The sequence below is a fragment of the Spirosoma migulaei genome (assembly GCF_054776855.1).
In genome coordinates, this window is the sequence record NZ_BAAHBG010000006.1 from 230,687 (window position 1) to 288,357 (window position 57,671).

Annotated in this window: 44 protein-coding genes (2 of these 44 running past the window's edge); 33 read left to right on the top strand and 11 right to left on the bottom strand. The window is 47.0% G+C overall.

Annotated features, from left to right (window positions below):
• The 3 genes from ACYVGO_RS09020 to ACYVGO_RS09030 all read right to left on the bottom strand — a co-directional run.
• Positions 1-1,160, bottom strand: the 5' portion of a protein-coding gene (locus ACYVGO_RS09020) for a hypothetical protein (RefSeq protein ID WP_460968980.1). It extends 3,916 nt beyond the left edge of the window; the window shows 1,160 of its 5,076 coding nt (coding positions 1-1,160); it begins with the start codon at positions 1,158-1,160; the stop codon falls past the left edge of the window.
• Positions 1,161-1,199: 39 nt separating this feature from the next.
• Entirely contained in the window at positions 1,200-2,030 is an 831-nt protein-coding gene (prmA, locus tag ACYVGO_RS09025) for a 50S ribosomal protein L11 methyltransferase (protein ID WP_142776369.1), read from the bottom strand.
• A gap of 67 nt (positions 2,031-2,097) precedes the next feature.
• Complete coding sequence (locus tag ACYVGO_RS09030) at positions 2,098-3,453, bottom strand: thioredoxin family protein (RefSeq protein ID WP_460968981.1); 1,356 nt, start codon at positions 3,451-3,453, stop codon at positions 2,098-2,100.
• A 204-nt stretch (positions 3,454-3,657) separates the two neighbouring features.
• Between ACYVGO_RS09030 and ACYVGO_RS09035 the strand changes: the two genes are divergently transcribed.
• Together ACYVGO_RS09035 and ACYVGO_RS09040 are read left to right on the top strand one after the other, a co-directional pair.
• A complete protein-coding gene (locus ACYVGO_RS09035) occupies positions 3,658-4,443 on the top strand; it encodes a cysteine hydrolase family protein (RefSeq protein ID WP_460968982.1) in 786 nt (261 codons plus the stop codon).
• Between the two features lie 22 nt (positions 4,444-4,465).
• The gene (locus ACYVGO_RS09040; protein WP_460968983.1) at positions 4,466-5,095 is read left to right on the top strand and encodes an LON peptidase substrate-binding domain-containing protein; all 630 of its coding nucleotides are present in this window, start codon (positions 4,466-4,468) and stop codon (positions 5,093-5,095) included.
• A gap of 97 nt (positions 5,096-5,192) precedes the next feature.
• Here ACYVGO_RS09040 and ACYVGO_RS09045 read toward each other — a convergent pair whose 3' ends face one another.
• Positions 5,193-6,344: an AI-2E family transporter gene (locus ACYVGO_RS09045; protein ID WP_460968984.1), complete on the bottom strand. Its 1,152-nt coding sequence runs from the start codon at positions 6,342-6,344 to the stop codon at positions 5,193-5,195.
• Positions 6,345-6,636: 292 nt separating this feature from the next.
• On the opposite strand from ACYVGO_RS09045, the gene ACYVGO_RS09050 reads away from it, so the two are divergent.
• Positions 6,637-7,350: a response regulator transcription factor gene (locus tag ACYVGO_RS09050; protein ID WP_142776379.1), complete on the top strand. Its 714-nt coding sequence runs from the start codon at positions 6,637-6,639 to the stop codon at positions 7,348-7,350.
• A gap of 119 nt (positions 7,351-7,469) precedes the next feature.
• A complete protein-coding gene (locus ACYVGO_RS09055) occupies positions 7,470-8,504 on the top strand; it encodes a sensor histidine kinase (protein WP_460968985.1) in 1,035 nt (344 codons plus the stop codon).
• Between the two features lie 95 nt (positions 8,505-8,599).
• Here the strand turns inward: ACYVGO_RS09055 and ACYVGO_RS09060 are convergent, their stop codons facing one another.
• Complete coding sequence (locus tag ACYVGO_RS09060) at positions 8,600-9,862, bottom strand: aspartyl protease family protein (protein ID WP_142776381.1); 1,263 nt, start codon at positions 9,860-9,862, stop codon at positions 8,600-8,602.
• Positions 9,863-10,100: 238 nt separating this feature from the next.
• On the opposite strand from ACYVGO_RS09060, the gene tpiA reads away from it, so the two are divergent.
• The gene (gene tpiA, locus ACYVGO_RS09065) at positions 10,101-10,865 is read left to right on the top strand and encodes a triose-phosphate isomerase (RefSeq protein WP_460968986.1); all 765 of its coding nucleotides are present in this window, start codon (positions 10,101-10,103) and stop codon (positions 10,863-10,865) included.
• A gap of 102 nt (positions 10,866-10,967) precedes the next feature.
• Positions 10,968-11,495, top strand: a complete 528-nt coding sequence (locus tag ACYVGO_RS09070; RefSeq protein WP_460968987.1) for a cupin domain-containing protein — start codon at positions 10,968-10,970, stop codon at positions 11,493-11,495.
• Here the strand turns inward: ACYVGO_RS09070 and ACYVGO_RS09075 are convergent.
• From ACYVGO_RS09075 to ACYVGO_RS09085, 3 genes are all read right to left on the bottom strand, one after another.
• The gene (locus ACYVGO_RS09075; RefSeq protein WP_142776384.1) at positions 11,488-12,558 is read right to left on the bottom strand and encodes a hypothetical protein; all 1,071 of its coding nucleotides are present in this window, start codon (positions 12,556-12,558) and stop codon (positions 11,488-11,490) included. The two genes, ACYVGO_RS09070 and ACYVGO_RS09075, sit on opposite strands and share 8 nt — an antisense overlap.
• Positions 12,539-13,165 (bottom strand): hypothetical protein, encoded by a 627-nt coding sequence (locus tag ACYVGO_RS09080; RefSeq protein ID WP_460968988.1) that lies wholly within the window; start codon positions 13,163-13,165, stop codon positions 12,539-12,541. Before ACYVGO_RS09080 ends, ACYVGO_RS09075 begins: the two co-directional genes overlap by 20 nt.
• Positions 13,166-13,237: 72 nt before the next feature.
• Entirely contained in the window at positions 13,238-13,810 is a 573-nt protein-coding gene (locus ACYVGO_RS09085) for an RNA polymerase sigma factor (protein ID WP_142776938.1), read from the bottom strand.
• A gap of 165 nt (positions 13,811-13,975) precedes the next feature.
• Between ACYVGO_RS09085 and ACYVGO_RS09090 the strand changes: the two genes are divergently transcribed.
• From ACYVGO_RS09090 to ACYVGO_RS09110, 5 genes are all read left to right on the top strand, one after another.
• Positions 13,976-14,419 (top strand): hypothetical protein, encoded by a 444-nt coding sequence (locus ACYVGO_RS09090; protein ID WP_460968989.1) that lies wholly within the window; start codon positions 13,976-13,978, stop codon positions 14,417-14,419.
• Between the two features lie 123 nt (positions 14,420-14,542).
• Complete coding sequence (locus ACYVGO_RS09095; protein WP_460968990.1) at positions 14,543-16,837, top strand: ATP-dependent helicase; 2,295 nt, start codon at positions 14,543-14,545, stop codon at positions 16,835-16,837.
• Between the two features lie 104 nt (positions 16,838-16,941).
• The gene (locus tag ACYVGO_RS09100; RefSeq protein WP_142776388.1) at positions 16,942-18,561 is read left to right on the top strand and encodes an OmpA family protein; all 1,620 of its coding nucleotides are present in this window, start codon (positions 16,942-16,944) and stop codon (positions 18,559-18,561) included.
• Between the two features lie 115 nt (positions 18,562-18,676).
• Positions 18,677-19,546, top strand: a complete 870-nt coding sequence (locus tag ACYVGO_RS09105; protein ID WP_460968991.1) for a transglutaminase domain-containing protein — start codon at positions 18,677-18,679, stop codon at positions 19,544-19,546.
• Positions 19,546-19,983, top strand: a complete 438-nt coding sequence (locus ACYVGO_RS09110) for a hypothetical protein (RefSeq protein ID WP_142776390.1) — start codon at positions 19,546-19,548, stop codon at positions 19,981-19,983. The genes ACYVGO_RS09105 and ACYVGO_RS09110 overlap by 1 nt, the downstream gene beginning before the upstream one ends.
• Positions 19,984-20,054: 71 nt before the next feature.
• Here ACYVGO_RS09110 and ACYVGO_RS09115 read toward each other — a convergent pair whose 3' ends face one another.
• Entirely contained in the window at positions 20,055-21,002 is a 948-nt protein-coding gene (locus ACYVGO_RS09115) for a hypothetical protein (RefSeq protein WP_142776391.1), read from the bottom strand.
• Positions 21,003-21,383: 381 nt separating this feature from the next.
• On the opposite strand from ACYVGO_RS09115, the gene ACYVGO_RS09120 reads away from it, so the two are divergent.
• On the top strand, positions 21,384-22,202 hold the full coding sequence (locus ACYVGO_RS09120) for an Fpg/Nei family DNA glycosylase (RefSeq protein WP_460968992.1): 819 nt from the start codon (positions 21,384-21,386) through the stop codon (positions 22,200-22,202).
• 50 nt (positions 22,203-22,252) lie between these two features.
• On the top strand, positions 22,253-23,113 hold the full coding sequence (locus ACYVGO_RS09125) for a pirin family protein (protein ID WP_460968993.1): 861 nt from the start codon (positions 22,253-22,255) through the stop codon (positions 23,111-23,113).
• 107 nt (positions 23,114-23,220) lie between these two features.
• On the opposite strand, the gene ACYVGO_RS09130 is transcribed toward ACYVGO_RS09125, so the two are convergent.
• Complete coding sequence (locus ACYVGO_RS09130) at positions 23,221-24,486, bottom strand: DNA polymerase Y family protein (protein ID WP_460968994.1); 1,266 nt, start codon at positions 24,484-24,486, stop codon at positions 23,221-23,223.
• Between the two features lie 143 nt (positions 24,487-24,629).
• Between ACYVGO_RS09130 and ACYVGO_RS09135 the strand changes: the two genes are divergently transcribed.
• A complete protein-coding gene (locus tag ACYVGO_RS09135; protein ID WP_142776395.1) occupies positions 24,630-25,319 on the top strand; it encodes a LexA family transcriptional regulator in 690 nt (229 codons plus the stop codon).
• Between the two features lie 76 nt (positions 25,320-25,395).
• On the opposite strand, the gene ACYVGO_RS09140 is transcribed toward ACYVGO_RS09135, so the two are convergent.
• Positions 25,396-27,174 carry an ABC transporter ATP-binding protein gene (locus ACYVGO_RS09140; protein WP_460968995.1) on the bottom strand — a complete coding sequence of 593 codons (1,779 nt, stop codon included), beginning with the start codon at positions 27,172-27,174 and terminating at the stop codon, positions 25,396-25,398.
• 214 nt (positions 27,175-27,388) lie between these two features.
• Between ACYVGO_RS09140 and fusA the strand changes: the two genes are divergently transcribed.
• The 19 genes from fusA to ACYVGO_RS09235 all read left to right on the top strand — a co-directional run.
• A complete protein-coding gene (gene fusA / locus ACYVGO_RS09145) occupies positions 27,389-29,500 on the top strand; it encodes an elongation factor G (protein ID WP_460968996.1) in 2,112 nt (703 codons plus the stop codon).
• A gap of 106 nt (positions 29,501-29,606) precedes the next feature.
• Entirely contained in the window at positions 29,607-29,912 is a 306-nt protein-coding gene (rpsJ, locus tag ACYVGO_RS09150) for a 30S ribosomal protein S10 (protein ID WP_012930032.1), read from the top strand.
• 178 nt (positions 29,913-30,090) lie between these two features.
• Complete coding sequence (gene mutL / locus ACYVGO_RS09155) at positions 30,091-32,151, top strand: DNA mismatch repair endonuclease MutL (RefSeq protein WP_460968997.1); 2,061 nt, start codon at positions 30,091-30,093, stop codon at positions 32,149-32,151.
• Positions 32,152-32,188: 37 nt separating this feature from the next.
• Positions 32,189-32,968: a rhomboid family intramembrane serine protease gene (locus tag ACYVGO_RS09160; protein ID WP_142776401.1), complete on the top strand. Its 780-nt coding sequence runs from the start codon at positions 32,189-32,191 to the stop codon at positions 32,966-32,968.
• A gap of 2 nt (positions 32,969-32,970) precedes the next feature.
• Complete coding sequence (locus tag ACYVGO_RS09165; RefSeq protein ID WP_142776402.1) at positions 32,971-33,894, top strand: rhomboid family intramembrane serine protease; 924 nt, start codon at positions 32,971-32,973, stop codon at positions 33,892-33,894.
• Between the two features lie 253 nt (positions 33,895-34,147).
• Positions 34,148-36,082, top strand: coding sequence for a 1-deoxy-D-xylulose-5-phosphate synthase (gene dxs / locus ACYVGO_RS09170; RefSeq protein WP_460968998.1), 1,935 nt, complete (start codon positions 34,148-34,150; stop codon positions 36,080-36,082).
• A gap of 86 nt (positions 36,083-36,168) precedes the next feature.
• Complete coding sequence (locus tag ACYVGO_RS09175; protein WP_460968999.1) at positions 36,169-37,416, top strand: aspartate kinase; 1,248 nt, start codon at positions 36,169-36,171, stop codon at positions 37,414-37,416.
• 343 nt (positions 37,417-37,759) lie between these two features.
• Complete coding sequence (locus ACYVGO_RS09180) at positions 37,760-38,407, top strand: response regulator transcription factor (RefSeq protein ID WP_460969000.1); 648 nt, start codon at positions 37,760-37,762, stop codon at positions 38,405-38,407.
• Positions 38,408-38,426: 19 nt separating this feature from the next.
• A complete protein-coding gene (locus ACYVGO_RS09185; RefSeq protein ID WP_460969001.1) occupies positions 38,427-40,205 on the top strand; it encodes a sensor histidine kinase in 1,779 nt (592 codons plus the stop codon).
• Positions 40,206-40,303: 98 nt separating this feature from the next.
• Positions 40,304-43,531: a SusC/RagA family TonB-linked outer membrane protein gene (locus ACYVGO_RS09190; RefSeq protein WP_460969002.1), complete on the top strand. Its 3,228-nt coding sequence runs from the start codon at positions 40,304-40,306 to the stop codon at positions 43,529-43,531.
• Between the two features lie 128 nt (positions 43,532-43,659).
• Positions 43,660-45,228, top strand: a complete 1,569-nt coding sequence (locus ACYVGO_RS09195) for a RagB/SusD family nutrient uptake outer membrane protein (RefSeq protein WP_142776408.1) — start codon at positions 43,660-43,662, stop codon at positions 45,226-45,228.
• Between the two features lie 150 nt (positions 45,229-45,378).
• The gene (locus ACYVGO_RS09200) at positions 45,379-46,464 is read left to right on the top strand and encodes an IPT/TIG domain-containing protein (protein ID WP_460969003.1); all 1,086 of its coding nucleotides are present in this window, start codon (positions 45,379-45,381) and stop codon (positions 46,462-46,464) included.
• Between the two features lie 177 nt (positions 46,465-46,641).
• Complete coding sequence (locus tag ACYVGO_RS09205; protein ID WP_460969004.1) at positions 46,642-47,739, top strand: glycosyl hydrolase; 1,098 nt, start codon at positions 46,642-46,644, stop codon at positions 47,737-47,739.
• Positions 47,740-47,818: 79 nt separating this feature from the next.
• A complete protein-coding gene (locus ACYVGO_RS09210; RefSeq protein ID WP_460969005.1) occupies positions 47,819-49,651 on the top strand; it encodes a glycoside hydrolase family 9 protein in 1,833 nt (610 codons plus the stop codon).
• 495 nt (positions 49,652-50,146) lie between these two features.
• On the top strand, positions 50,147-50,821 hold the full coding sequence (locus ACYVGO_RS09215) for an RNA polymerase sigma-70 factor (protein ID WP_460969006.1): 675 nt from the start codon (positions 50,147-50,149) through the stop codon (positions 50,819-50,821).
• Positions 50,822-50,917: 96 nt separating this feature from the next.
• Positions 50,918-51,922: a FecR family protein gene (locus tag ACYVGO_RS09220; protein WP_142776412.1), complete on the top strand. Its 1,005-nt coding sequence runs from the start codon at positions 50,918-50,920 to the stop codon at positions 51,920-51,922.
• Between the two features lie 17 nt (positions 51,923-51,939).
• A complete protein-coding gene (locus ACYVGO_RS09225) occupies positions 51,940-55,458 on the top strand; it encodes a SusC/RagA family TonB-linked outer membrane protein (RefSeq protein WP_460969007.1) in 3,519 nt (1,172 codons plus the stop codon).
• Between the two features lie 20 nt (positions 55,459-55,478).
• A complete protein-coding gene (locus ACYVGO_RS09230; protein ID WP_460969008.1) occupies positions 55,479-56,921 on the top strand; it encodes a RagB/SusD family nutrient uptake outer membrane protein in 1,443 nt (480 codons plus the stop codon).
• 61 nt (positions 56,922-56,982) lie between these two features.
• Positions 56,983-57,671: the 5' portion of a YncE family protein gene (locus ACYVGO_RS09235; RefSeq protein WP_460969009.1), read on the top strand. The gene runs 511 nt beyond the window's last position; only the first 689 of its 1,200 coding nucleotides appear in the window; its start codon is at positions 56,983-56,985; its stop codon lies beyond the right edge, outside the window.

Sequence of the window (57,671 nt, forward strand, 5' to 3'; positions counted from 1 at the left end):
AACCGGCGGCTAGTGGCTTTAAAGGCAGGTTTGCCGTTGTATTTAACGGTTAGTTGAGCGGGTTGTCCACTTGCCGATGCCCCAACCATTTGTGTTCCCGATAGTGCTAACCCACCCCGATAGTCAATATCTGGTCCAAGATCAGGCAGTTTAACGTCGTTTTGCCACGACATAAAGCGTGGATAGGTGGTCGGTCCTCCTTTTTTCTTGCTGACGTATTCAAATACCCCTTTAATGGGCTTGGCAGGTCCGTAGGTCAACGTAACGTCATCGGCCTGTAGACGAGGGTTCATTGTTGTGAGCGCGTATTCGCTCAGAGTCACGAAAATATCAGGTCGCCCGGCGGTTGCCCAGGTGAACTTGCCGCCTTGGCCAACCAGGATGCCGTCTTTGAGCATCAAATCCCCACTGGTATTTGCTAAAACTGCCGAATCCCCATTCGCAACGATTGCCAGTGTTACGTCTTTTAGAGTAATAAGCGCTCCTGAAATCGTTGGAATGAATCGACGCTGCGGAATGTACTGAGGGCCTAACTGGCGCGGTTGTGTTGAGTCAGCAGAGGCTGGTGTATCCCAACCATCGAAGCGAGACCGATCGGCGGCCGCTTTAGCCGCTGCTATGGAGTCGGCAGGGGTTTGAACAGCGCCGGGCTCAACAGGTTTCAAGGGCTCAACGTAACGTAGCTGAAACGTACCGCCAACTGCATGGAGTTTGTTGTAGTTACTAGCATAGAGTTCGTGCCGTTCCATAAATCGCCGAACCGTTTCTAGACTACGCGCAAACGCTTTCGGATCGTTCGCGTCGAATAGTTTCTCGGCAATGGTGAGCAAGCCATCTACATTAGTAGCAGGCTGTTGCTGGGCTGTCAGGTAGAGCGATTCATAAAACGGCGTAAAGTGCGTAGCCGCTGGAAGCCGTTTCTGGTTCATCTTCCGACTCAGTACCATTACCCGCTCCTGCTGTTGTGCGGACAGACGATTCTCGGACCAGAGTGCCTGTAGGTTCGTTCCAGCCCGAACGGCCACAGGCCCACCCGTTGCCATCAGTTTCTGCACATCGGCCATAAACTGATCCGGCTTATCAGAAAGTCGAACCGCCTGACCGAACGAAACGGTCGTGGTTATCAGCGTTATTATCAGGCTATAATAAATACGATTCATATCCAGCAACTGACTTGAGGAAGACTGTTGGGCCTCAAATCAGGATTTATAAAATGACAAAGAAGTCCATTGATTCGTAGTTGCCCGCTTGAGTAAGTTCAATCCGGCTTCTACAGCTTTCTGTTCAATATCTGGCGCGTCGTTTTCGTAAAAACCACTTACAACAAGATACCCATTATTCGTCAATAAATTTGTGTAGGAAGGAATTTCAGCCAGCAATATATTCCGGTTGATGTTGGCGAGTACAATATCATATTGGGTCGTCGGGTCAACATCAGCAATCGTCCCCTGAAACACCGTAGTCTTCGGACAGTTGTTTAGCTCAGCGTTTTCGCGGGCATTTTCAACGGCCCACTCTTCAATATCGAAAGCCAGTACCGTTTGGGCTCCCATTTTCTCGGCCAGAATCGCCAGAATTCCGGTACCACTTCCTACGTCAAGCACTGTTTTCCCTACAAAATCAAGGCCAAGCTGTTGTTCCAGCATCATGGCGGTGGTTTCATGGTGACCCGTACCGAACGACATTTTAGGATTGATGACAATGTCGTAACGAAACCGGGCATCCGACTCGTGGAAGGATGCCCGGACCCGGACTTGGTTCGCCACCTCTATCGGCTCATAATCACGTTCCCACTCGGCGTTCCAGTTTCGTTTCTCTAACGAACTAACTTCATAGGCTATTGCGGTCTGACCAGCGTATTTAGCAATCAATTCCTGTATAGCCTCTTCATTGAAGTTCGGTTCAGTTATATACGCATTCAGGCCTTCATCTGTTTCAACGAAGGACTCATAACCAAGTTCGGCCAGTTCGGCAGTCAGAATATCGGTATAATCGGGCGACAAGCGCAGTTGGAGTTCACTATAATTCATACCTCAAAGTAACGAAAAAGGGTAAGCCATTTGGCCTACCCCGGTAGAAACTTAACGCGTAATTTATTTATAGCGTGCCATTTTTCATTTTGTTCAGTGTTGCCTCCAGCGAAGTAGACATTGGTGTACCTCTATCCTTTTCTTTTTTAACGGCTTTTGTTTGCCATTCCAAAGCCTCTTCTTTTCGCCCAAGCCAGTACAGAATATGCGCATACGTATCCATCAGGCTTCCATCTTCCCGATACTCCAGCGTACGCTTTGACCAGGTTAGCGCTTTGTTAAGATAGACCGAGTCACGCGTTAGCTCCTGAAAATCCCAGGCGGCCTGGTTCAGTGCACTTACAAACCGTTGCGTATTAGGAAAGGCCATCGTCGTAATTACCTGACCGTTAAGCGGAGCCTTAGTAACAGCTCCAGTAGGCTGAGTGAATTCACCCCGCATCCGACGCTGGTGATCTAGCTCGTCTAGTTTCTGAACAGAGTCAACCCGGGCCGTCATAAACTGCTTGTCATAATAGTCTGATGCCAGCCTCAGGTATTGAAGCGTGTCCTGAATGCCTCGATAATAGCGCATCATAACCCACTCTCGGGCTGCTAGTCCATTTTTGGTATCGTTCTGGTACGTTCGTTGCCGGAATATGGCCGTCCGCTCAGCCAAGGATACATTCTTTTCTTTGATTGCCTTCCGAAGTGAGTTATTGACAATGCGATTATTTAGCTCAACGGCTTTGTTCCAGCCAACGGCTTTATAAAGGCTATCCGTTTTGGCGTAATTGCGTCTGAATACAAAATCAGCTTTACTATCTACTACAGGTCCTTGTTCAAAAATAAACCGAAGCACCTGGCCAGACTGTAGAGAATCAGCGGGTAGACTCATAAGGTACGCATCTAACGGCTCGTTTGTCGATAAACCCATTTCGCGTAAGCGATCAATGTACGTTCGCATGAATTGGGGGGAGCGTTCGCCTTGGGCATACGCTTCCGTCAACGATTTTAACGGCTGCTCTTTGTTCTTTGTAAGGGCCTCTTCCGCTTTTTCCAGATAAAGCCGGTCAAAACTGGTGCTACCACAATAGCGGACAAGCGGGTTTTCATCGGCATCCATAAATAGCGATGATGGTATGCACTCAACGTCTAATTTTTCGGCAAGCTCTTTACCAATCCCGGTTGTTCCATCGGTTCGAAAACTAATAAAATGCATCGCGAATTTCTCCCGCACGAGTGGACTGGTAAATGCCGTAGATGCAACGTCGGTACAGGCCCCACAACTCGGCCTGTCGAAATGCAGGAACAGCAGTTTCTTCTCTTTTTTTGCTTTCTTTAAGGCATCATCCCAAGTACCTTTCTCAAAAACAATGCCTTGCGCCAATAAAAGCTGAGGTATCAATGCAAACAAAAGCAGGAATGGATAGCGTAATTTCATACGATGTATGGTATGGTGCGAGAGTTGAGTGTATGCATGGAAACATGGTCTACAAATCAACAATCCAAACAACACAATTACAAGTTAATCATCTTTAGAATATATTAATAAGTGCGATATAAAACGCATCAATTAGCTAATACTAGATCCTTTAAACAGTGTTTCTTTGTTTATCGGCTTTAGTGTATTTCTTCTCTATTCATTATGACAAACGCCTTTCTGATAATTGATGCCCAATACGATTTCTGTGATCCAGATGGTGCCTTATTTGTGCCAGGTGCCGAGCAGGACGTTGATCGAATAGCAACCCTCATCAAGCAACATGCTACCCAGATTGACCATATTGTTGTTACGCTCGATACACATCATGTATTAGACATTGCCCATCCCTTATTCTGGCAGGATGTCTCAGGCAATCATCCAGAACCATTTACGCAAATCACTGGTGCCGATATTGATGCAGGTCGATGGATACCACGTTTTTCGACTGAGAAAGCAAAACAGTACGTTCATGACCTTGAAGCCGACGGACAGTTTACTCATTTCATCTGGCCTGAACACTGTTTGGTTGGCTCCCGTGGGGCAGCCTTGCACGACACCTTATTCGGTGCGCTGAAGAATTGGTCAGGCCAGCGAGACCTCGATTATGTAGCCGTACAGAAAGGGTTGTACCCTTTATCAGAACACTTCGGTATTTTTCGGGCGCAGGTGCCCGATCCGGCGATTCCTGAAACTCAACTCAATACGGCTCTTATTGCCGATTTGGTGCGCTTTGATAACGTTTACCTAATGGGAGAAGCCAAATCTCACTGTGTGGCAAATAGCCTCAAACAGTTGCTGGATTTTGCACCCGAACTTGTTCCGAAACTGGTTGTCGTGACTGATTGTATGTCGGATGTTACAGGGTTAGGCTATCTGGCCGATCCTATTTATGCCGAAGCCCACGCCCGAAACGTTCGTTTTGTGGAATCAGGCGGGGTTTTCAACTAAAAACCCGTACCTTTTCGGCGTTATGGAAAAGACGCTCTCCCTATTTCCTCTCAACCTGATTGTTTATCCTGGCGAGGATCTGAATCTTCATATTTTCGAACCGCGCTATCGCCAGCTTATCAATGAGTGCCTGGAGGAAGAACGCACATTTGGCATTCCAGCCTTTATTAATAATAAACTTCCCGGTTATGGTACCGAGATGCACGTGACAACGCTGCATAAACGCTACCCCGATGGACGAATGGACATTAAATCAAAGGGGCTGGGTGTTTTTCGATTAGTAAATTTTGAGAACCCGGTACCCGGAAAGCTTTACGCTGGTGGTGAGGTGGAATTAGTTGAACCCGGCGACGGGTACAGTGCGCATGCGTCGGCCCTGGCCGAGCGACTGGAGCGATTATATGGACTACTACAAATTGAAACAGACTATAAATCGACAGTAGAAAACCTATCGTATAAAGTTGCCCATAAGGTTGGGCTATCGGTAGAGCAGGAATATGAACTACTTACCCTGGAAACTGAAGCTGAACGTCAGCTTTTTCTGATCCAGCACCTAAATACCGTATTGCCCGTAGTATCGGATATGGAGCGCACAAAACAGCGTATCCGCATGAACGGCCATTTCAAAAATCTTGACCCGCTTAATTTTTAGGGATTAGTGGAGTAAGTTTAGTAAGTGTAGTAGGTGAAGTGAGTGTAGAGGTCCTGTATGTGCAATTCACTTTACCTACTCCACCAATTTCACTAACTTAATTCTTCTCTTCAATTTTCCCGATTTTCTTGGCTCGTTTCGGTAGCTGTTCAGCAAGTTCCTGTAAATTTTTTATTGGCGGGCGTGGTTTTTCAGCTTCGCCGATTAGAAATCCGTAGGGTTTGAGTGAGTCGACCTCATCGAAAATAACTTTTAGAATCGCGGTTAATGGTAGGGCTAAAACCAAGCCGGGAAGACCCCAGATGTTTTCCCACAAAATGAGGACTACAATGGCTGCCAACGGATTAATACTGACTTTAGAGCCAATAATGTAGGGGGTAATAAAGTTACCTTCCAGCGTTTGTACGAACAGAAAAACACCAATTACACCCAATGCTTTGAGTGGATTGTCCTGCGTAACTAAGGTGTAGGCAGCGGGTAATAAAGAGCCCATTGAAAGACCAAAGTAGGGAATCAACACTAAGCAGGCTCCGAAGAATCCGAAAAAAATAGCATAGTCCACCCCTAGAATGAGCAGGCCAACGGTCATGAGGGTACCAATGATCAGAATAACCAGCACCAGACCCGCCAGATAATCTTTTACGACTTCGTAAATTCCTTTCATTACACTATCAATCTTGGACCGGCGTAAATCACTGAAGGCTTTATAAAAGAACGACCGGAAGAAATCGCGATAGAGCAAAAAGAAGAAGGAAAAAATCAACACCAGAAATAGATTGGTAATGATGTTGGTTGTAGCCAATAGGGTTGAGGTCAGGATAGTGCCGCCTTCTGCCAGGCCCTGACTGAGGTATTTTTTTACTTCAGTTACCTGACGTTGTCGATTTATATTTAAGCGTTTATCGGCAAAGGTTTGTATTCTGTCGATGTATTCATTACCTCGTTGAGCGAATTTGGGAAGAACTTCAGCAAAGCTGCTGATCTGTACTGAAATGCCATAGAACAAACCTGTTAGTATAGCCAGGGATAATAATAAGCAGAGGACAATTGCTAGTACCCGTGGTACTTTCCAGTTTTCGAACCTTTGCACCAGCGGAAATAGCAGAACAGCAAATAAAATGGCAAATACCAGAGGAATAAGCAGCCCCTCCAGCACATGAAGGCCATAAACGATAATAACTAATGAAAGCAGTACGCAGGCAAGTTTTGCATAGGAAGGTAATTGAACCTCCGGAAAGCGATTATTCATAGTGGCAGGTAATAACCGATGATGGCTTATTGTTATTGGTAGCATTCGGTTAGATTCCCTACCTAGCCAACCATCTACCCTAGGCTTTAGTTTGGGTAATTAACATTCTTTAGTGAGATTAGTAATCTCATTCTCAATTAGAAATAAAGCAACGTATTTGTGACGAAGCTGTTAAGTTTTTGTTAAGGATGCGTTTAGCATTGGTAACGTTGAGGATAAGCCACGTAACTTCGGGCTGCCGATGGTACGGCAATCTACTAACGTAGGTCATACTCACCAACTCTCACTTCGTATGAGTGCCGCTAAAGCTGCTCAACCCCTGCACCGCGTTTTAGTCGTAGACGACGACGCCGACATCGTTGAGATGCTCGAATATAACCTCAACAAAGAGGGGTACGAGGTTCGTACAGCAACCGATGGACGGAAAGCCATCGACATTGCGAAAACGTACCTGCCTGAACTTGTACTGCTCGATATTATGATGCCTCATCTGGATGGCATTGAAACAGGGCGGCAACTACGCGATATCGCTGAATTGCGCCAAACGTATATTCTCTACCTGACCGCTCGTTCGGAAGAATACTCCGAAGTTGCCGCTTTTGACGTAGGTGCCGACGATTATATTACAAAACCGATCAAGCCTCGCGCTCTGATGAGCCGGATTAACGCCTTGTTTCGGCGTGAAGCACAGAAGGCAGACCCAGGCGAACAAATTACCATTGCCGACCTGCTAATTAACCGGAAGAATTATTCAGTTAGCCAGAACGACAAGTCAATCATTTTACCAAAGAAAGAGTTTGAGCTACTGTTTTTTCTGGCACAGCACCCTAATAAAGTCTGTAGCCGGGAAGAATTGCTTCAAAAAATCTGGGGGGCCGACATTTACGTGCTCGAACGTACGGTAGACGTACACATCCGAAAACTGCGCGAAAAAATTGGCGACACTCACATCCGAACCCTTAAGGGTGTAGGCTATATGTTTACCGATCAGCCAGAAATTGGTTGAATCGATGAACTAGGTGGAGTGAGAGCAGTGAGTTAATTTTGTCATGTTACGAGTGTTACAAAATAGCTGGCGGCCGGCCCCACTACACCTACTGCACTCACTCCACTACTTAACCCTACATGTCTCTAAGTCCCCGCATCATTGCGCTTTTGCTGGCTTGCCTGATTTCAGCACTAACGCTGGCCTTCCTGACATTTGTTGAAGGAGTTACAAACACGATGCTGTTTGTCGTGGGGCTTTCGTCATTCGCTATCTCGTTTTTTCTGGTGCTTTATGCCATTGAGCTACTCGTGTTTCGGGAAGTCAATAAGATGTACAAAACGATTCACCAGCTTAAAATCCGTGACTTCAGCATCTCCCGAAAATCAATTATTAAAAACAATAACCCATTCAAAAAATTAAACGACGAAATCTTTGTCTACGTCGCCCGGAAACAACGGGAGATTGACGAATTGAAGCGATTGGAACAATTTCGCCGGGAGTTTCTGGCAGACGTCTCGCACGAGCTAAAAACACCCATTTTTGCGGCTCAGGGCTTTATTCACACACTCATTGACGGGGCGGTTGACGATGAGAACGTTCGGGATAAGTTTCTCTCAAAAGCCGCCAAAAGTCTCGATGGACTCGATGCACTTGTCAAAGATCTGGTTGTTCTTTCGCAACTGGAAACTGGCGAAGTAAAAATGAGTTTTAGCCGAATTGACCTTGCTCATGTTACCCAGGAAGTTTTTGACCAGTTAGAAACAATTGCTCAGGCAAAAAAAGCATCGCTCACCCTACGAACAACCCAACCCGGCCCTGTATGGGTGAAAGCGGATCCGCAACGCATTATGCAGGTGATGACCAATTTGATTGAGAATGCGGTGAAATATGGCAATGAGAACGGTCGGGTTGTTGTGAATCTTGAAGAAGACAAAAAGCACATTCTGATATCCGTTCGGGACAATGGGCCCGGTATTCCGCCAGAGCACCTGAGTCGAATTTTTGAGCGGTTTTATCGCGTCGAAAAGAGTCGTTCTAAAGACCGGGGTGGTACGGGTCTGGGGTTAGCCATTGTGAAACACATTTTAAATGCCCACAAAGCCAAGATCACCGTAATGAGCAAACTAGAGAAAGGCACGACCTTTCGCTTCAAGCTGGAGCGGATGGAATGATGTTAAACGAAGTGAAGTAGTCAACGTACGTGCAGTAGATCCATTTATAGCATACCGGTACACCTACTCTGATTACTTCACCAACTCCACTTTCCCTAAATCAGCCGTTTGAGGAAAAAGTGGGTTATTATTATCTGGCCATTTCGGCGTACCAGTAGTGACACTTCTTTTCCTTCACCTTTCTGGAGAATTTTGTAGATGTCACTGATTGATAAATCTTTCGACGAGTTATTATTGACAAATAGCACTTCATCTCCTTCTACCAGGCCAGCCATAGCTGCTGGTGAGCCGGAAAGGATTTTATCTACGTAGTAATTTCGGAAACTATCCCCCTTGGCCCGAAGCTCCATGCCGCTCATATCGTGTTCAAAGCTCTCGCGCATAAGCCGTTTGATGGGCTTCATAACAATGTACTGATCAGGGTAATTGAACGTAACATTGAACCGACGTAGTAATTCACAGCCTACATTACCCTGACGTTCAGGCATATTCACCAGCTTCATGCCAAACCCTAAGCTATCCGGAAAAGAGGCCAGAATGTTATCCATCTCATACCGTCCAAACCGGATTTTCTGAATCCGACCTAGTGAGCCGTTGATGACCCCATTCAGGCCTCGTCCTAATTGAGCACGAATATTCTTTTCGGGAATAGGCATCGAAGCCGTACTGCGTGATCGATCAAGTAAAAGCGCATGACCTGCCCCAGTATCTAAAACAACCCGCAGCGGTAGTGACTTCGTACCATCGTATACAGATAAGGCATCTGTATACGCCTTTGTATCCTGAATGGTGATGGGATAGCGGTCGCCTTTATGTTTGCGGTATTTATATTTATCGGGCTTCATAATCAGAAGCTCGCGCCGTTGAAAATCAACATTGACAACGAAGTTGGCGAAAATCTCGTACCCAAAGATTCCGTGAACCGGTGTCCCGACATACTCTGACAGTTTGAGTATGTCTTCATCTAAAATAACCAGGTTATGATGTGCGGCCTTCAACCCACCCATTGTCAGGCTGTTATTGATCGCAATGGATGCCGATAGGCTACCCCCTTCACCCGCCCCACTGATTTTGACTTTTCGAGTCAGCGTAAGTGGTTTCTTCTGTAGAGCGTCAGGGTCGGTGATAATGGTGTTGCTAACCCCCGTATCCAAAATGAAGTACAACGTATCTGACTCATTGATACGAACGGGTACAATGATCAGATTCGAGTGAAGTTGAAATGGAATGCGGGTCCAGGTACGATTCCCGGCAATAAAAAAACCGTATCTATCCTTATCAGGCGTGCGCTGAGGATCATCTCCTCGCGCAGCCAGGGAGGACAGTAATAGTCCAAAGGCTAGTATCAGCGTTTTCATGTAGATTTATTTATTACATTAAAATTACGCATTTTTTTATCCGAATAACACAATAACTTATTGATTGGTTTATGGCGGTTATAAATGGTAAAACAAGCATGTAAGGGGTTCTACAAAATTTAGGCCGCGTGATGAAGAACACGTTCGGTTTAAAACCCCTAATTTCGCCGGGATTACCGAACAAATGGCCCGTTCGTTTGATTCAGAAAACTGATTTTGAACACCTTACTAATTTATTATGCGGAAGAAAATTGTTGCCGGAAACTGGAAAATGAATAAAACAGCCGACGAAGCTCAGGCCCTGCTATCGGAGGTTATCAATATGATTAAAGAGGAGGTTACGGGTGATGTAACGGTTGTATTATGCCCTCCTTCACTTTATCTGGCTACAGCGCAACAAGCTGTAACGGCTGGCGGCAAGGTTTCGATTGGCGCACAGAACTGCCATGAAAAAGCATCGGGCGCTTATACGGGTGAAATTTCGGCCCCAATGCTCCAGTCGATTGGCGTTAACTACGTGATTCTAGGTCATAGCGAACGACGTCAATATTTTGGAGAAACCAACGCCCAACTGGCCGAGAAAGTAAATAGCGCACTTCAATACGGTCTGGTACCTATTTTCTGTTGTGGCGAATCACGTGATCTCCGCGAAAACGGCGATTACATTGGTTTTGTAAAAGATCAAATTACGGAAAGCCTGTTCCACCTCTCGGCCGAATCATTCGGCAAAGTGGTTATTGCCTATGAACCTATCTGGGCTATCGGTACCGGACTAACAGCATCCTCAGCACAGGCACAGGATATGCACTTTGAGTTACGCCAGCACATTGCCGGACAATACGGCGATACAGTAGCTCAGGATACATCAATCTTATACGGTGGCAGTGCCAATGCCCAAAATGCGGCTGAACTCTTCGCTCGCCCTGATGTAGATGGTGGCCTGATTGGCGGTGCATCACTCAAAGCAGCTGATTTTCTAACCGTTGTGAAAGCAGCTCAATAAGTCAATGGGTGAAGTAAGTATAGTGAGTGAAGTAAGGGGAGGCAGTGTACTCACTCCACCTCTTTCACTCACTACACTTACTTCACCCACTCAACATTAAGTATGACCGCTGCTTACTACGTCCAGGCTTTCAACATGCTACCTCATCCCGAAGGTGGCTATTTCGCAGAAACGTACCGTTCTGCCGACGTAATTCCGCATACGGCTTTACCCGGTCGATTCGGTGGAGATCGGTCGTACAGCACAGCTATATACTTTCTGCTCGAAAGTCATCATGTGTCAACCCTGCATCGTATCCAGGCCGACGAGGTCTGGCATTTCTATACGGGTGGACCGCTGGAAATTTTCGTTATTTCGCCAACTGGATCGTTGAGCGTAATTCGCCTGGGAAAACGCCCAGATCAGGGCGAGGTGTTTCAGGCTGTTGTCCCGGCTGGGCACTGGTTTGGATCAAAGCCCATTGTGGATACGACTGTTACGAATATGGCCGTCAATGCAGCCGGTTTTTCCTTAGTTGGCTGTACCGTAGCGCCAGGATTCGATTTCAATGATTTTGAGATCGCTAATCGGGCCACGTTACTGGAAGAATTTCCTCAACACCGGGCAGTAATCGAGCTGCTAACTACCTAAAATTCACGTTCCCGAATTTAGAGACTACCCGTACTTTAGTGCCGGAACCACTCCCTACTGTGCCAATATACTGCTTCGTTAAGCGCGGCCCACGGTGATTGTCACTATCAGTTGGCTGGCTTTTAAAATGCATCGTTGACCCCGAATCATAATTAAAGTTGCCATAACTAACAGTCACATTGAAGTCGCAGTCGTTATTATGGTCCATTGGCAGAGCTACTGACGAATACGCGGCCTGGATATCAACGTTATCGGCGGTTTTCAGGAGCTGATCGATACGAAAGCCCCCCGAAAATTCGACTTTTATTTTTCCAGACTCGCGAAGTGTACCGATTTTGGCACCTGAATAATTAATGTCGGCATCTAACTTACCTACATCCCCGATGTTCATCTTCCCAAACTTATTGGTCAATACCAGCACATTTGCCCGCGAAAGTTCGAGGTTTCCATAGGCCATATCTACTTTCCCCTGCCCGAAATTTCCGATGTCTGCTTTGCCGTAAGCTACATCTATATCAATCTGGCGGCCAGTCAGCTCCTCAGCACTAAAATTACCGTATCGGCTATAAATAGTTAATGGAGCCTGAAACGCAGGAATATTTGTGTTACCAAACTTATTTCGAACGGTCAACGCATTCTGTTTGGGCATCATTACGTCATAATTAATCTTGACGTAATTGCGATCGCCATTATCTTTCCATTTCCCCAAACTCCAGTTTGAGACCGTATTCTGGCTGAAATGGGTGCGAACGAGAATCTGATCACCGGTTCGTTTTTCTTCAATAGATACAGCATCTAAAAACCTCTGCACCCGTTCGTCAGAGTCCGAATTAGCCAGAATCGTGATCTGGACCCGGATTTCACTTTTATCCCAAAGTCCAATCTTGACTTCGCCAAATTGATTGTCAACGACCAGTTGATCCTTACTATCTACATCAAATAGTTTGATAATCGTCTTCTTCTTTTCAACGGTACTTTCATTCACCCCGACGTCAATCGGTTCCCCGGCCCAGGAGAAGATAGGGCCAAGGCAGATCAAAACACTATACAGGACTCGCTTCATTGGTTTGTTGTTTAATGCGCTGAATAACACGCAACTGTTCATTAAGCAGATTAATCTGGAGTTGTAGATTCTGAATCATAGCCTGAATCAACACTTCCTGATTCGGATTTTGGGGAAAATCCGCTTTCAGCGACTGGTATGATTTTTCCAGCCGATCAAGGTCGGTCGCGAATTCCTGATACAAAGCCGGATTACCTTCCGTCATATGTTTCAGTTCAGCGCGTTTATCGTCAATTAGCCGGGTGTATTGCACCACTTCTTTGGCATAAGTCGGACTAGCAGCTACAATAGCTGGCTGATGCGTAACGCCATATTGCTGGTTCATGTATAGAAAGCAACCTGCTAACAACAATACCGCAATGGAAGCAGCTACACGCCAATCCAGCGTAGGCCAGCCTATTTGCCTCCCCCCATTCAAAGGCCGGTTTTTATGAACCTGTAAAAACGGCGAAGCGATATTCAGGCCTGCCTGCTCAGGTTCTGGTTTGTCCAGACTGGATTTGTCAAGGCCCGCTTCTATCCTTTTCCAAAGATCCAGCGAGGGTTCTTTGTCATCAAAGGCTTCGTGGTTATCCCGTACAAAGCGTTCAAGTTTATCCTTTTTCATATCAGCATCGACTTCCTTCGGGGTTGTCGTTCTTTTGGGTACTCATTGGCCTGTTCCAGTAGTAACAGGCTTTTATAGTAATTCTAGTAATCGTTTTTTCCCTCGTAAATATTGTGTTCTCGATGTGGTTTCGCTAATGTTCAATACGTTACCAATTTCTTCATGATCATAGCCTTCAAACAAATACAGTGATAACACAACCCGATAGCCTTCTGGCAGCAGTTGCATGGCTCGCCGGACCCGCTCTACTTCTAACTGAACACCGTCTTCGTCATAAGGCTCCGTGTCGGCAAAGTCGGGGCCATCATCTTCGCCAAACCGGTGTGACTCCAGATCTACTAACTCTAACCGTCGGCTGCGCAGATGGTTAATAGCCCGGTTCACAACAATCTGCTTTAGCCAGGCACCAAACGTACTCTGCCCCCGAAAGGAGTTAATATGACTAAACGCATCCATAAAAGCCTCCTGCAGGACGTCTTCGGCTTCGGCTTCATGATTCAGAATCCGCAGGCAGACGTTATACATCGCCTTTACGTAATGCTGGTAAAGTTCATACTGAGCCCGGCGCTCGCCCTGCTGGCAGCGTTTGACCAATTCAGCATGACGGTCAGGATACGGCGATCCGACATTTCGGTTCGATTCCAACAGGTTCAGTGGCTCGGTATCGTTTCTAGTAGATTGCAATCAGGAGAAAGATGCAGGAAAGTTAAAGATGTTGCACAATAATTTAGAAATTTTCCGCGTTTCTGCATTCGCTCGCTGTAAGCGCTGTTTTTCTGTATATTAGACATAAATTTTACTCCTTTGTCCATGTACGAACAAAAATATAATCCGCCATTTCTGGTTCATGATGACGGCACCAATTCACCTTATGACCATCAGCGGATCATTAGCAAATTAACGTTTGAATTAGGGCTCCTGTATTATCACAGGCAGACAATACCATTTATTCCACTTCCCAAAACCCCATTAGATGAAGGACCGGGATATCCGGTACCTGACGTAATCCTATTTGATGAAAAAGTGGAACAAACTCGTGTCATTATTGAAGTTTGTACAAACCGTAGTGCTAGGACTGATTTACGCAAGGTTATTCGCTTAATTGAAGAAGGCGATTACGGCATTCTTGAAGGCTTCGTTTACAATTACAAAACATATGAATGGCTTCGTTATCGTAAGGGCGATGGAGGAGCCGCTACTGCATCATCATTTTCAGAGGTGATGGGGGTCGATTTGGGCCCAATGTTACAATAAGTTTGTTACAGCGATTTTATTAATTCGGTACACCATCTCCCCAAAGATACCCATTTTTGACGCGCTCCCCTACCAAATTTTTTCCTACTTTTACTTGTTATAGAAGGAAGAGGAACGAGCCTAATGGTTGATTATATTTCTGGATTAAATGAACCCCAGCGGGAAGCCGTCATGCACGGCAATGGCCCACTGATGATTATAGCCGGTGCCGGTTCGGGGAAAACCCGTGTACTGACCTACCGCATTGCCCATTTGATTGAAACCGGTGTTGACCCATTTCGGATTCTGTCGCTAACCTTTACCAACAAGGCTGCGGGTGAAATGCGAAATCGGATTGAGAAAGTGGTGGGAACGGAAGCCCGTAATATCTGGATGGGGACTTTCCACTCCGTGTTTGCCAAGATTTTACGCATCGAAGCCAAGGCGATTGGCTATACCAGCAATTTCTCCATTTACGATACCGACGATTCAAAGTCGCTGTTGCGAAGCATTATTAAAGAAATGGCGCTGGATGATAAGGTCTATCGCGTTAACAGTGTGTTCGGACGGATTTCGGGTGCTAAAAACCGGCTTATCGGTCCCGACGACTACATTAATAACTCGGTGATTCAGGCCGATGACGAGTCGGCACGGATGCCGCATATTGGCAAGATTTATAAGCAATACGCACTCCGGTGCTTTGCGGCCAATGCCATGGATTTCGATGATCTGCTGTTTAACACTAATGTGTTATTCCGCGATCACTTAGACATCCTGAATAAATACCAGCACAAATTTCAGCACGTGATGGTCGATGAGTTTCAGGATACCAACGTATCCCAGTATCTCATCACGCGTAAGCTGGCAGCTGTTCATCAGAATATTTGTATTGTTGGTGACGATGCGCAGAGTATTTACGCATTCCGGGGTGCCAACATCGAGAACATTCTGAATTTCCAGCGCGATTATGGCAAAGAAAACGTCAAGATCGTAAAACTGGAAGAGAATTACCGGTCAACCAATACGATTGTACAGGCAGCAAACTCCATTATTGCCCGTAATAAAAATCAATTAGAAAAGCACGTCTTCACTTCCAATGAAGAAGGCCCCCTGATTGACGTGATCAAAGCGTCGTCGGATAACGAAGAAGGCCGTTTGGTGGCATCAGCCATCTTTGAGGCTAAGATGAACGAATCGCTGGTCAACAATGATTTTGCGATTCTATACCGTACCAATGCGCAGTCGCGGGCCTTTGAAGAAGCCCTTCGCAAAGTGAGTCTTAAGTATCGTATTATTGGAGGCTTATCCTTTTACCAGCGTAAGGAAATTAAAGACCTGATTGCTTATCTACGCTTTGTGGTCAATCAGCAGGATGAAGAAGCGTTCAAGCGGATTATCAACTTGCCCAAGCGCGGTATCGGCGACACGACCGTTGCCAAAATAAGCGTGATTGCTGCCGAAAAACAGGATTCGGTCTGGGAGATTGTTGCCGAAATCAGTAAGCACGTTGCGGGCCGGTCGGCTTTCGCCATTGAGGGGTTTGCCAATCTGATCAAAAGCTATAAGCTTTTGCTCGATCAGAAAGATGCGTTTGAGGTGGCTTCACACATCGCCAAAACGTCGGGCCTACTGAAAGAACTCTACGATGACAAAACGGTTGAAGGCCTGGCTCGTTACGAAAACGTGCAGGAGTTATTGAACGCGATCAAGGAGTTTGTTGATAATCAAGACAATGAGGATAAGAGTCTTGGCGCGTTCTTGCAATCCGTATCGCTACTCACCACCGCCGATGAGAAAGAGGATGACGGCGATAACGACCGAATAACGTTAATGACTATTCACGCAGCCAAGGGACTGGAGTTCAAGAATGTGCATATCGTTGGCCTGGAAGAAGATCTATTCCCCAGCCAAATGATGCTCGAAAGCCGGAATGATCTTGAAGAAGAACGACGCTTATTCTACGTAGCCATTACACGTGCCGAAAAACGTCTGACCGTATCCTACGCCGAAACCCGTTATCATTACGGCCGGTTGAAGATGTGTGAACCAAGTCGGTTTCTGTTGGAAATCGATCAGAAATACATGAAGCAGTCGAAACAACGGTCGGCACCGAGTCGGCTGGATTTCGACCGACCCGAGCGGGATCGCAGCGAAAGTACATCAAGTGGTTCGATGGCCTTTGTCCGTTCACTAGCGCAGAAAACCGCCCAGCGGCAGGCTCCGCAACAAGCCGTTACCCACACGCCCTCGGCTGACTTTGCTCCTACCAGTACGGCAGACCTTGCCTCCGGGCAGCGCGTTGAACACGCAAAGTTTGGTTTCGGGACAGTTAAGAGTGTAGACGTAAACGGTACGGAACGCAAAGCCACTATTCAATTCGAACAAGCAGGCGAAAAGGTGCTGTTGCTAAGTTTCGCGAAGTTACGTGTCGTGGCTTAGATAGATCAGCGTATATAGTGTGACCTTTATTAAGGGTCACACTATATACGCTGATTTCATCGTTTTCTTCTTTTACAGTATCCCCACTCACCTTTCATAATCGTATGAATGCCAATGGTGCCCTAGCCGCCAGCTTGATTTTCCTGTTCATTTCGTTGAAAACCAGGGGGCAATCCGGCAAAGACTCCACGAAAGTCGAAAACCTCGGCAATCAGGTCAATTCGGAATATAATGAGATCAATCCGATGATTTCGCCGGATGGGAAGACCCTCTATTTTGCCCGTATCAGCCACCCCAACAACACGCACGGTGTTAAAGGCAGCCAGGACATATGGTACTCTGAACTGGATGCAGCCAGTGGCAAATGGGGCCCTGCCCGGCGTATGGGCTTTCCTTTAAATAAAGACGAATACAACTGCGCCTACAGTATAACGCCCGATGGGAACTCCATGCTCATAAAAGGGCAGTACAATAACGGAACCTACGAAACCCGTGGCTTTTCGCTCAGTAAGAAAACTGCTGGCGGGTGGTCGCCCCCGCAGAAAATGGATATTCCAAATTACGTGAGCATGAGCAAGGGGCAATTCGACTGTGGGTTTATGTCTGCCGATGGGAAAGTGCTACTGATGGCGTTCAGCGAGAAGAAGAACAGTAAGGAAGACGATATCTACGTTAGTTTCCGGCAGAAAGACGGCTCCTGGACAAAACCCATGGATCTTGGCCCGGAAGTAAATACCAAATTCACGGAAACGACCCCATTTCTGGCACCCGATGGCGCCACCCTGTATTTTTCGAGCAATCGCGAAGGCGGACTGGGAAGTAACGACATCTATGTTTGCAAACGGGTCGATAAAACCTGGAAACACTGGTCGAAGCCAGTCAACCTGGGTCCCAAAGTGAATACGGATGGGTATGATGCCTATTATACGCTGGCTGCTTCGGGTGATTATGCGTATCTGACCACCTTTAAAAATACACTTGGCAAAGGCGATATTGTACGCGTTAAACTCTCGGATAGCCAGCCAACGAATCAGCCGGGCAAATTGGGAGGGGGCGGAGATGATGTAGCCAACAAAACCGATATAATCCGCCCTGATCCAGTGGCGCTCATTAGCGGGAAAGTTATTGATCAGGCTACCGGTAAGCCCGTTGAAGCCCGCATTATTTATCAAACACTACCAGACGGAGCCGAAGCCGGTGAAGCTACTTCTGACCCAATCACAGGTGAGTATAAAATTGTGCTTCCCTATGGTCAGAAATATACAATGCGGGCTATTGCCAAAGACTTCATTGCAGAAGGTGATAATATTGACCTTACCCAGCCCAAAGGCTTTCAGGAGATTACGGGCAAGCAACTTAAGATGATTCCTATTTTAGCAGGAGCAGTCATACGTCTGAATAATATTTTCTTTGACACGGGCAAATCAGAGCTTCGTCCTGAATCCAGTCCTGAACTTGACCGATTGGTTAATACCCTGAACGAGGCCCCCAAAATGACCATTGAAGTACGTGGACATACGGATAATACGGGCTCTAACGAAATCAATAATAAGCTTTCGCAGGATCGTGCCGACGCTGTTCGCGAATATTTTATCAGCAAAGGCATTGAACCGGATCGTGTAGCCAGCAAAGGTTTTGGTGAGACCAAACCCGTTGCAACTAACGATACCGAAATCGGCCGTCAGCAAAACCGTCGGGTAGAGTTTGTAATTGTAAAGAAGTAAGAACCCCGTACGGCTAATCTTTATACGTAAAGCGAAAGAAATACGTCAACCATACGCCGTTTTTTGAGTTACTCTAATTGACTAAAACACGTTTTCAAATCTTTTATTTAGCAATATGCAACTCAATGCCGGCTGTGAGCTATCCTTTCAGGCACAAAATCCAACGCCTTTAGTATTAATGCTTCGTCCACGCTCGGGTGCCGGACAGTGGATTATTCGGGAAGAATATCAGATTACCCCCGCCGTGAATGTGACGGAATTTACGGATATGTATGGCAATCTCTGCCAGCGGGTTGTGGCTCCGGAAGGGCCGTTTTCCATTCACTTTTCGGCAACTGTTCAAACCGCCGATCTGATTGACGTCTCGCCGGGTGCACCCCTCACGCCCGTTGAGGATTTGCCCGATGATGTACTACATTATACATTACCAAGCCGGTATTGTCAGTCCGATCAGTTAGGCAATTTGGCTGCCGAAATTACAACGGATAAAGAGCCTGGTTACGATCAGGCCGAAGCCATTCGGAAGTGGATTCACGATAATATTAAGTACGAATACGGAACCAGCAATGCCAGTACATCAGCCATTGATACAGCCAATAGCCGGATTGGTGTTTGTCGCGATTTTACACATCTTGGCATTTCACTCTGTCGTTCATTGAATATTCCGGCCCGTATGGTTGTTGGCTATTTGTATCAACTTGATCCGATGGATCTCCATGCCTGGTTTGAAGCTTATGTAGATGGTCGATGGTTTACGTTCGACGCTACCCAGGCCCAACCCCGTGGTAACCGGATCACGGTGGCTTATGGGCGTGATGCAGCTGACGTGGCTTTTACAACACAGTTTGGCCCCATGCAGCTCAACGACATGAAGGTATGGGTCGATTCGGCCCTGAATGATGTAGAAGAGAGTGAAAAAAACGGTGATATGGTTGCAACTCCTTCAACTTCGTCGGGGTCTCTTATGGAAACAGACAAAAACTAATGAAGAAACAACTGCTGTTCTGCTCATTGATTGGTACCCTGACTGCCTGCCAGCATGAGGCCGACATTCAGCCAAACCCATCGTCGCTGGCAAGCGAAGTTGTTGGCACATACCGTACCAATTTCTACCTCGATCCTTCCTCCGTAGCTACGCCTGTTAACCAGCTACCCTACGCCGAGTTAAAGTCCGAGTCAGATAGCAGCGTTACCTTAATTTACACGAAACTATATCCAGCTAAATCCAGCCAGTCTATTGAGCACATCCTATTAGGGCGTCAGACAGATGGCATTCAGCTACGTGTTGCCGATTCGAGCATCGGCACGTTACAGACGGACCGTGTTTTTACAAACAACGGGATGGAAAAGCAAGGTAAACTTCTTCGCATAACGGTGCCAACCGATTCGCAAACTGTTCTGAATTTCGCTGGATTCAAATAAAAAGTCAGTCACAAAAAAGCGCGATACCGTTGGGCATCGCGCTTTTTTTATGGGATCTATTCCTGATACAACTATCGAACCGCAAATTCACCCGAACCAATACGGAACCCTTCCGAATAGAGTTCTATTGTGTATTTACCGGGTTTGTAAGGAATACCACGGGTATAAAGCAGTTCAACGTTCTGCCCGTTGCTGGTATAATTAACCGTCTGCTTGGTCGTATAAATGGTTTCGTTTCCGTCAACCGTAAACGTACCCGATCCATTAGCCATATCTGATACAACTGCACCCGATGGGTCAAGAACCCGGACAAAAACGTCTTTCGGTTCTTCTTTCGTCAGTGGGTTATCCAACAGCGTATAAACCAGTTTAATTTTATCCAGGCGCTTAGCTTTATACGAATCGTCGTCTTTTACTTTGCCCTTAGCATTGACCGCAAATACTTTTACGTTCTGCGCTTTCAGAGCTGCCGCCCGGGTAACCTTAGTGCTGAGTTCCTGATTTTGTGACTGTACTTGCGACACAACTGTGGTTACTGAATCACGGAATTGCTGACCTTTTACTTTCAGGCCCGTATTTTCTTCGTCCAATGCTTTCACATTGGTAGCCAGCGTTACGTTTTCGCGCTGTAGGTTAGCAATAAGCGTGTCTTTTTCAACCAGGAACGCTTCGTACTGCTTGATTTTCGCGTCGTATTTCGCAATTGAGATACGGATACCTTTTTTCAAAGTTGCCTTATCACCTTCTAACTGCACTTTCATTTTTTCCAATTCCGACACATCGCCACCTAATTTTTGTACTTCAGCGATTTTAGCATCCAATGCCGTTGAAATCGAATCCAATTTAACACGAGTTGTAGACAGTTCTTCAACTCGTTCAGATATAGTCACTTCCTGATTTTCAGAAACTTTTTTCTGATCAAAATACAGATAACTCGACACCCCAGCCAAGCCTGTCATAATGATCAGGGCAGCCAGGAGAGCACCATTTGTTTTTGCCTTTGGCGAATTATTTTCCATTTCAAATTTTCAGTTTAAGATTAAACATGCACAAACTTGTAAAAAAAGCCGCTTTCGCGGTTGTGTAGAGGTTGTTACATCCGATATCGGTGTTGAACGAAAAAGTGAAATTCGACTACGAAAATTAGAATTTGCCCTCCGAACAATACTATCGGAACGCCAGCTTACAGCATCCTATTGTAACGCACAACTGATTGCACTTAAAAAAGGTTTTTTAATTACCCACCAGAAACCACAAAACTAGCCAATGATTATCAACAAGATAGACCGTAAAATAAATATTCCATTTAGAGCGTCATACGCTTAGCCATTCATAAGCGCCGATCTACTGATCTATAACAACCCAAACGTCAGTTGGTTAGTAGTTAAAACCCCCAAACAATGCCAGAACTTCCTGAGGTCGAAATTAGACGACACTATCTCGAAACTTCATCTCTTCACCAGCCAATCGCTCACATTGACGTTGAGGATAAGAAGCTACTCACAACTGATTATAGTACGCTATTAACTACACTGGTTGGTCGGCAATTTATCGGCACACGTCGGGTTGGGAAGAACCTGTTCGTGTTTACTGATACCCCTGATGTTATCGTTCATATGCACTTTGGTATGACCGGTGATTTAGAATACTACCATTCATCTATTGATCGGCCTCGGTTTGCCCGAATCGTATTTGAGTTCAACAACGGGTTTAATCTTGGCTTTTTGTGCCCACGCAAGTTTGAGCGAGTTGGCTTGGTCGATGATATAGACGCCTTCTTACGCCGAAAAAAAATTGGTCCAGACGGGCTTACTATTTCCCTGGAGGAATTAAATGAACGTGTACACCGGAAGAAAGCTCTTATAAAGCCCGTCCTCCTTGATCAGAGCATTGTAGCCGGTCTTGGTAACTGGATTGTAGATGAAGTTTTATTCCAGGCTTGCATTCATCCCGAGCAACGAGCCGATACGCTTACGAATAGACAGATGAGTCAACTACATGCAGCAATTCACCTTGTGCTCAAAACGGCAATTCGCGATGAAGCTACGTACCGGGATTTTCCAAACAATTTTCTAATCCATGTGCGAGAGTGGGATGATTCTCCTTACGATGATGTCGAAGCTCATAAATTCTGCCCTCGCTGTGGCACCCGCATCGAACGTTCGGTAGTGGGTGGACGTACCACCTTCTTCTGCCCCAAGGAACAACTAATTTGGTGAACTTGTGAATAACTAAGCTTGTTGATGTATTAAATGTAGGTACATTAATTATGTCAACACAACGAACAATTGCTGATATACGCACAGCCACTCCAAACAGTGTTGGTGATGGTTTCATAGGATTAAATGCATTTCATCCACAGGGATCACGCCCGTTCAATCCTTTCTTACTTCTGGATCATCACGGTCCAATGCAGGTGAAGCCATCAAACAAACCCAAAGGTGTTGATCAACACCCACACCGGGGATTTGAAACGGTAACGATTGTATATGAAGGTGCCCTCGAACATCGCGATTCTGCTGGAAATCATGGCAAACTCTTTGCCGGTGATGTGCAATGGATGACGGCCGCATCGGGAATCATTCACGAAGAAAAACATGAGAAGGAGTTTTCCCGTCAGGGAGGTCAGTTGGATTTTGTACAATTGTGGGTCAATCTGCCTGCTAAAGACAAAATGAGTCCACCGAACTACCAGGATATTTCAGCATCGAAAATTCCAACATCCGTATTACCGGGCGGAGGAAATCTACGTGTCATTGCGGGTGAATTAGCGGGCTTACAAGGTCCCGCCAGTACGTTTAGCCCCATTGTTGTAGCGGATTTAACTCTTACCGCTGGGCAATCAGAAACACTCACTATTCCCACTGACTACGCATTGATGATCTACGTACTAAGTGGTTCTGCCAGTCTTATCGGAGAGACTATTAATCGCGGACAACTTGCGCTTATGAATAACGATGGCGATGCGGTTACGCTCTCAACGTCAACAGACGCCAAAGTGCTTATTTTGGCAGGCGAGCCAATCCGGGAGCCATTAGCGGTGTATGGCCCTTTTGTAATGAATACTCGTGAAGAAATTCTGGAAGCATTCGAAGACTTTCAGAATGGAAAAATGGGGGTCTTGAAGTAATGGTCACTCATTGGCATTTGCTTGCACATCATTATATAGACATTTATTGATTTTTCCTGTAAGTGACTTGTATTGACGCGCAAGCAAATGACGATAAATGACCATTTTTATAAATCCTTAATATTCCCAAAACCAATGACATCCCTGTAGATCGGGTTGTCGCGCAGTTCTATTGCCCGAACCAGTTTGTCGGCACCAAACTTTGTTTTTAGATCGTAAAGAGTTTTTCGGAGCTTATTTTTCTGTATATCGTTACTGAATAAACTAAACGGAACCATATCGGCAGCAATGAATCGAAAAACAACTACAGACATACTTCGTAGGTGTTCGTTCAGAACTGGTTCACATGTATGGGCTGCCTGAAATTTCTCCAATCGTTCCCGGATTATTCGATACAGTTCAGGGCCATCCTGCTTAGGATCGGGAAAATGCACTTCATAGTTGTAGGTTTTGCCGGTATGATATCGACAGGAGAATGACATATCCTGACAAAAAATACCCTTTCGGACCATCCGCCGTTCCAGTGTCAGGCAAAGCGATTGCAGTAGTTCATCCAGACGTTCGGTCGTTTGTCGTTGCTCAGTAGAAATTGTTCGCATGGCCGACATACTTTTTAATTCATCATTCGTTGACAAATCAACTTCTCCGCCGAAATTAAGTCGCAGATGCCAATGCCAGCCAACAATACTTTTACAGACCGCCCGTAAATGATCAGGTGAGGCATAGCGCAAATCCAGTGGCGTATGAACACCCCCTGCCTGCAAGCGGGCGGCCATCCGATGGCCAATTCCGGGCAAATCGGTGAGGGTTAATGAACGTAGAACTTCGTCGATCGTTTCGGGGGTGATTACGGTTAGGCCATCAGGCTTTTGTATGTCAGAGGCTAATTTGGCCAGGAATACATTAGGAGCAATACCTATCGAGCAGCGCAGCCAATCCCCAACCTTCCCTTTAATAGCCTGTTTAATAGCCAACGCCACCTGCCGCATATCTTTATACACGAGTTGGTAGTTCGTTAAATCCACTACTGCTTCGTCAATACTTTTAGGCACCACATCATCCGAAAATGTTCGAAGTACCTCAACAATCTTGACGTGGTATTCCCGATACCGATTAGGATGGGTTTCAACCGGAACAAGGTCTGGGCATAGCATAATGGCCTGATCTAAACGCATCCCCGTTTTTACTCCCTGCAATTTGGCTTCTACGGAAGGGGCAATCACGCAGCCATGCCGTCCCGTATAAACACATACGCCAACTGGCCGGCCACGCAGCCAATAATTATCCTGTTGTTCGCAGGATGCAAAGAAACTGTTCATATCCACGAATAACATCGTTGGGTTTGTATGCGAACTAAGTCGATTCCGGTTCATCAATTTTTGGCTAAGAATGTGGCTTTTCGTATAGTCATTCGTCTGTATTTATAGTATATTTGCTGTAATACAAGCGCAATATATTTTACTTGTATTATACTATCAACTATCTATCTGCTAATGGCAGGAATTAGTTTAAAATAATTATTACTACTGTGACTATCCAGGACCGACTAAAGCAGGTTTTCGACGCCCTAGGCATTACTATTTATCAGATAGCCAAAGAGTTAGGCGAAAACCCATCGAAATTTTATAATATTCTGAACGGTCGGGCAAAACCCTCCTACGACACAATAATGAGCTTGCTGGCCTGTTACCCACAGATCAGCGCTGATTTCCTGATTCGTGGCATTACACCTGTTCTAAATCCACCCGAAGGAAACGCTCAGTTAATGCTGGTCAGTGACGACACAATCGAAGTTCCGTTTGTGCCAGTTAAGTTTTATGCCACATTTGTTGAGAGCTACTCTGATACAATTAGCCCAGCAGACACCGAGTCTTTTCGGGTGCGCAAACCGTTACTAAAAGGCCATAAAAACCCGGTTGTGCTGGAAATTTCGGGCAGTAGTATGAGCCCACAACTAACGCATGGCGCCAAAGTATTGGCGGTCCCCATCAGTGAAAACAACTGGGAATACCAGTCAGGGGGAGTGTATGCCGTGATGTACAGGGATTATTTTGTGGTCAAGCGCATCCGCGATAATGAGCTGTTAACCCGCAAGTACCTTACGCTACATTCCGACAACCCAAACGGAGGTAATGTAACGGTACCTCTACAGGACATTCGGGGACTGTGGAAAATAGTAGCGATTGTAGAAGCCCCCGTTGAATAAGTAATTAGTTAAATAGTCAAAATGGTCAGGCGTTGATAATCAATGTTTGACGGCTCCTGACCATAGTTGACCAATCTTAAACTCCATCCTGCTCCATCACCTCTTTTTGGTGCGCCCACATTTCCTGGAAAATTGGGCTACGTTGACGGAGGTCGGTGAAACTTCCCTCATCGACGATTCTGCCATCCTGCATAATATAAATATAGTCGAATAGGGGTAGCAGGTGAAGCCTGTGGAGGGTGGACACAATGGCTTTATCAGCAAACTCACGTAGGAGGCCCCGGTAAATTGCCAGCTCAGTTTTTGGATCTACACTGCTAGTTGGCTCATCCAAGAGAACAATATCGCTTGACCGGGCCGCCAATACACCCCTTGCTAATGCCAATCGTTGCCGTTGTCCGCCGGACAAATTCACGCCTTTTTCCTGAATATTTGTATCCAGACCGTTCGGAAGTTGCTTTACAACGTCTGTAAAGTGAGCAACCCGGCACACATCATTGACTTCCTCCTCACCAAACGGTAGACCGAGGGTGATGTTATACGCAATTGTATTCTCAAAAATTTCCGGCTCCTGCGGAAACAGGGTCACCGTATTGGCAACCGCATTCAGATCGGGAATGGGTTGCCCATCTACGCGCACCGATAACCCCGACTCGGGTAAATACAAACCACGTAACAATGTTAGTAACGTACTTTTACCGGAGCCGCTTTCACCAATAAAGGCCACTCGCTTACCTCGGGCCAACTGAATCTGCAGATCAATCAAATTGGGTACTTTTTGTGTAGAGCTGCCCACACGTCCATGGGAAAAGTTGAGACCAGCAATATCGATAATACGCCAATTTACAGGCAAGGTTTCATGTTCTGGACGCTCATGACGGGCATAGGCTTCACCAATACCACGTGCGGTCTGAACGTCGGTGTTGAACTGAACAATCTGCGTGTATTGCCAGGCAACATCATGAAACACACTCGTAAACTGATTGACATAACCCAATAAGGTTACCAGGCCGCCAATCAGAAATACCTGCCCCGGAACATAATGCTGATAGATATAACCTGAAGCCAGCGTAATATAAATTAAGGCAACCAGCAGCGAAGCAACGAACCATTTCCATTCATTAATCTTCACCTGCCGCATAAACGGTGGAAAAACAAGCGCAACTTTACTAGCCAATGCCTGTTGAATTCGCTCCTCCAACCGTAGCGTGATCACAGTACTAATATTGGACAGGCTGTCGAACAGGGTTGACGAAACAATATGCTCTCGCTCGTTAGTTTCGTCCAGCGCTTTAATAAATGGCCTGTCGAAACGAAGAATTACCCAAATTGTTAGGGCGCCCAACGCCACCCCTACCAGCCCAAAAGCAGGGGAAAAATAGAGCATAGCACCGAACGAAAACACAAATTTTGATAGGGCCTGAAGGTAAATGAAGCCATCCTGAAAAAATGTTTTGAGTGCATCATACGCTTTTCGGATTCGATTGATGGTAGCCCCGCTATGGTGATCTTTATGCCAGCCAACCGGTAGATGCAAGGTCTGATGAAACAACTCATCCAGAAAATTACGGCTCAAATTAAACGCCAGTCGCCGTTCCATAACCCGTGCTGGCCCATGAAACGCCCACTCCAGCAACTCTAATCCCATATAGCCCCCCGCATACAACCAGACTAGTTGTAGAATAGCCGTTTCCTGCTGCTGAAGTTTGCCAATGAACCAGCCAAATAGCAAAGGACGCAAGGCCGCTACCACATTGGCCATGACAAACAGAAAATAGACTAGTATGTATTGCCGTTTTTCCTGTCGGGCATACGTCCAGGCTGTTCGGAGTAAGGCTATGTATGGATTTTGCATGATTCCAAGTTACAGTCTCATTTTCTAAAACCTAGTTAACTAGTAGAATGGACAAAAAAGGAGAATAGTTTCTACGATATTCTTAGCCTATCCATTGGTTTTGTGGTTGACTTTCAGTAATTTTGCGTCCTGATTTACAAAAGGGTCATCTGCCTCTTGTAGTGACCCTTTCCTTTCGAGTTCAGAAAAACATAACTTTCAGTATAACAAGCTAATGGCTCGCGATTTAAATTTCACGAGAAACATCGGTATCGCTGCCCACATTGATGCGGGTAAGACGACCACAACCGAACGAATTCTCTATTACGCCGGGGTAAGCCACAAAATTGGTGAGGTACACGATGGTGCCGCAACGATGGACTGGATGGAACAGGAGCAAGAGCGGGGGATTACGATCACCTCGGCCGCTACGACTGTTGACTGGACCTACCGTGAACAAAAGTACCACATCAACATTATTGACACACCTGGCCACGTTGACTTCACTGTTGAAGTAAACCGCTCCCTGCGTGTACTTGATGGGTTGGTGTTCCTGTTTAGCGCCGTTGATGGCGTTGAGCCTCAGTCAGAAACCAACTGGCGTCTGGCTAACAATTACAACGTAGCTCGCTTAGGCTTCGTCAATAAAATGGACCGCTCCGGTGCCGATTTCCTGAACGTGTGCAAGCAGGTGAAGGAAATGCTGGGTAGCTACGCAGTTCCTCTTCAATTACCGATCGGTGAAGAAGAAAACTTCAAAGGTGTTGTTGACCTCGTTAACTTCCGCGGAATCCAGTGGAACGAAGACGACAAAGGGATGACTTTCCGTGAAGTTCCTATTCCGGCTGATATGCTGGACGAAGCAACCGAATGGCGTGAGAAGCTTCTTGAAGCAGTTGCCGAATTCGACGATTCGCTGATGGAAAAGTATTTCGAAGATCCTGAATCAATTTCGGAAGACGAAATACTGGCGGCTCTGCGTAAAGCAACTATCTCGATGAAAATCGTGCCAATGCTTTGCGGTTCGTCGTTCAAAAACAAGGGTGTTCAAACCATGCTTGACTACGTGATGGCCCTGTTGCCATCGCCAATGGACAAGGAAAGTATCAAAGGAACCAATCCAGATACAGGTGAGGAGATTTCCCGGAAGCCTTCGTCAACGGAACCCTTCTCGGCACTTGCGTTCAAAATTGCTACTGACCCATATGTAGGCCGTTTGTGCTTTGTACGTTCGTACTCGGGTGTACTGGAATCAGGTTCTTACATCCTGAACAACCGGTCGGGTAACAAAGAGCGGATTTCGCGGATTTTCCAGATGCACGCGAACAAGCAAAACCAGATCGATCGCTTGGAAGCAGGTGACATTGGTGCTGTAGTTGGCTTTAAAGACATCAAAACCGGCGATACGCTGTCGGATGAGAAGCACCCAATCGTTCTGGAATCAATGGTATTCCCAGAGCCCGTTATTGGTTACGCGATCGAGCCTAAGAAATCAGCGGATCAGGATAACTTCTCGAAAGCAATTGGTAAACTGATTGAAGAAGATCCAACCCTTAAAGTTGAATCGAACGAAGAAACCGGCCAGACCATTATCCGTGGTATGGGTGAGCTTCACCTCGAAATCATCATCGACCGGATGCGTCGTGAGTTCAAGGTAGAAGTAAACCAGGGTGCACCACAGGTAGCTTATAAAGAGAAGCTTACTAAAAATGTTGAACACCGCGAAGTTTACAAGAAACAAACGGGTGGTCGCGGTAAGTTTGCCGACATCGTTTTTGAACTCGGACCTCGTACCGAAGATGAAACGGGTGTTATCCAGCCTGGATTAGAGTTCGTTAATGGCATTGTTGGTGGTGTAATTCCTCGCGAATTTATCCCGGCTGTACAAAAAGGCTTTGATGAATCGCTGAAAAACGGTCCGCTGGCTGGCTTCCCACTCGAAAGCATGAAAGTCCGGTTATTCCACGGTTCGTACCACGACGTTGACTCCGACTCGCTCTCGTTTGAAATGGCAGCTCGTTTAGGCTTCCGCGAAGCGGCTCGTCAGGCTGGTCCGAAACTGCTCGAACCAATCATGGCCGTTGAAGTACTGACTCCCGAAGAATACACGGGTCCAATCACAGGGGATTTGAACCGTCGTCGGGGTGTTATGAAAGGTATGGATACCAAAGCTGGGTCACAAGTGATCAAGGCTGATGTTCCTCTTTCAGAACTGTTCGGCTACGTAACGGATCTTCGTACTATGTCGTCGGGTCGTGCTACGGCTAACCTGACGTTTGCACACTATGAAGTAGTACCCCAGAACATTTCGGATACGGTTGTAGCGAAAGAAAAAGGTGGTAAATAATCAATAGCATTGGGCAACTGGTCAAAACTGACCGGTTGCCCATTTTTTGTGTCGTTGGAGTAAATGGTTCTTTCGGCGGCACTTTCACATAACGAACCAAAACACAATGAGCCAGAAAATTCGCATTAAGCTGAAATCGTTCGACCACATGCTGGTTGACAAGTCGGCAGAAAAAATCGTGAAAGCGGTTAAATCGACGGGTGCTATCGTAAGCGGCCCCATCCCCCTGCCAACCAACAAAGAAATCTACACGGTTCTTCGTTCGCCCCACGTGAACAAGAAAGCACGGGAACAATTCCAACTTTGCACCTACAAGCGGTTAGTAGATATCTACAGCAGCAGTGCAAAAACGGTTGACGCCCTGATGAAACTCGAATTGCCGAGTGGTGTTGATGTAGAAATCAAAGTCTAACGACTTCTTTCTTAAGGCTTGCAATGCCGCAAGTGCGAATCCTACAGGTTTCGGGCTTGCGGCATTTTCGTCTATAATCAATTCCCTTTCGTTTCGTTGAATTATACGTACAATCTGCCTGTTATTTTTGTATATTGTATGACAGGGCGACACGCCGTCCTGGGAGATTTTATCCGTTATGTTAAACGTCATTCAGCTACTGCCCGACTCAATAGCCAACCAGATTGCGGCTGGTGAGGTCGTGCAGCGGCCAGCCTCGGTGGTAAAAGAGTTGCTTGAAAACTCGGTCGATGCAAAAGCCAAATCGGTTCAGGTTATTATCCGTGAAGCGGGCCGCAACCTGATTCAGATTGTGGACGATGGCCTTGGTATGACTGAAACCGATGCCCGCATGAGCTTTGAGCGTCATGCCACGTCTAAAATTCGGTCGTCCGATGATTTATTCCGCATTCGTACAATGGGTTTCCGGGGTGAAGCACTGGCTTCTATTGCCGCCGTGGCCCAGGTTGAGATGCGTACACGCCGGGCCAGTGATGAGTTGGGGACATTGGTGCGGATAGAAGGCTCAGATATTAAGGCGCAGGAAGCCATTTCATGTTTGCCAGGGACAAACATTCTCATTAAAAATTTATTTTTCAACGTACCCGCCCGACGTAATTTCCTGAAATCGAACTCGGTGGAGATGCGTCATATTATCGACGAGTTTCAGCGCGTAGCGCTGGCTAACCCTGAGGTGGGTTTTTCGCTGTTCCATAACGATCAGGAAATTTATAACCTGCCAGCCGGAAAGCTTAGTCGACGAATTGTTGACATGTTTGGCAAAAGTTACCGGGAACAGTTGAACTTCTGCGAGGAGCAAACTCCCTACGTAACAGTACACGGCTACATAGGAAAGCCAGAATCGGCGAAGAAAGCGCGGAATGAGCAATTCTTTTTTGTCAATAATCGCTTTATAAAGCATAACTATCTGCACCACGCCGTTGTGGGTGCTTATGAAGGTACGCTCCCTGAAGGCAGTCACCCTTTTTATGTGCTGTTTATAGACATCGACCCATCGCACATCGACATTAACATACACCCCACTAAAACGGAGATAAAGTTCGATGACGAACGATCAGTTTATGCCATCATGATGGCTGCCGTCCGGAAAGCGGTCGGGGTATATAATTTATCACCTTCGCTTGATTTCGACTCTGATGTTAATTTCCTGGCAGGAGTGCGGCCTGATACGTCGAAATCGCAATCTGGGGGTACAGCTGTTCTTCAGCCAACCTCTAAAGTAAATGGCCCAGGTACGAGTTCAGCGCGCCCAATCACACCTTCGTGGGCGTCTGGAGCAGGCCAGCGCCAGCCCGCACTAGAACGCACTTCATTACGAACTGATGCCTTAGACAAAGCTGCTGGTAGCGGCTTCGATGTTCCTAAAAAACCGAACACAGACCGGCCATCGGTCAATAACTGGAAAACCTTGTATGAAGGTGTAGCTGGGACAGAAATTCCTGAGACTTCACTGGATCCTGGTGAAACAGGGGGCGACTGGTTAGGACCCTCTAAACAAACCACGGCATTACAGAACCAGCCTTCAGCTGAGAGCGAGCCCATTACAATGGGTAGTCGGGCCAATCAGCTACCAGTTGGTTTAGAATCATCTGAACAGGTGGTTCCCATGCTGGTTGAAGATGAAAATATTGTACAGGTGCAAAATCGTTACCTTTTGGCACCTATCAAGTCTGGAATACTGCTGATTGATCAACGTCGAGCTTATGAACGAATTTTGTACGATCAGTTTCACACTGCCCTAACCAAGCAGAATGGCGTTTCGCAACAATTATTATTCCCTAAAACGATTACGCTGGCTCCGGTCGATTTTCAATTAGCGCTCGAACTTCATGAGGATTTAACCCATCTCGGGTTTGAATTCGACGAACTGGGGGCGAACACATTTGTGATTCGGGGTGTTCCAACCTTGACAATGGGCGAAAATGAAGAAGAACTTTTCGCTAATTTGCTCGCTCAATTGCGGGCTGATACTGGCCGGTTGAAGCTTGACAAGATCGAGTCGATGGCACGTTCTATGGCACGCCGGTCATCTATGCATCATATAGCCCGCCTGAGTGCTACTGAGTGTCGAGCCTTAGTAAATCAATTGTTCGCATCAACGAACCCTAGCTATACGCCTACCGGCGAACCAGTGACAGTTGTGCTTACGTTAGATAAAATTGCAGGACTTTTGCGCTGATTATTGCGTTAATCCGCCTAAATTAGTTGATATTAAGATGTTTAACCTTACTCCAGTAGTTCGCGTATTATTAATTATAAACGTAGTAGTCTTTCTGGTTACGAATGATGCGATTATTGACCAATTTGGCCTGCATTCGTTTCTGTCTGACAAATTCAATCCGATTCAGTTATTGACGCACATGTTCTTGCATGGTGGCTTTAACCACATTTTCAGTAACATGATTGGGTTAGTCGTTTTTGGCCCATTGCTGGAGCAATTTTGGGGACCACGTCGATTTACGTTTTTTTACTTTTTTTGCGGTTTAGGTTCTGCATTATTATTCTCGGGCGTAAACTATTTTGAGATGCACGACGTATATGAATCCATTCAGACCTATCGTGCAAACCCTAGTTTTGAGAGCTTTTCGGCCTTCATTGACCAGCATGCTGGCTCCTATTATGACCGACTAGCTCCGTTTATGGAGCAGTTTAAACAGTTTCCAAAAGATAGTAAAACTATTGAGGCTAGTATAACCATTGCCAATCGAATTCTCACAAGTCAGGTCGATGAACCAATGGTAGGTGCTTCTGGTGCCGTTTTTGGCGTAATTATGGGTTTTGGCTTATTGTTTCCGAACACTGAGTTATTTTTATTGTTTCTACCTATACCGATTAAAGCAAAGTACCTCGTTATCTTTTACGGAGCCTTTGAACTTTACTCGGGAATTTATCGGGCACAAGCCGATAACGTTGCTCATTTCGCTCATATAGGCGGAATGTTATTTGCATTTATTCTCGTGAAATACTGGGGTTCCCAACGAAAAACGTTTTACTAGTGATGAGCGGCTTATTCGAGGATTTTCGGAGCGAATTCAATAAGCCCAACAATACGTTGGTGCAATTGATCTTGATCAATACGGTTGTTTTTCTGGTCTTGTTGCTGACGAAAGTCAGCCTGACAATGGCCGAGAAACTATTCGTATATGATTTTATACAGGAGCAGTTAATGCTCCCTGGTACATTGAGTGCATTTCTGCACAAACCCTGGACGCTGTTCACTTACTTTTTCACGCATGAGGAGATTTTCCATATTCTCTATAACATGCTGTTCTTGTACTGGTTCGGTCGGCTTATTGATGAATACTTGGGCAACCGAAGGCTCATTGGCCTATACATTATGGGAGGAATTGCGGGTGGATTGCTCTTCCTGGCTATGTACAATTTGGTTCCCTATTTCCGAAATCAGGAAATTACTCCACCTATGCTGGGTGCATCCGCAGCGGCCTTTTCGGTAGCTGTAGGGGCAGCTACATTGCTACCTAATTATACCTTCCATTTGCTCTTCTTTGGCCCAGTTCGTATCAAATACATTGTCTTCTTCTTTATTGTCCTTTCGGTTGCGCAATCCGCAGGGACGAATGCAGGAGGGAATCTGGCACACTTAGGTGGCGCATTAATGGGATTTTTCTACGTTAAGTTGCTGCAAAATGGTACAGACTTGGGTCGCCCGATTTACTGGATAGCCGATGGATGGAGTAATTTACTTAAACCAAAACCAGCCGTTAAGGTGTCCTATCGCCAACGAAGTAATGCCAGTACACAGGCAAGTTCGTATGTCTCATCAACAGGCACAGCGTCGTCCATATCAACACCCGACCAGGATGAAGTTGATACGATCCTGGATAAAATTTCACGATCTGGTTACGAAAGTTTAACCCGTGAGGAAAAGCAAAAGCTTTTTCGGGCCAGTCAGCGAAATTAAAAGAAGCAAAGAGGTACTGAGTTGTCCTCAAAAACGATGACTCGTTATGTAGTATAATTCAATTGAAACTATTTCTTTTTAAAATCTAAGCCTTTGTTGCCGACGTATATATACAGAGGCACAGAGGCTTAGATTTTTTATAGTTGTTAAAAAAACTGTAGCTTCGTTGTTTCAATACAATGGGCAAACCACCAACAGAACAATCTATTCTGGACGTGTGTTGTTGTAAGACAGACGTTTATCTGCTATCACCATGCTGATTACCCCTGGCAGTCTTTTAGCCACAATTAATACTCCCAACGACCTTCGTAAACTCGATAAATCCCGCTTACCTCAGGTTGCCGATGAACTCCGTCAGTTTATTATCGACGATGTTTCGGTTTATGGTGGCCATTTTGGAGCTAGTCTGGGGGTAGTTGAACTAACCGTTGCGCTTCATTACGTTTTTAATACCCCTGACGATCAACTAATTTGGGATGTAGGCCATCAGGCTTATGGACACAAAATTCTGACAGGCCGCCGGGAGCGTTTTCATACAAATCGGTTCTACAAAGGCCTTTCAGGCTTTCCGAAGCGGAAAGAAAGTCCTTACGACTCCTTTGGTGTAGGCCATTCGTCTACGTCTATTTCGGCCGCTTTAGGCATGGCTGTGGCCTCACAGTTGCAGGGGAATTTTCAGCGAAATCACATTGCTGTTATTGGTGATGGCGCTTTAACCGCTGGCGAAGCCTTTGAAGGCATGAATCATGCTGGCGCAACGGATAGCAATTTGCTCATTGTGCTGAATGACAATTGCATGAGCATCGACCCCAATGTGGGCGCGCTACGCGAATATCTCACCGACATTACAACCTCGCAAACCTATAATAAGGTTAAAGACGAAGTCTGGAATTTACTCGGTAAAATGGATAAACTGGGTAAAACAGCGCAGGAATTAGTATCGCAGGTGCAGTCGGGAATTAAAAGTTCGTTACTGGAACAGAGTAATTTGTTCGAGTCATTGCACCTACGTTATTTTGGCCCGATTGATGGTCACGATATTGATCATCTGGTCAGTGTGCTGGCCGATCTTAAGAATATTCCAGGCCCCAAATTATTGCACATCCTGACCGTAAAAGGAAAAGGGTATGCTCCTGCCGAAAAAGACCAGACCAAGTGGCATGCACCCGGTTTGTTTGACAAAGTCACGGGGGTCATTCAAAAGAAAGTATACGACACACCTCAGCCGCCCAAATATCAGGACGTATTCGGAAACACGTTAGTCGAATTAGCGGAGCAAAACTCACGTATCGTGGGTGTAACGCCAGCTATGCCTTCGGGTTCCTCGATGAATATCATGATGAAGGCCATGCCAAAGCGGGCCTTCGATGTAGGTATTGCCGAACAGCATGCCGTAACGTTCTCGGCGGGGATGGCTACGCAGGGTGAAGTTGTCTTCTGTAATATTTACTCGACGTTCATGCAGCGGGCCTACGATCAGGTTATTCATGACGTCTGCATCCAGGAACTGCCTGTAATTTTTTGTCTAGATCGGGCTGGTTTTGCCGGAGCCGATGGACCAACCCATCACGGAGCCTACGATCTGGCCTATATGCGCTGCATCCCAAATATGATTGTAGCAGCTCCTATGAATGAGCAGGAGTTGCGAAACATGATGTTTACAGCCCAGTCTGATGAAGTACAGCAGGGAAAACAAGCCTTTACAATCCGGTATCCACGGGGCGAAGGCGTGATGCCTAACTGGCGTACTCCCCTCGAAAAACAAACTATTGGTAAAGGCCGCCTAATTAGCGATGGCGAAGACGTTGCTATTCTGACCATTGGTCATATTGGCAATTATGCCATTCAGGCCACAGAGATGCTGGCGAAAGAAGGTATCCGACCTGCCCATTTTGATATGCGTTACGTAAAGCCGCTGGACGAAGAGATGCTTCATCAGATTTTTAGTCGTTTCAACCGCGTTCTAACGGTTGAAGATGGCTGTATAATGGGCGGTTTCGGTAGTGCGGTACTGGAGTTTATGGCCAATCATGGCTATATGGCCCGAGTTAAACGATTAGGTATTCCTGATGCTGTTATCGAACATGGTGAGCAAATCGAGCTTCATCATGAGTGCGGCTTTGATCCGCAAGGTATTGCCGATGCCGTTCGGGAGTTACTATTTACCAGCAAGACCATAGCCGTATAAAATTCTATTTTCGACAGGATTACCGGATTAACAGAAAATTATTTCACTCTGTTAATCCGGTAATCCTGTCTATTTTTTTTGCGTATATGAAAGTTTTCAAATTTGGTGGAGCCTCCGTAAAAGATGCAGATGGTGTTCGTAATCTGGCCGAAATTGTTCGGACGCAGGGTCAGGATGTTCTGGTCGTTGTATCGGCGATGGGCAAAACTACCAATGCACTTGAGGACCTTGTTCGCGCTTATGTGAATCAACAAGCAGACAATGTTCACACTGGATTGGCCACTATAAAAGCGTATCACAAACAAGTTATCAGTGATCTAGCCCTAACAGGGGAGTTTAGTCCGGTTTATGAGACATTCGCTCAACTGGAATCCTATTTGTCGCAAAAACCCAATGGCTCATACGACGAGATCTATGATCAGATCGTTTCATTAGGTGAAGTGTTGTCTACCCAAATTATAGCTGCCTATCTACAGCAACGTGCTATTACAGCCCAGTGGCTGGATGCTCGGCAGTTGGTCTGTACCGATACAACCTTTCGTGAAGGCCGAGTTGACTGGGAGGAAACCGGCCTGCGTATTAACCAGAACGTACCTGAAACTGGCGTCAAAATAACCCAGGGATTCGTTGGACAAACACAGGCGAATCGGACAACTACGCTTGGCCGCGACGGGTCTGACTACTCGGCAGCCATCTTTGCCTATTGCCTCAATGCCGACAGTGTTACGATCTGGAAAGATGTACCGGGTGTGCTCAATGCCGACCCACGCTGGTTTGACGAAACGATACTATTAGACAAATTAACCTATCAGGATGCAATCGAGTTGGCTTATTATGGGGCTACGGTCATTCATCCCAAAACGATTAAACCTCTGCAAAACAAGGGAATACCACTCTATGTACGGTCGTTTTTAAAGCCGGATGCACCCGGAACCGTTATTGGCAATTTCGAGCAACACCTGTCGACACCCTCATTTATTTTTAAGGTTAATCAGGTCCTGATCTCACTTCGCCCAAACGATTTTTCATTTATTGCCGAAGATAATCTAAGCCGAATTTTTGGCCGTTTTGCCCAGGCTGGGGTGAAAATCAACCTGATGCAGAATACAGCGATCAGCTTTTCGGTCGTTGTCGATAATAATCCTGACCGGGTACCTGCCCTATTGACCCTATTAAAGCAAGATTTTCGGGTTAGTTATAACGATAGTCTGGAGTTAATTACGATTCGTTATTACGATCAGGGCACCATCGACCGTGTTCTGGTCAACAAAAGATTATTACTAGAGCAGAAAAGCCGCTATACCGTGCAACTCGTTGTCAAAGATTTGGGGTAAATACTTCCTTTATAAAGCCTGAAATAATAAGCCACTACGTCCTATTTAACTGACCATCAACTTACTTAATACATCATTCCATTTTTCTATTCATAAGTCCTCTTTTAGGAAACTGGTTAGTCTAACCTGGGAATTTTATAGAATTTCCAGGTTAGCAGCTACTATAGGGTTTTCCCTAAATTTATATAAAGTTGGGTTTTCACTATTCTCTAAGCCGTATCATTAGTCCTATTTTTGCTAAACAAAATTCTATTTACCCAGAAGCGTAAGCATGAGGATGGAGGGTAAATCAACAAGGGAAGCAAGCCAGCAATGTTCCCACGCTACTTATAAAATCAAGTAAATGATACGAGTACTTATAGCAGATGACCATAATGTCTTTGTCGAAGGCATCGAGTCACTTATTTCGGGCGCCCCGGATATCAAGGTGACCGAACGGTGCTATACGGTTCAGTCAGTTATTGAGCGATTAAATCAGACAACAATTGATGTGGTTTTGCTGGACATTTCGTTCCCGCAAATTGAAGATGGGCTTAATCTCTGTGAACATATAACCCGCCTGTACCCAAAGACAAAAGTGGTTGCGCTAACCATGCACGACGATGCCAGTCTCATTAAACGAGTCGTAAAAAAAGGCGCCAGAGGTTATTTACTAAAGAATACAACCAAGGTTGAGCTACTTCAGGCGATCCAGACGGTTCATCATGAGAAGCAATATTTCAACGATACCATTACCCATATTCTGTTAAACGACGGGCCTAAGACTCGAAAATCGACTGCTGGGTCAGCTATAAAACCAAACCTGACACCCCGCGAATCGGAAGTGTTGACGCTCATAGCGCAGGGACTGACAACCCAACAAATGGCAACTCAGCTATTTGTTAGCGCTAAAGCCGTTGAATTTCACCGGAGTAGTTTGCTGATGAAGTTCGGGGTTCCCAATACCGCTTTGCTGATTAAGACGGCTATGGAAATGCACTATATTGATTGACGTTGTGCCCTTTACCCTGATGAAACCCAATTCTACGTCTTCTGTACTCTCCTCCTGGTGGATCATAACCCTCTTGCTCCTTGGGCTAGCTGGCGGGTTCCAGCCAGTTAGGGCTGGGTCGGAATCGGCGTCGATTGATAGCTTGAAAAGGCAGATCAAACAGTTGGTTCAGGATAAGAAATATGGACTGGCGGCAAAATCGTATGAGCATTTAGGCTGGCTATACCATCAGCAGTACGGCTATAACAAATACACCATGGATTCGTACTTCAGCGGATTGAAGTATTACAACCTGATTGGTGATTCGCTGGGCTATTACAACGAGCATATCGTTATCGGCGATTATTACACGCATGATTATTTCATGCAGCCCTATGCCGAGAAGTATTTGCGGAAAGCACAACAGTATTTTGAGCGAACCCACAACATGCCCAAGGTTATCGAATGTCGCCTGGGATTTGCGAACATTGCTCAAAAAAGAGAACCTATACCCAGCGATTTGCTAACTCAGTTGCGTAAAACCGAGCAATTAAGCGCCCAATACAAGCAAACGTATTCGCAGGCTTACGCCCTGAATCTACTGGCAAACACCTATTCGCGGGTCAAACAACCGGATTCTGCGGAGTATTTCGTAGCAAAAAGTTTGACGATGTCTCGTCAATTAAAGATTAACTGGCTGATTGCGTTGAATCACTTTTACCTCGGCATTGTCAACCAGTTCAGAAATCAGTCAACGGCAGCGATTGAGGAATACCAGAAGAGCTTCGTCATCGCTGAATCGGAGCATAACCTGTCTATGCTACGGGAATTATCCAAGCATATGGCCGATAGCTATTCGCGAATGGATGATCACAAAAATGCATACGTATGGTCGCTCAAAGCCCTTGATTTTACGAACCAGTTTTACTCATCCGAGCAGACCAAAAGCATTCGTCTCCAGGAGTTGGACAGTCAGATCAAGACGCTGGCGGTCGAAAAGCAACTGATTGAAGAACAAAGCCGAAATCAGCATGTGCTGAACTCCATGCTGGCCATTGGATTGCTTATCAGCGTATTAGGCGTAGGCGCTCTGATATTCTTGCGTCGTCAGCAAAAGTTGATCGCGCATCAGGAAACGGTCATTGCGCAACAGCAGATTCGGCAGTTGGAATTGAAATCGCTGCGGGCGATGATCGAAGGTCAGGAGGGCGAACGAAGCCGAATTGCCCGCGACCTGCACGATGGGTTGGGTATCCAACTATCCCGGATTAAGCTGTTTGTGGAAGCCCATCAGGAGCAGTTACCCTTATCGGTAAAAGAACCGTTGAACCAGTTTCTGGATGAAGCCTGTACGGAGACACGGCTAATTTCCAACGATTTACGGCCCTATGCGCTATCTACGTTTGGCCTCATTCCGGCGATGGAAGATCTGGTCCAAAAACTAAATCTGGTCAACCAGACAAAACTGATTCTGGAACATTATGGCGAAGTTCCAGATCTGGGTGATGAGGCTTCTGTCATGATTTATCGGGTTGTGCAGGAGCTACTCAACAATGCACTAAAACACGCTGATGCTCAAACCGTTACCATCCAGATAATGACCAGTGACGAAACCACATTGATTAGTGTAGATGACGATGGACGGGGGTATAATTTCGACAGTAAACCGTCACAAGGCAATGGTATCGCCAATATTCAATCACGTATCGCTTACCTGGGCGGGCAGGTTATATGGCAGAGTGAAGCCGGAAAAGGCACCTCCGTCATGATTTCTCTACCCATGCAGAAATTGCTAAAATCCGCGTCCATTTCCGCTTAATAGCCAGTACACCTGACTAAAAAATCAGCCAGCAGTTACAATAAAATCAGAATTATCTACCAAGTCTATTGTTTAAGTTAACTCTTAATTTTTTCCTCATGATTAAACATGTGCTTTCGGGGGCCTTCGTCCTGAGCAGTTGGATAGTTGTCCACGCACAGGAGCGAGCCATTACCAGTACAGCTACGGAGAAGAACCCGCCTGCACTGGCAACCATAAAAGCGGCCAGACCTATTCTTAACACGCCATCAGATACCAAAGCCCTGATAAAGGGAGTTGTATCCGATGAAAAAGGAAATACACTTCCGGGCGCAACGGTATCGGTGAAGGGCACGCAACTGGGAACTACCACCGATGTGAACGGGCGGTTCTCGATCAATATGCCTGCGGGCGCCAAAGTACTGGTTATTTCCTTTATCGGGATGAAAACGCAGGAAATTGAAGTTGGCTCGCGAACGAATCTGAACATCACCCTCCAAACGGGCGATCAATCGCTGGACGAAGTTGTCGTTATCGGCTATGGTACAGCCAAGCGTTCGGATGTTACGTCGTCGATTACGACCGTGAAAGCGGCTGATTTGAAAGACATTCCAGCGGCTGGTATTGATCAATTGCTTCAGGGCAAAGCAGCCGGTGTGACTGTGACCAGCAATGGCGGACAACCCGGTGGTGGCGTATCGGTTAAAGTGCGCGGGGTCACGTCCATCAACAGCAACGACCCTCTATTTGTAATCGACGGTGTGCCGTTTGTGGGAGGTAATACCTCGAATAGCACTGGCTACGCGGGTTTGGGTGGTGGCGATGGGCAGACGGGCAACAGTGTAATGGCTATGTTGAACCCCAACGATATCGAAAGCATCGATGTGTTGAAAGATGCTTCAGCACAAGCCATTTACGGATCACAAGCGGCTAACGGCGTCATTTTGATTACGACGAAAAAAGGTAAATCGGGCGAAGGCAAGATCAATTACGAAACCTACACGGGCGTTTCGGAAGTGGCCCGGCGATTGAATCTGATGAAGTTGCCCGATTTTGCCCGTTACCAGAACGAAGTCCTGCCTATTATCGGGAATCCGGTAGCCGATGAGTTCAAAAACCCCGATCTACTGGGCAATGGTACCGACTGGCAGGAGGCTATGTTTCAGCACGGAACGATCAGTAACCATCAGCTGAGTTTTTCGGGCGGTAAAGACCGAACCACCTACTATCTGTCGCTGAATTACTTCGACAACAAAGGGATTTTGCTGGGTTCCGATTTTAAACGCTACGCATCCCGCTTCAGCCTTGATACGCAGTTGAAAAGCTGGGCCAAAGTGGGTATCAGCGCCAACGTATCGCGCAGTATCCAGAACGTATCCTTGGCCGATGCCGCCGAAGGAACCATTTGGTGGGGTGCCTCGACCAGCCCATTAACGCCCGTAAAAAATATTGACGGGACCTGGGGTGGTGGCCAAACAGTAGGTGGCGTGCAGTACTACGGATCAAACCTAGTCGGGAACAGCCAGTACCGGGGAAACACCAAAACCTCGAACAACGTGTTTGGTAGCCTTTACGCTGAATTGCAGTTTACCAAAGACCTGTCGTTACGGAACGAACTTTCCTACTCCCTAGGGCAGGACAATAACATTGCGTACCAGAAAGCTGGTAATGTGGGTAGTACGTCGTTCCGGAGCAAACTGATCGATTCCCGTTCGGATAGCTACTATTGGTCGCTCACCAACTACCTGAGCTATACAAAAAACCTCCGAAAACACGGTATTCAGGCAACAGTTGGGCATCAGGTACAAAACTCCTACTACCAATCTATTTCGGGAAGCAAAGTGGATTTACAGGCCAATATTTTTGACCTCAACACCGGTAGCGCCGATCAGACCACCTGGGGCCTGAGTGGCGGCAAAGGCCAATGGGCCATGGAGTCGTATTTTGCCCGTGCCAACTATACCTACGATGATCGGTACTCGCTGTCGGCTAGTTTCCGGACGGATGGCTCGTCGAATTTCGGGCCAAACAATCGTTGGGGTTCGTTCCCTGGTGTATCGGCGGGTTGGACAATCTCGAACGAGAAATTCATGAAAGGGCCTATTGCCACGGTTCTGAGCTATGCAAAACTGCGGGTAGGCTATGGGGTGGTTGGTAATCAGAACTTCCCCGGCGGTGCCCCTAACCCTGCTTACGTAGGAGCTGTGCAATTCTTCTCGGGTCCGGTTGGGTTCGGTTCCTCGAACATGATCAATGGTATTCCGAACCCGAACCTGAAATGGGAGTCGGTAAAAACGACCAACGCTGGGGTTGATTTGGGCTTCTTCAACGGGCGCATCGACGCAACGATTGATGTCTACAAAAAAGTTACGTCCGACATGATCATCTTCCTCACCGGCCCCAACCTGATTGGCGTTGGCGACCAGTGGGATGATTTGAAAGCCCCTCTGGGTAATGCCGGTCAAATGACCAATACAGGTGTTGATATTGGCCTGACGACCACCAACATCAAAAAGGGTAATTTCAGTTGGAAGACGAATGTCGTATTTACGCAATTCACCAACCGTTATGACAAAGCGGCCAGTGCTGCATCGGCCCTGGACGGAAAAGTGTATTACAACAACTACCTGATCACGCATACCACACCCGGCAACGCGGTTGGCTCGTTCTGGGGATTAAAAACCGATGGGTTATTCCGTACGCAGGCCGAACTGGACGCCAGCCTCCCCCAATTTGGCTACAAGGTGAACCAGACCGAGACATGGCTGGGCGATGTTCGCTTCAAGGACATCAACGGCGATGGCAAGATCGACGCGCAGGACTACACCTTTATTGGCAGTCCATTACCGAAATTCACCTGGGGCTTTACCAATACGCTCAACTACGGCGACTTCGATTTCTCGTTGTTCCTGCAAGGGAGCCAGGGGGCCAAAGCGTTTAACTTCCTGCGCTGGCAGTTGGAGGGTCTGAACAATGCCTATACCAACCAGCTACAAACGGTAACGGATCGCTACACCGAAGCCAACCCGAACGGCTCACTGCCGCGATTTACCAACACCAACAAGAACAATACCGCCATGTCGGACCGCTACGTGGAGGATGCTTCTTACTGGCGTATTCAGAACATTACGCTGGGCTACCGACTACCCAAAACGTTGCTTAGCAAGGTGAAGGTATCGAACCTACGGATTTACGGGACGATTCAGAACCTGAAGACCTTCACGAACTACTCTGGCTACGACCCCGAAATCGGCGCGTTCAACAACAGTATTAAGCTGATGAATGTAGACACCGGCCACTATCCGAACCCACGTACGTTCACCGTAGGCGCCAATCTGCAATTCTAAATTAAAGAGCGATAGGGCGAACGAGTGAAAGAGCGGATTGCTGACGCATACCCTTTTACCACTCGAAGTCTTTTTCACGATAGGCAATAATCGCTCTTTCGCTCATTCACTCTTTCACGTTTAAAAAGATGAAACTCAAGCCACTATATGCCCTGATACTTCCGGCGGTGCTGTTGTCTTCCTGCTCGAAAGACTTCATTGACCGGCCTTCGCTGTCGGGTACCACAACCGGAAACTATTACAACAATGCGGACGAAGTACGGGCCGCAACCAGTACACTTTACAGCGGCTTACCCTGGCGCAACTACGAAAGCCGCGCACAGGATGCCATCGGCGACGTTATGGGCGGGAATATGTTTACCTACACCGACGTCGAATACCTGAACTTCTCCGTCTCGTCGGCTTCCGATCGGGTTGGCGCGGCCTGGGGTGCGTTTTACAAGATCATTGGCTATGCCAACGTCATGATCAAAACGTTTGAAGAGAAGAAAGCTGCTGGTGGTGGGGCCGCTTACCTGGACCCGGCTATCGCCGAATGTCATTTCATTCGGGGTACCATCTATTTCTACATTGCCCGTACTTGGGGTGCTGCACCGATCATCACCGATCCAGGCGCAACGGCGTTGTCCGGCAACTTTAATATTCCCCGTTACCTGCAAAAAGATGTGCTTCGGTTTGCACTCGATGAATTAAAACTGGCCGAAACAGGCTTACCCGAGTCAGATGTACCGGGCCGCTTGACGAAGTACTCGGCGAAGGGCATGATGTCCAAACTGTACCTGTATAACAAGGATTACGCCAATGCGAAGGCGAAGGCCGAAGAGGTCATCAACTCGGGCAAATACGCGCTGGTTGACGATTATATGGGCATGTTCACGAAAATGAGCCTGAACAATAATGCCGAAACCTTATTCTCGATTCAGCACCAATTGGCGGGTGATCCCTGGGGAACGGGCAATATCAAAAACCCGGATCGTGGCGCTGGTGCGTTGCGTACCGCCGAAGCCGATGCCTGGGAAATGTATGTTCCTTCGCTCGATTTATTGAAAGAATACGAGTTTGGCGATCTACGCCGGAAGTGGTCAGTAATGGAACAGGGCTGGACTAATCCGAACTGGAAACCCCAACGCGCCAATGCGCCCAAGTACAACGCCTTTATGGCCAATGGATTTAAGTACGATACGTTGCAACCCACCGAAGATGGCGGCAGCCTGAACGCTACCCGTTCCAATATCGTCAAGTACTTTGCGGGACCAGGGAAAAGTTTTGGTGGCGAAGCGGTGCTAGGCCAGAATTCGGGCAACAACGTCGTGCTTCTTCGCTATGCCGACATCTTACTGATTTACGCGGAGGCTACCCTGGCGGGTGCCGCGTCGACCAGCGATGCGAAAGCGCTTGACGCCCTGAATAAAGTCCGGAGCCGGGCGGGTTTGTCGCCCCGAACATCATTTACACAGGATAACATTCTTCACGAACGTCGGGTCGAGTTTGCCTTCGAGGGCGACTACTGGTACGATATTCAGCGGCAGGGATTTGCCAAAGCGAAGTCGATCATTGAGAAGCAAAACCGGGGAACGGTGACGGGAGCAACCTATCTCACCAATTTCACGGAAGACAAGATGTTTCTGCCGATTCCGGCTGGCGAGATCGTTCAAGACCCCGAATTGGGCAAAGATCCAGTTCCTTACTACAACTAAACTATTGGCCGGGTCTGGTTTTGGTATACTGTTTTCGGTTTAAAATGGGCTGATGCCAGCAAGGTAGATGCCCAGTTGACCGTACCAACGGACCGCATAGCGGAACCGAGAACAGTAAACCAAATACCGTAAACCACAAACCATATTCCAATGAAATTCAATCAATTAGCAACCTTATCATTCCTGGCAGCAGTAACTGCTTTCACGATAAGTTCCTGCACAAAAGATACCGACGGAAGTCCGCAAATTGCCCCCGGAAATCCCGTCGCCACCAAGCTCATGCCCGACTCCGCAGCGGGTGGATCGCTGGTTACGTTAACGGGTACGGGCCTGGGCGATATTCGCAGTATTGTTTTTGAAAAAGGGAATGTACCTGCCGGGTTTCAATCCACGCTCAATACCGAAGGAGCTATTCTTTTTCGGGTACCTTCGGAGGTGCTGGGCGGTACCCAGAACATTATTTTCACCAACAGCGCGGGTAATACGCTGAAGGTTCCGTTCAAGGCGCTGGCCTATCCGACGGTGGCCTCGGTCTCGAATTATAATTTCACGAAAGGGACCGTCATTACCCTCACTGGTAACAACTTCGACGATGTTACGGCGGTTACGCTGACCGATTCGGTGAAAGGCGTGTCGGACCCGGTAACGATTGTTTCTAAAGCAAAAACGCAATTAGTTGTCCAGATGCCCACGTCGACACTGAACCGCGCTCCCTTACGCATTACTAACGGCACCGGGCGAATCACGTCTCCGCAGGAGTTTGTGAATGTCGATAAAGCTTACCAAATCTTTACGGATGCCTATGGCACTGGTTTCCAGGATGGCTCCTGGGGCGATGCAGCTGCCGTATCGACCAAAGAGTTTGCATCGGGAACAGCCTCCATTGGCAAAAACTTTCAGAAAGGCAACTGGCATTTGATCGCGTTTGCGAACTGGTCAGGATCGGCCATTCCGTACTCTGCGGATTACACCTATGTAACGGGCTGGATCAAAGGCGCTTCGGCCGATTACTCGCTTTACTTAACGACCGATGCAGGCAAGGCTGGCTTCGGGGATTTCGTTGAGACAAATAAGATCAATGTAAAAGCCGGGGTTTGGAATTACTTCAAGATCAAGCTGTCGGCGATAGACTTCTGGATCGCTGGCAAAACCCTAACGCAGGTCGGTTTCCGGATTCAGGGGCCGGATAAACAGGATGAGACCTTCTATTTCGATGACCTCATGCTGGTGAAGTAGAGCATTGGTTTTCATTCAACTTCCGAGTTTGAAACTCCTAAAATTCCCCTGAATATCAAAAGGTTAATCCCTAAATTTTTGCTCCAGCATTCTCCCCTCTCCCGTTTTGGGAGAGGGGTCGGGGGTGAGGGAAAGCGACCAATTCGGGAAGTTTATTTACCGAGTCATTTTATCCGTATGCTCTCATTTTTACCGCAGAAACCTGGTCTTTCTCTTCTAGCCATATTCCTGGCAATTAGTATTTCCAGTTGTAAAGCTGCCGAATCTGTTGTCGTACCCGACACGATACAGCAGCCAACAACGCCCACACTACCAACCAAACCAGCAAGCCAACTTGCTAATGCCCAGGCCACCTCATCAACAAAAAACCTATTCGCTTATTTAACGGACCAATATGGGCGTAAAGTAATTTCAGGTCAGCAGGATGACGTAGAATACGTTCTGGATAAAACTGGTAAAGAGCCCGCCATTGGCGCGTTCGATTTAATTGACTACTCACCCAGCCGTGTTCAATTTGGCGGATCGCCAACCCGTACCAGCGAAGCCATGATCAACTGGGCGAAAAAAGGCGAAGGCCGGGGTATCATTAGTTTATGCTGGCACTGGAACGCTCCCACCGATTTGATCAATCAGGCACCCGACAAACTCTGGTGGAGCGGCTTTTATACCCGCGCCACTACCTTTGATCTGTCGGCTACACTGGCGGATAAAAACGGAGAACGCTATAAACTGTTGCTACGCGACATTGATACTATTGCGGTGCAACTCCGGAAATTTCAGGATGCCGATGTGCCTGTGCTTTGGCGTCCTCTACATGAAGCGCCCGGTGGCTGGTTCTGGTGGGGCGCTAAAGGAGCAGGTCCGTTTAAAGAACTCTGGCAAATTCTATACAACCGCCTGACAAACGAGCATCAACTGCACAACCTGATCTGGGTATATACCGGAACCGATACCGTGAACCCAGACTGGTATCCTGGTGATCAATACGTTGACATTGTAGGGCTGGATATTTACGCAGATTCAGCCGCCGACTTAAGCACCAACTGGACCAGCACTCAAGCCCGATTTAATGGCAAAAAGCTGGTGACGTTATCAGAAACCGGTAATCTGCCAAGTCCGGACAAAATTCGTGGGGTTGGTACCTGGTGGTCGTGGTTTTCCGTTTGGAACGGTGCCGACTGGATAAAAAAACAGCCAATTGAGCAACTCAAAGCCGTTTACGCCGATCCCGACGTTATTACCCGCGACGAACTTCCCAACTGGCGTCAGCCCTGAGCGGAACGTTCCGTATCTTGCTCACCATTTTCCTGATCTTAGTTGGGATTGACATAGGATGAAAAACCTCAAGTTGATTATGCCGTTGCAAAAACGGACTTTCGAAAACGCAAACGGCCTTGCTAATTCAAGCCTAAACAAATCACTGATTTTCAGTATTTTGCTAATCAGTTTTGCGATTGCTGGCGTTAATGGGCAAGCCGTATCCGAATCGATTCGCCTGAATCAACTTGGCTTTTACCCCAATGCACCCAAAATCGCCATCGTTCTGGGCGATGTATCCGGCCCCTTTCAGATAACCTCAGCAGACGGCAAGAAAGTCCTTTTCTCTGGAACCCTCAGTCAGCCACGCCAGAACGCCATTTCCGGTAAAACTGCCCGAACGGCTGACTTTTCGGCATTCCGTTCAACCGGTACCTTCGTAGTGGTTGTACCCGGTCTGGGCCACTCCTATCCATTTTCGATTCGCCCGAACATACACCGGAATCTGGCTATTGGTGCTCTAAAAGGATTCTATTATCAGCGAGCATCCATTGATTTGCCCGAAACCTACGCCGGACAGTGGCATCGACCAGCGGGTCACCCGGACACGCGCGTACTCATTCACCCATCGGCGGCTTCCGCTACTCGTCTGGAGGGTACAACGATCTCATCGCCAAGAGGTTGGTACGATGCGGGAGACTACAACAAATACATCGTTAACTCAGGTATTACGATGGGTACGTTACTGTCGTTGTACGAAGACTTCCCCGATTTCTGCCGTACAGTTGTTACAAACATTCCAGAGAGTAAAAATAATCTACCCGATTTGCTGGATGAGTCCTTATGGAATCTCCGCTGGATGTTGACCATGCAGGACCCAGCCGATGGCGGTGTTTATCATAAGCTCACCAACGCTCGCTTCGATGGGATGGTTATGCCCAATCAGGCCGATAAAGAGCGTTATGTCGTTCAGAAAAGCATCACAGCTGCACTTGATTTTGCGGCTGTACTGGCGCAGGCAAGTCGTGTATTCCGACGATATAACAAGGAGTTGCCAGGTCTGGCAGATTCGTGTGTGACGGCAGCCACCCGCGCCTGGCAATGGGCCAAGCAGAACCCCAACGCCCGCTACGACCAGACTGCCATGAACAAGCAATTTGAGCCGGACGTAGTAACGGGCGGCTACGAAGACCGTGACGCTACTGACGAATGGATTTGGGCCGCTGCCGAACTTTATCTGACCACAAAAGAGGATACGTACTATACAGCAGTCAATCTGTTCCCCGATGAGAAGACGCCACTACCTTCGTGGCCGCAGGTACGCACACTGGCGTATTACTCACTTGCCCGCTTTGCAAACGACCTGACGCCAATCGCTCAAAAAGACTTACCTCAACTTAAAAAGCGACTGATCCAATTTGCCGACCAGCTTCGGCAGGATGTAGACGAGCAGGCTTATCAAACCGTCATGGGCAAATCGGCCAGCGACTATATCTGGGGAAGCAGCGCCGTAGCCGCCAATCAGGGAATTGCGTTGATTCAGGCGTATCGGCTCACCAATGACCGAGCGTATCTGGATGCGTCCCTAACCAACCTGGATTATTTACTGGGCCGGAACGCAACGGGCTATTCGTTCGTAACTGGCTTTGGCAGTAAATCAACAATGCACCCGCATCACCGTCCATCCGTGGCCGATGGGATCGAGGCTCCGGTTCCAGGCCTGTTATCGGGTGGTACCAATGCCAATGCGGCCCGGCAGGATAAATGTGCGGGCTACACCACTACAGTTGCCGATGAGGTTTATCTCGACGATGCCTGCTCCTACGCATCTAACGAAATTGCCATCAACTGGAACGCCCCACTGGTGTATCTGGCCACCGCCCTGGAAGCTCTACAAAGGAAAGCCAATTACAGCGCGCTTCAGAAATGAGTTACATACGATAACTCCAAAGCTTCTTCTACTATTTTCATTGGCTGACAGTTCGTGAATAAATAGTTCACAGATCTCCCTATCACATAGCCTTCATTTTTAGAAACTGTAGACTCACTCATTAAAAAGTGAGTCAGGACAAATTAATTCATAGCTACTTTCCAGATTAGCGGCTCTTCGGCTATGGACTATAGCCGTCTAATGGGCTACGGTTGGCTCTGTTGCTCTATTCTAACCACGAGAACGCGTCTGGAGTGACTTTGCCAACCCTACTCTGCAATACTCTTTAGCGCCTATTTTTTCCCTCTTACCACTCCCCCCACATTATATAATTCAATTTTTAAAGAAAATAATTAAAAAACGACTAAGGGTATTTCAGTCCGTTAACGTCTCTATCCCAGAGTGTGCTTCCAGGGTAAAGGAATAAACCGGGGGGTAACAATTGGGGTACGAGTTTGCAGAGTAATGAACCACTAGCTTCATTCACCAATACCAATGGGACAAATCCGACAATTAATTCAGAGCAAAGAGCTAGGTCAACCACATGTTGGAATATTGGAAGAAGCAGAGGATACATCTTCAATAAAAGGAACCCTGGATACAGAGTTGTTTCTGCGGAAAACCTTTGAGCAAAATGTCGACGCTGGTATTAGCCTTTTGTTTCGGCATTACTACGCTATGCTGTGTAGCCATGCTGTCCGCTATGTTTCCTCCAAGGCCATTGCCGAAGATATTGTATCGGATATATTCTACGAGTTTCAGGTTGACCAACGACACCAGACAATCACGTCTTCGTATAGAGCGTATTTGTTTACGATGGTCCGAAACCGGGCTTTCGATCATGTTCGGGCCGAAATGCGCCATACCACCTCGCTTGATAAAGCCGATTTAATTCCAGCCCATATCACCCAAAGTCCTGATTCAATTACACAGTATGAAGAGTTATATCATGATGTAGAAAATGCAATCAATACCATGCCCCTAAAGCGCCGTCAGATTTATGTTATGCACCGCTTTGAAGGAAAGAAGTACCAGGAAATAGCCGATGAGCTTCACCTTTCGTTACGCACGATTGAAGCCCATGTGTATCAGGCGATGCGTCAGATTCGAAGTACGCTAAAAGATAAATGGCTGATGATAATTTGTATCACTGGTCAGTTTTGGTACTAAACTATTATTTTTTAGCCTGATGACTACGTGTTTTTAATACCTGAAACAGTCATACTGGTACCAACGCTACTCACACACTGTTCTAACGCTTCTCTCATGAAAAATCAGGTATCGAAAGAAACACTCTTCAACTACTTCGCTGGTGGGGCAACCGCCTTGCAGAAGCAGTTGATTGATGAGTGGGCGAAAGACGACAGCAACCGGGAGTTCTTTTTTGAGTGTTTAGCCATATGGGAAAGTCAGAATCCACAATTCATAGCAGATAGCAATGAAGCGCTAAAGCGGCATCAGCAACGTATCATTAACCAGCCCACAAACGAATCTCCGGGCAACTTAGGTGAACCCATAACGCACTGGTTGAAGCCATTCTGGTTTCGTAGCCTGATTGCAGCTTCGGTAGGTGTTCTGCTTTTACTAGGTGGTCTATTTTTCAAAGACAACCTACGGTTTAAAACCTACAGCACTACGTTTGGTGAAACGCGTTCGGTTACCCTTTCTGACGGAAGTCAGATTACGCTGAATGCGAACTCATCGTTACGGGTACCTCGCTTCGGATTCGGCGAGGAAACCCGGGAGGTTGTTTTATTGGGCGAGGCCGATTTCTCCATAAAACACTTACCCAACCACCAACGGTTTGTTGTTCAGACCAATAAGAATTTTGAAGTAGTGGTTTTGGGCACAGAGTTTCTGGTAAATACCCGCGAGAAAGGAACAAAAGTCGTACTGAATAAAGGTAAAGTTCGGCTTCGGTATCAGGAAGGCAAGGCGAATAAAGAGCTAACGATGAAGCCAGGTAATCTGGTCACGTTTGACAAAGAGGGACATGTCAGTGTAAAACAAACACCTAAACCACAAGATTTTATATCCTGGAAAGAACACCGATTTGTATTTGACGGAACAACGCTGGCAGAGATCAGCGGTCTTTTTGCTGAGAATTACGGGATCACACTTCAGATACCCGATAAAGCCCTGACCCAATGGACCATTTCAGGAGCTTTCACCGCCTACAATGCAAAAGAACTTATCGAAACATTGGCTAGCGCATCAAATCTGACTTACAGACAACAGGGTGACACCATCGTGATTACCCAGCCCCATTAACCCAAAACCTATCTAATATGAAAAAAAGTATATTCTTCCTACTCCTCATCGGAGTAGGGCTGGGCGGAGTACGTCCTGGTTTTTCACAAACACTGGCCCGGGCGCAACAGGTTCAGCAACGGGAACCAGCCCTGAAAGCGTCGTCGAAAAGGCTAAAAGACGTACTGAAACAATTGCAGGAGCACTATGCCATCGATATCCTGTTTTTTGATCGCAACGTAGATGGACTAACGGTGGCGGCCGATGCCGTTAATTTCAATACCAATATTGAAACGAACCTTACGACCATCCTTAAACCGTTGGGACTTCGCTATAAGAAAGTAAAAAACGGCGGCTATGTGGTTGTGGGGAAAGAACCTGCCGAAAAAACAGAAGTCAATATTAAGCCGATCCCGGTGGTGTTTCCCCCGCATTCCGACAAAACGGAAAATGAAACCGATACCCGCCAGTCCGCATCCGACTCTGGAACCGAAGTAGAGGTTTACAAAGAAAAAGCGGCCGACATTACAGTTCAGGGTACAGTAAAGGATGATAAAGGCGAGGGATTGCCCGGTGTGAGTATCGTACTCAAAGGGGCACAAAAAGGAACAAATACCGACGCCGATGGACGATATAAACTGGATGTGCCCAATGCGTCCTCTACGCTGATTTTCAGCTTTGTTGGCTACCAGCCTCAGGAAGTTGTGGTTGGCAATCGGGCTACCATCGACATTGTTCTGAAAACCGATAACAAGACGCTCGACGAGATCGTCGTAATCGGATACGGATCGATCGAGAAGAAAGATCTGACCGGGTCGGTTTCTTCGGTTGGGAGTAAATCCATCCAGGAGCTGGCTGTTCCCAGGGTGGATCAGGCGCTGATGGGCAAAGTTGCCGGGGTACAAGTAAAGCCCGTTTCGGGAGAGCCGGGTGCGGCACCACAAATCAGAATACGGGGTGTGGGTAGCATCTCGGCCGGAGGTGGTCCTTTATATGTGGTTGATGGATTCCCCATTTCCAGCATACAGACCCTGAATCCTAACGATGTAGAAACCATTGACGTCCTGAAAGATGCTTCGGCTACCGCCATTTATGGATCTCGCGGATCGAATGGGGTTGTGATTATCAATACCAAACGGGGAAAGAGCGGCAAAGCCGTTATCAACCTCAACTATCAGCTTGGCTTCCAGAGTATAGCGAAACGACCCGTTTATCAGACAGGACTGGAAGAAGCCCAGCACTATCTGGATGGCGTTCGTAACCGGAATATCGACGAAGGCAATGACGTGTCAGGAAACCCCACCACCTGGAAAGCGCCGGTTCCGCAAACGATTGTCGATGTTCTTTCGGGAAAAATAACAACCAATGAAGACCCACTGGATGCCATACTACGCACAGCTCCTCAACATCAGTATCAGCTGAGTGCCACGGGTGGTACTGAGAATGTTCGATACGCCTTAAGTGGTGAGTTCCTCAATCAGGATGGGATTATTCTCAACAGCAATTTCAAACGCTACTCCTTCCGGGCTAATATCGACGCACGGCTTACGCCCAAACTTACCCTAAAAGTGAATTTCAACCCATCCTATACCGATAAAACGAACGTTGGTGGAGCTGGGGCCGAAGACCTAACAACCTATAGCGATATCACGAACAATCCCTTATACAATGCCATCGTAATCCCAACCTATCAATCGTTATATAACCCAGATGGAAGTTATTATCCATTTGGCAACGGCCTGGATGCGGTCGTAACCAGCAAAAATCCACTCGCACTGGCCCAGGAGGTGAAGGGTAAACAAAAAGGCTTTGGCTTTTTAGGCAACACTTTCCTTGAGTACTCCATCCTGAATAATCTGAAAGTAAATGTGATGTTGGGGATTAACCTGATGAACATTAAAGGCAGTTACTTCAAACCCCAACTGCCCGCCTTTTTAAATGAACTGGCTACGGGTTCCGATAACGCATCCATGCGGTTGAACTGGATTACAGAAACAACGGTGAATTATACCAAAAGCCTGGGTAAACACAACTTCACGGGCTTACTGGGCTACACTACCCAACGCGAAACGTTTGAATCCAACACGCTCACTAGCAACAGATACCCCAATAACCTGGTGCCGACCCTAAGTGCGGTGAGTGGCCTGTTAACGGGTGGCTCCTCCAACGTAGCCGAATGGTCGTTGGTCTCTTATTTAGGTCGTATCAACTACAACTACAACAGCAAATACTACGCAACGGCCTCAATTCGGACGGATGGTTCATCTCGTTTCGGATCAGACAATAAATATGGTTTATTCCCCTCGTTAGCCTTAGCCTGGCGCGTTTCGGACGAAAACTTCATGAAGGATATCCGTGTCCTGAACGAGTTGAAACTGAGAGCCAGTTACGGGAAAACGGGGAACAACAACATTGGCAACTACGACCAGTTGGCAACGATCAACTACGAAAAATACGTATTGGGCAATACCGGAATCGGGGGCTATTCGGCTGGCCGATTGGGAAATCCAGCCTTGACCTGGGAAAAACAGGAGCAGATCAATGCCGGTATCGACGTGAGCTTTTTAAACAATCGGGTTGCGTTGACCATCGATCACTTCCGCTCCAGAAACACCGATCTGCTGTTGAACGTAAATGTCCCGGACATCACGGGATTCAATACAGCCCTGAAAAATATCGGCGAAGTCAAAAATACAGGCTGGGAATTTGCCCTAAACACCGTCAATATCGAAGGGAAATTTCGCTGGCAGACAAGCCTCAATTTCTCCATGTACCGCAATCAGGTGACCAAGCTGGGCCCATCTGGCGACCCGATCATTTCGGGCGGCAACATCACGATGATTGGTCAACCCGTTGGTATGTTCTACGGCTGGCTGACAAACGGCATTTTTGCCACGAAAGCTGACTTGGACAAAGGTCCCCTGTGGAATCCCGGCGGACGCGATGCTTCGCGCGTGGGTGATGTTCGTTTTGTGGACGTTAGCGGCCCCAATGGCGTACCGGATGGGATCATTAACAGCTTCGACAGAACCATAATGGGATCGCCCTATCCTGATTTCTATTATGGCATGACCAATAATTTTTCGTATAAAAGCTTTACGTTAAGTATCAGTCTGCAAGGCGTTCAGGGCAATAGCGTGCTGGCTTTGTCCAGAGAGCAATCAGCCAACAATAGAGCCCGGTTCCGTCAGTATGCCATCATGAATAACTACTGGAAATCGGAATCCGATCCGGGAAATGGATACGCCGTACGGCCTAATGATGTGCCGACCGGCAATTTCAGAGGGACGTATAGCCAACGGTGGCTGGATGATGGTTCTTATCTGCGGATCAATAACATCGCCTTTGGGTATGCCCTGCCCGAACACATTGCTAAAAAGCTCACTTTCAGCGCCATTCGCCTGTCGTTCACGGCTAACAATCCATTTCTATTTACAAAATACATTGGCTTTAATCCGGATGTCAGCCTGAGTTCCAGCCCGCTCACCCCCGGCAACGAGCGCTACGATTACCCCACTGCGAAGGCGCTAATTTTTGGCATTAATCTGGGTTTCTAACCCGTTAAAAAGTTCATAGCATGAAAAAGATCCTAACCTTACTCGCTGTATGCTCGCTGCTATTAACCGCCTGTAATAAGCAGTTTATTGAAATCCTTCCTGTTGATACGGTAACGCTTGATGGGCTGTATAAAACCGATAAAGATTATCAGGACGCCGTCATTGGTATCTATGGTATTTACCAGGATCAGTACCAGAATATGTATTATTTCGGCGATATCCGCGGAGATGATGTTTGGGATGAACTGGTAAAGGGCACACCGGGTGCCGTTGATAATTTTACCCTTTCAAATGATGATGGTTTACTAATCACGACCTGGCGAAATTATTACAAAGCCATCACCAGGGCCAATACCTTATTGGAACGGATCGCATCGGCCGATGTAGCCGTGGTAAAGAACAAAGATCGCCACACGGCCGAGGCTAAATTCCTTCGTGCCCTGGCCTACTTTGATCTGGTCAGAATTTTCGGGGATGTTCCTATGGTTACCACAACCTTGTCTATTGATGAATCCTACAAAACGCCCCGCGAAAAAGTCGACAAAATTTATGATGAAGTTATCATCAAAGATTTGCTCGATGCGGAGTCCAAACTACCTGCGAGTTACTCCGGAACCGATGTGGGCCGGGCCACCAAAGGCGCTGCGAAAGCACTGCTGGGCAAAGTATACCTGACCCGCAAGGATTTTGTGAAGGCCGAAGCCAAATTACAGGAAGTAACCACCATGGGCTATGCCCTATTACCTAACTGGGCCGATTTGTGGGATTATTCCAAAAACGAGCACCACAGCGAATACATTTTCGACATCGAATACGAGCAGGGATTAGGCGGAGAAGGCAGCATTTATACAAACCGCTTTACACCCAAAGTGACGTCGATGATTGCGTTTTACGGTATTGCAGGCTCCGTCGATGATCAGAATACCCCCCACCAGGTGCTGTTCGATTTGTTTGAGGCTAAGGATAAACGGAAAGACATTACCGCTTCGCGAGGCTACACGGATGCAACTGGTAAGTTTATTCCGATTCTTATCTCATCGAACAACATGTCGGCCTATACGCGCAAATACATTGCGCGGATCACCACTGCCAACGACAGCCCTGCCAACTGGAAGGTGATTCGGTATGCCGATGTATTACTCATGTATGCCGAAGCCCTGAATGAAAATGGGAAAGCATCGGCCGCGTTACCCTACCTGAATCAAGTCCGCACCCGGGCCGGGATTGACGCGCTTGGAACGCTGTCGCAGGCAGATTTACGTGATCAAATCGTTCTGGAACGCCGTCGAGAATTGGCTTTTGAAGGCCACCGCTGGTTTGATTTAGTACGCACCGGACAGGCATTCACAGTCATGCAGAAATATGGTATGAGGGCCTTCAACACCTTGTTCCCCATACCGCTTGCCCAAATTCAATTAATTAACAATCCGGCTATATTTCCTCAAAATCCCGGGTATAATTAAGCCATTTCCCGATTTCAAGTATGCAGACTAATTCCATGTTTAACCTCAAATAATAACGATAATGAATTCTAAACGAACTATACTCCGCTTACTGATCGGCGCGCTGTTCCTGGTCTCGGCAACAGCCTGGATATCCTCTCCTAAACACGAACTCGCGGTCAACTTTATCAAACCGGCCCCTAAAGTCCAGCGCTATCTTTATGTAGCCACACCCGGTATCCGGAATTATCTGGGCTATGGTGGGCACGGCATCCAGGTCTTCGATATGGATAATAACCACAAGTTTGTCAAGTTCATCAGCACTCCTGGTGGTCTGTTAAAAAAAGACGCTCGATCTCCTACTGGTACGATGAAAAAAGGCATTCCATCGAATGTAAAGGGCGTCGATGTTAGTTTAGCTTATAACTGCATTTATATCAGCACCCTAGAAGCCATACAATGTATCGATCTGGTCACGGAAAAAACGCTGTGGGAAAAAGAATATGAAGGTGGCGTTGACCGGATTTCCATCTCCCCCGATGGCAAGATTATCTATGCTCCGTCTTTAGAAAAAGAGTTCTGGAACGTACTGGATGCCAAAACGGGCGATATCATCAAGAAAATCGTTACCAATTCGGGTGCCCACAACACCATTTACGGCCCCGATGGCAATTACGTTTATCTGGCTGGTCTCAAATCAACCATGCTGAACGTGGCCGACACCAAAACGCACACGGTAACCAAGCAGGTTGGCCCTTTCGGGGCAGATAT

Bases quoted from the DNA above. Each gene is read 5' to 3' on its own strand.
- prmA (WP_142776369.1), bottom strand. From the start codon at position 2,030: ATGAATTATAGTGAACTCCAACTGCGCTTGTCGCCCGATTATACCGAT.
- ACYVGO_RS09030 (WP_460968981.1), bottom strand. From the start codon at position 3,453: ATGAAATTACGCTATCCATTCCTGCTTTTGTTTGCATTGATACCTCAG.
- ACYVGO_RS09035 (WP_460968982.1), top strand. From the start codon at position 3,658: ATGACAAACGCCTTTCTGATAATTGATGCCCAATACGATTTCTGTGAT.
- ACYVGO_RS09040 (WP_460968983.1), top strand. From the start codon at position 4,466: ATGGAAAAGACGCTCTCCCTATTTCCTCTCAACCTGATTGTTTATCCT.
- ACYVGO_RS09045 (WP_460968984.1), bottom strand. From the start codon at position 6,344: ATGAATAATCGCTTTCCGGAGGTTCAATTACCTTCCTATGCAAAACTT.
- ACYVGO_RS09050 (WP_142776379.1), top strand. From the start codon at position 6,637: ATGAGTGCCGCTAAAGCTGCTCAACCCCTGCACCGCGTTTTAGTCGTA.
- ACYVGO_RS09055 (WP_460968985.1), top strand. From the start codon at position 7,470: ATGTCTCTAAGTCCCCGCATCATTGCGCTTTTGCTGGCTTGCCTGATT.
- ACYVGO_RS09060 (WP_142776381.1), bottom strand. From the start codon at position 9,862: ATGAAAACGCTGATACTAGCCTTTGGACTATTACTGTCCTCCCTGGCT.
- tpiA (WP_460968986.1), top strand. From the start codon at position 10,101: ATGCGGAAGAAAATTGTTGCCGGAAACTGGAAAATGAATAAAACAGCC.
- ACYVGO_RS09070 (WP_460968987.1), top strand. From the start codon at position 10,968: ATGACCGCTGCTTACTACGTCCAGGCTTTCAACATGCTACCTCATCCC.
- ACYVGO_RS09075 (WP_142776384.1), bottom strand. From the start codon at position 12,558: ATGAAGCGAGTCCTGTATAGTGTTTTGATCTGCCTTGGCCCTATCTTC.
- ACYVGO_RS09080 (WP_460968988.1), bottom strand. From the start codon at position 13,165: ATGAAAAAGGATAAACTTGAACGCTTTGTACGGGATAACCACGAAGCC.
- ACYVGO_RS09090 (WP_460968989.1), top strand. From the start codon at position 13,976: ATGTACGAACAAAAATATAATCCGCCATTTCTGGTTCATGATGACGGC.
- ACYVGO_RS09095 (WP_460968990.1), top strand. From the start codon at position 14,543: ATGGTTGATTATATTTCTGGATTAAATGAACCCCAGCGGGAAGCCGTC.
- ACYVGO_RS09100 (WP_142776388.1), top strand. From the start codon at position 16,942: ATGAATGCCAATGGTGCCCTAGCCGCCAGCTTGATTTTCCTGTTCATT.
- ACYVGO_RS09105 (WP_460968991.1), top strand. From the start codon at position 18,677: ATGCAACTCAATGCCGGCTGTGAGCTATCCTTTCAGGCACAAAATCCA.
- ACYVGO_RS09110 (WP_142776390.1), top strand. From the start codon at position 19,546: ATGAAGAAACAACTGCTGTTCTGCTCATTGATTGGTACCCTGACTGCC.
- ACYVGO_RS09115 (WP_142776391.1), bottom strand. From the start codon at position 21,002: ATGGAAAATAATTCGCCAAAGGCAAAAACAAATGGTGCTCTCCTGGCT.
- ACYVGO_RS09120 (WP_460968992.1), top strand. From the start codon at position 21,384: ATGCCAGAACTTCCTGAGGTCGAAATTAGACGACACTATCTCGAAACT.
- ACYVGO_RS09125 (WP_460968993.1), top strand. From the start codon at position 22,253: ATGTCAACACAACGAACAATTGCTGATATACGCACAGCCACTCCAAAC.
- ACYVGO_RS09130 (WP_460968994.1), bottom strand. From the start codon at position 24,486: ATGAACCGGAATCGACTTAGTTCGCATACAAACCCAACGATGTTATTC.
- ACYVGO_RS09140 (WP_460968995.1), bottom strand. From the start codon at position 27,174: ATGCAAAATCCATACATAGCCTTACTCCGAACAGCCTGGACGTATGCC.
- fusA (WP_460968996.1), top strand. From the start codon at position 27,389: ATGGCTCGCGATTTAAATTTCACGAGAAACATCGGTATCGCTGCCCAC.
- rpsJ (WP_012930032.1), top strand. From the start codon at position 29,607: ATGAGCCAGAAAATTCGCATTAAGCTGAAATCGTTCGACCACATGCTG.
- mutL (WP_460968997.1), top strand. From the start codon at position 30,091: ATGTTAAACGTCATTCAGCTACTGCCCGACTCAATAGCCAACCAGATT.
- ACYVGO_RS09160 (WP_142776401.1), top strand. From the start codon at position 32,189: ATGTTTAACCTTACTCCAGTAGTTCGCGTATTATTAATTATAAACGTA.
- ACYVGO_RS09165 (WP_142776402.1), top strand. From the start codon at position 32,971: ATGAGCGGCTTATTCGAGGATTTTCGGAGCGAATTCAATAAGCCCAAC.
- dxs (WP_460968998.1), top strand. From the start codon at position 34,148: ATGCTGATTACCCCTGGCAGTCTTTTAGCCACAATTAATACTCCCAAC.
- ACYVGO_RS09175 (WP_460968999.1), top strand. From the start codon at position 36,169: ATGAAAGTTTTCAAATTTGGTGGAGCCTCCGTAAAAGATGCAGATGGT.
- ACYVGO_RS09180 (WP_460969000.1), top strand. From the start codon at position 37,760: ATGATACGAGTACTTATAGCAGATGACCATAATGTCTTTGTCGAAGGC.
- ACYVGO_RS09185 (WP_460969001.1), top strand. From the start codon at position 38,427: ATGAAACCCAATTCTACGTCTTCTGTACTCTCCTCCTGGTGGATCATA.
- ACYVGO_RS09190 (WP_460969002.1), top strand. From the start codon at position 40,304: ATGATTAAACATGTGCTTTCGGGGGCCTTCGTCCTGAGCAGTTGGATA.
- ACYVGO_RS09195 (WP_142776408.1), top strand. From the start codon at position 43,660: ATGAAACTCAAGCCACTATATGCCCTGATACTTCCGGCGGTGCTGTTG.
- ACYVGO_RS09200 (WP_460969003.1), top strand. From the start codon at position 45,379: ATGAAATTCAATCAATTAGCAACCTTATCATTCCTGGCAGCAGTAACT.
- ACYVGO_RS09205 (WP_460969004.1), top strand. From the start codon at position 46,642: ATGCTCTCATTTTTACCGCAGAAACCTGGTCTTTCTCTTCTAGCCATA.
- ACYVGO_RS09210 (WP_460969005.1), top strand. From the start codon at position 47,819: ATGCCGTTGCAAAAACGGACTTTCGAAAACGCAAACGGCCTTGCTAAT.
- ACYVGO_RS09215 (WP_460969006.1), top strand. From the start codon at position 50,147: ATGGGACAAATCCGACAATTAATTCAGAGCAAAGAGCTAGGTCAACCA.
- ACYVGO_RS09220 (WP_142776412.1), top strand. From the start codon at position 50,918: ATGAAAAATCAGGTATCGAAAGAAACACTCTTCAACTACTTCGCTGGT.
- ACYVGO_RS09225 (WP_460969007.1), top strand. From the start codon at position 51,940: ATGAAAAAAAGTATATTCTTCCTACTCCTCATCGGAGTAGGGCTGGGC.
- ACYVGO_RS09230 (WP_460969008.1), top strand. From the start codon at position 55,479: ATGAAAAAGATCCTAACCTTACTCGCTGTATGCTCGCTGCTATTAACC.